General features: G+C 70.4%; 57 protein-coding genes (2 of these 57 running past the window's edge). 42 read left to right on the forward strand and 15 right to left on the reverse strand.

All coding sequences use genetic code 11. From position 1 onward, the window contains the following. Positions 1-354: the beginning of a 2-isopropylmalate synthase gene (locus tag CJZ98_RS02490; RefSeq protein ID WP_094588017.1), read on the reverse strand. The gene continues 1,287 nt to the left of window position 1, outside the view; the window shows 354 of its 1,641 coding nt (coding positions 1-354); its start codon is at positions 352-354; its stop codon lies off the left edge, out of view. A 39-nt stretch (positions 355-393) separates the two neighbouring features. Next, positions 394-930, reverse strand: coding sequence for a LabA-like NYN domain-containing protein (locus CJZ98_RS02495; RefSeq protein ID WP_094588019.1), 537 nt, complete (start codon positions 928-930; stop codon positions 394-396). Between the two features lie 166 nt (positions 931-1,096). On the opposite strand from CJZ98_RS02495, the gene CJZ98_RS02500 reads away from it, so the two are divergent. Then, a complete protein-coding gene (locus tag CJZ98_RS02500) occupies positions 1,097-2,668 on the forward strand; it encodes a glycoside hydrolase family 57 protein (protein WP_094588275.1) in 1,572 nt (523 codons plus the stop codon). A 27-nt stretch (positions 2,669-2,695) separates the two neighbouring features. Here CJZ98_RS02500 and crtL read toward each other — a convergent pair whose 3' ends face one another. From crtL to gyrA, 3 genes are read right to left on the reverse strand one after another with little or no spacing between them, the layout of a single operon-like run. After that, on the reverse strand, positions 2,696-3,970 hold the full coding sequence (gene crtL, locus CJZ98_RS02505) for a lycopene beta cyclase (protein ID WP_094588021.1): 1,275 nt from the start codon (positions 3,968-3,970) through the stop codon (positions 2,696-2,698). Next, a complete protein-coding gene (locus CJZ98_RS02510; protein ID WP_094588277.1) occupies positions 3,970-5,103 on the reverse strand; it encodes a CARDB domain-containing protein in 1,134 nt (377 codons plus the stop codon). Before CJZ98_RS02510 ends, crtL begins: the two co-directional genes overlap by 1 nt. Beyond that, positions 5,096-7,807 carry a DNA gyrase subunit A gene (gyrA, locus tag CJZ98_RS02515; protein WP_094588023.1) on the reverse strand — a complete coding sequence of 904 codons (2,712 nt, stop codon included), beginning with the start codon at positions 7,805-7,807 and terminating at the stop codon, positions 5,096-5,098. The genes CJZ98_RS02510 and gyrA overlap by 8 nt, the downstream gene beginning before the upstream one ends. 44 nt (positions 7,808-7,851) lie before the next feature. Between gyrA and CJZ98_RS02520 the strand changes: the two genes are divergently transcribed. From CJZ98_RS02520 to rsmD, 7 genes are all read left to right on the forward strand, one after another. Beyond that, the gene (locus tag CJZ98_RS02520) at positions 7,852-9,021 is read left to right on the forward strand and encodes a homocysteine biosynthesis protein (protein WP_094588025.1); all 1,170 of its coding nucleotides are present in this window, start codon (positions 7,852-7,854) and stop codon (positions 9,019-9,021) included. A 97-nt stretch (positions 9,022-9,118) separates the two neighbouring features. Next, on the forward strand, positions 9,119-9,853 hold the full coding sequence (locus tag CJZ98_RS02525) for a CAAD domain-containing protein (protein WP_094588027.1): 735 nt from the start codon (positions 9,119-9,121) through the stop codon (positions 9,851-9,853). Between the two features lie 78 nt (positions 9,854-9,931). After that, entirely contained in the window at positions 9,932-11,095 is a 1,164-nt protein-coding gene (locus CJZ98_RS02530; protein WP_094588029.1) for a GuaB3 family IMP dehydrogenase-related protein, read from the forward strand. 198 nt (positions 11,096-11,293) lie between these two features. Beyond that, on the forward strand, positions 11,294-11,617 hold the full coding sequence (gene trxA / locus CJZ98_RS02535) for a thioredoxin (RefSeq protein ID WP_094588031.1): 324 nt from the start codon (positions 11,294-11,296) through the stop codon (positions 11,615-11,617). Between the two features lie 76 nt (positions 11,618-11,693). Next, the gene (locus CJZ98_RS02540; RefSeq protein WP_232756126.1) at positions 11,694-12,704 is read left to right on the forward strand and encodes an LOG family protein; all 1,011 of its coding nucleotides are present in this window, start codon (positions 11,694-11,696) and stop codon (positions 12,702-12,704) included. A gap of 32 nt (positions 12,705-12,736) precedes the next feature. Continuing rightward, on the forward strand, positions 12,737-13,387 hold the full coding sequence (hisH, locus tag CJZ98_RS02545) for an imidazole glycerol phosphate synthase subunit HisH (RefSeq protein WP_094588281.1): 651 nt from the start codon (positions 12,737-12,739) through the stop codon (positions 13,385-13,387). Continuing rightward, positions 13,384-13,986, forward strand: a complete 603-nt coding sequence (gene rsmD / locus CJZ98_RS02550) for a 16S rRNA (guanine(966)-N(2))-methyltransferase RsmD (RefSeq protein ID WP_094588033.1) — start codon at positions 13,384-13,386, stop codon at positions 13,984-13,986. Before hisH ends, rsmD begins: the two co-directional genes overlap by 4 nt. A gap of 6 nt (positions 13,987-13,992) precedes the next feature. Here rsmD and petG read toward each other — a convergent pair whose 3' ends face one another. Further along, complete coding sequence (gene petG / locus CJZ98_RS02555) at positions 13,993-14,106, reverse strand: cytochrome b6-f complex subunit V (RefSeq protein WP_094588283.1); 114 nt, start codon at positions 14,104-14,106, stop codon at positions 13,993-13,995. 177 nt (positions 14,107-14,283) lie between these two features. On the opposite strand from petG, the gene CJZ98_RS02560 reads away from it, so the two are divergent. The 14 genes from CJZ98_RS02560 (at position 14,284) to CJZ98_RS02625 (ending at position 27,879) form a co-directional block, all read left to right on the forward strand. Next, the gene (locus CJZ98_RS02560; protein WP_390902057.1) at positions 14,284-14,685 is read left to right on the forward strand and encodes a c-type cytochrome; all 402 of its coding nucleotides are present in this window, start codon (positions 14,284-14,286) and stop codon (positions 14,683-14,685) included. Next, the gene (locus CJZ98_RS02565) at positions 14,682-15,521 is read left to right on the forward strand and encodes an RNA methyltransferase (RefSeq protein ID WP_232756127.1); all 840 of its coding nucleotides are present in this window, start codon (positions 14,682-14,684) and stop codon (positions 15,519-15,521) included. The genes CJZ98_RS02560 and CJZ98_RS02565 overlap by 4 nt, the downstream gene beginning before the upstream one ends. Positions 15,522-15,550: 29 nt before the next feature. Beyond that, positions 15,551-16,738, forward strand: a complete 1,188-nt coding sequence (locus tag CJZ98_RS02570) for a serine hydrolase (protein ID WP_094588035.1) — start codon at positions 15,551-15,553, stop codon at positions 16,736-16,738. After that, entirely contained in the window at positions 16,738-18,159 is a 1,422-nt protein-coding gene (locus tag CJZ98_RS02575; RefSeq protein WP_094588037.1) for a DUF3370 domain-containing protein, read from the forward strand. Before CJZ98_RS02570 ends, CJZ98_RS02575 begins: the two co-directional genes overlap by 1 nt. Beyond that, entirely contained in the window at positions 18,156-19,244 is a 1,089-nt protein-coding gene (gene bchI / locus CJZ98_RS02580; protein WP_094588039.1) for a magnesium chelatase ATPase subunit I, read from the forward strand. Before CJZ98_RS02575 ends, bchI begins: the two co-directional genes overlap by 4 nt. Before the next feature lie 53 nt (positions 19,245-19,297). After that, a complete protein-coding gene (gene ruvC, locus CJZ98_RS02585) occupies positions 19,298-19,762 on the forward strand; it encodes a crossover junction endodeoxyribonuclease RuvC (protein WP_094588041.1) in 465 nt (154 codons plus the stop codon). A 154-nt stretch (positions 19,763-19,916) separates the two neighbouring features. Beyond that, on the forward strand, positions 19,917-20,939 hold the full coding sequence (locus CJZ98_RS02590) for a sulfonate ABC transporter substrate-binding protein (protein ID WP_094588043.1): 1,023 nt from the start codon (positions 19,917-19,919) through the stop codon (positions 20,937-20,939). Between the two features lie 52 nt (positions 20,940-20,991). After that, a complete protein-coding gene (ssuD, locus tag CJZ98_RS02595) occupies positions 20,992-22,137 on the forward strand; it encodes an FMNH2-dependent alkanesulfonate monooxygenase (RefSeq protein ID WP_094588045.1) in 1,146 nt (381 codons plus the stop codon). 110 nt (positions 22,138-22,247) lie between these two features. Continuing rightward, positions 22,248-22,964, forward strand: a complete 717-nt coding sequence (locus tag CJZ98_RS02600) for an ABC transporter permease subunit (protein WP_232756128.1) — start codon at positions 22,248-22,250, stop codon at positions 22,962-22,964. Positions 22,965-22,970: 6 nt separating this feature from the next. After that, entirely contained in the window at positions 22,971-23,873 is a 903-nt protein-coding gene (locus CJZ98_RS02605) for an ATP-binding cassette domain-containing protein (RefSeq protein WP_094588049.1), read from the forward strand. A 162-nt stretch (positions 23,874-24,035) separates the two neighbouring features. Further along, on the forward strand, positions 24,036-25,058 hold the full coding sequence (locus CJZ98_RS02610) for an aliphatic sulfonate ABC transporter substrate-binding protein (protein ID WP_094588051.1): 1,023 nt from the start codon (positions 24,036-24,038) through the stop codon (positions 25,056-25,058). After that, complete coding sequence (locus CJZ98_RS02615; RefSeq protein WP_198537443.1) at positions 25,055-25,885, forward strand: ABC transporter permease; 831 nt, start codon at positions 25,055-25,057, stop codon at positions 25,883-25,885. Before CJZ98_RS02610 ends, CJZ98_RS02615 begins: the two co-directional genes overlap by 4 nt. Before the next feature lies 1 nt (position 25,886). Further along, the gene (locus tag CJZ98_RS02620; RefSeq protein WP_094588055.1) at positions 25,887-26,675 is read left to right on the forward strand and encodes an ABC transporter ATP-binding protein; all 789 of its coding nucleotides are present in this window, start codon (positions 25,887-25,889) and stop codon (positions 26,673-26,675) included. After that, positions 26,668-27,879 carry an acyl-CoA dehydrogenase family protein gene (locus CJZ98_RS02625; RefSeq protein ID WP_094588057.1) on the forward strand — a complete coding sequence of 404 codons (1,212 nt, stop codon included), beginning with the start codon at positions 26,668-26,670 and terminating at the stop codon, positions 27,877-27,879. The genes CJZ98_RS02620 and CJZ98_RS02625 overlap by 8 nt, the downstream gene beginning before the upstream one ends. A gap of 7 nt (positions 27,880-27,886) precedes the next feature. Here CJZ98_RS02625 and CJZ98_RS02630 read toward each other — a convergent pair whose 3' ends face one another. Further along, positions 27,887-28,744, reverse strand: a complete 858-nt coding sequence (locus tag CJZ98_RS02630; RefSeq protein ID WP_108723272.1) for a methyltransferase domain-containing protein — start codon at positions 28,742-28,744, stop codon at positions 27,887-27,889. A gap of 169 nt (positions 28,745-28,913) precedes the next feature. Here CJZ98_RS02630 and CJZ98_RS02635 point away from each other — a divergent pair, with 169 nt between their 5' ends. The 9 genes from CJZ98_RS02635 to CJZ98_RS02675 all read left to right on the forward strand — a co-directional run bounded on the left by CJZ98_RS02635 (position 28,914) and on the right by CJZ98_RS02675 (position 36,747). Next, the gene (locus CJZ98_RS02635) at positions 28,914-29,918 is read left to right on the forward strand and encodes a sulfonate ABC transporter substrate-binding protein (RefSeq protein WP_094588289.1); all 1,005 of its coding nucleotides are present in this window, start codon (positions 28,914-28,916) and stop codon (positions 29,916-29,918) included. A gap of 88 nt (positions 29,919-30,006) precedes the next feature. Next, positions 30,007-30,561: a 5-formyltetrahydrofolate cyclo-ligase gene (locus CJZ98_RS02640; protein ID WP_315855779.1), complete on the forward strand. Its 555-nt coding sequence runs from the start codon at positions 30,007-30,009 to the stop codon at positions 30,559-30,561. 107 nt (positions 30,562-30,668) lie between these two features. Next, on the forward strand, positions 30,669-30,941 hold the full coding sequence (locus CJZ98_RS02645) for a hypothetical protein (RefSeq protein WP_094588063.1): 273 nt from the start codon (positions 30,669-30,671) through the stop codon (positions 30,939-30,941). A 112-nt stretch (positions 30,942-31,053) separates the two neighbouring features. Further along, on the forward strand, positions 31,054-31,584 hold the full coding sequence (locus tag CJZ98_RS02650; RefSeq protein ID WP_094588065.1) for a cupin domain-containing protein: 531 nt from the start codon (positions 31,054-31,056) through the stop codon (positions 31,582-31,584). Continuing rightward, a complete protein-coding gene (locus tag CJZ98_RS02655; RefSeq protein ID WP_094588067.1) occupies positions 31,584-32,069 on the forward strand; it encodes a SufE family protein in 486 nt (161 codons plus the stop codon). Before CJZ98_RS02650 ends, CJZ98_RS02655 begins: the two co-directional genes overlap by 1 nt. A 48-nt stretch (positions 32,070-32,117) precedes the next feature. Next, positions 32,118-33,470 carry a homoserine dehydrogenase gene (locus CJZ98_RS02660; RefSeq protein WP_094588068.1) on the forward strand — a complete coding sequence of 451 codons (1,353 nt, stop codon included), beginning with the start codon at positions 32,118-32,120 and terminating at the stop codon, positions 33,468-33,470. 402 nt (positions 33,471-33,872) lie between these two features. Then, on the forward strand, positions 33,873-34,076 hold the full coding sequence (locus CJZ98_RS02665) for a hypothetical protein (RefSeq protein WP_094588070.1): 204 nt from the start codon (positions 33,873-33,875) through the stop codon (positions 34,074-34,076). After that, a complete protein-coding gene (locus tag CJZ98_RS02670; RefSeq protein WP_232756130.1) occupies positions 34,073-35,731 on the forward strand; it encodes an ABC transporter substrate-binding protein in 1,659 nt (552 codons plus the stop codon). The genes CJZ98_RS02665 and CJZ98_RS02670 overlap by 4 nt, the downstream gene beginning before the upstream one ends. Beyond that, positions 35,728-36,747 (forward strand): ABC transporter permease, encoded by a 1,020-nt coding sequence (locus CJZ98_RS02675; protein ID WP_094588072.1) that lies wholly within the window; start codon positions 35,728-35,730, stop codon positions 36,745-36,747. Before CJZ98_RS02670 ends, CJZ98_RS02675 begins: the two co-directional genes overlap by 4 nt. Before the next feature lie 67 nt (positions 36,748-36,814). On the opposite strand, the gene CJZ98_RS02680 is transcribed toward CJZ98_RS02675, so the two are convergent. Continuing rightward, positions 36,815-38,461 (reverse strand): alpha/beta hydrolase, encoded by a 1,647-nt coding sequence (locus CJZ98_RS02680; RefSeq protein WP_232756131.1) that lies wholly within the window; start codon positions 38,459-38,461, stop codon positions 36,815-36,817. A 35-nt stretch (positions 38,462-38,496) separates the two neighbouring features. Here CJZ98_RS02680 and CJZ98_RS02685 point away from each other — a divergent pair, with 35 nt between their 5' ends. Further along, positions 38,497-39,855 (forward strand): MFS transporter, encoded by a 1,359-nt coding sequence (locus CJZ98_RS02685; RefSeq protein WP_157910841.1) that lies wholly within the window; start codon positions 38,497-38,499, stop codon positions 39,853-39,855. Positions 39,856-39,979: 124 nt separating this feature from the next. Next, positions 39,980-40,951 carry a serine O-acetyltransferase EpsC gene (gene epsC, locus CJZ98_RS02690; protein ID WP_094588076.1) on the forward strand — a complete coding sequence of 324 codons (972 nt, stop codon included), beginning with the start codon at positions 39,980-39,982 and terminating at the stop codon, positions 40,949-40,951. 232 nt (positions 40,952-41,183) lie between these two features. Here the strand turns inward: epsC and CJZ98_RS02695 are convergent, their stop codons facing one another. After that, the gene (locus CJZ98_RS02695) at positions 41,184-41,417 is read right to left on the reverse strand and encodes a hypothetical protein (RefSeq protein WP_157910842.1); all 234 of its coding nucleotides are present in this window, start codon (positions 41,415-41,417) and stop codon (positions 41,184-41,186) included. Positions 41,418-41,563: 146 nt separating this feature from the next. Here CJZ98_RS02695 and CJZ98_RS02700 point away from each other — a divergent pair, with 146 nt between their 5' ends. Further along, entirely contained in the window at positions 41,564-42,835 is a 1,272-nt protein-coding gene (locus CJZ98_RS02700; protein ID WP_094588080.1) for a sensor domain-containing phosphodiesterase, read from the forward strand. Between the two features lie 24 nt (positions 42,836-42,859). Then, positions 42,860-44,134 carry an acyltransferase family protein gene (locus tag CJZ98_RS02705; RefSeq protein WP_094588082.1) on the forward strand — a complete coding sequence of 425 codons (1,275 nt, stop codon included), beginning with the start codon at positions 42,860-42,862 and terminating at the stop codon, positions 44,132-44,134. 31 nt (positions 44,135-44,165) lie between these two features. Here the strand turns inward: CJZ98_RS02705 and ychF are convergent, their stop codons facing one another. Further along, entirely contained in the window at positions 44,166-45,257 is a 1,092-nt protein-coding gene (gene ychF, locus CJZ98_RS02710; RefSeq protein WP_094588084.1) for a redox-regulated ATPase YchF, read from the reverse strand. 259 nt (positions 45,258-45,516) lie between these two features. On the opposite strand from ychF, the gene CJZ98_RS02715 reads away from it, so the two are divergent. Beyond that, positions 45,517-46,623 (forward strand): efflux RND transporter periplasmic adaptor subunit, encoded by a 1,107-nt coding sequence (locus CJZ98_RS02715; RefSeq protein WP_390625477.1) that lies wholly within the window; start codon positions 45,517-45,519, stop codon positions 46,621-46,623. A 51-nt stretch (positions 46,624-46,674) separates the two neighbouring features. On the opposite strand, the gene wecB is transcribed toward CJZ98_RS02715, so the two are convergent. Next, on the reverse strand, positions 46,675-47,802 hold the full coding sequence (gene wecB / locus CJZ98_RS02720; RefSeq protein WP_094588086.1) for a non-hydrolyzing UDP-N-acetylglucosamine 2-epimerase: 1,128 nt from the start codon (positions 47,800-47,802) through the stop codon (positions 46,675-46,677). Positions 47,803-48,058: 256 nt separating this feature from the next. Here wecB and CJZ98_RS02725 point away from each other — a divergent pair, with 256 nt between their 5' ends. Next, on the forward strand, positions 48,059-49,180 hold the full coding sequence (locus tag CJZ98_RS02725) for a type IV pilus twitching motility protein PilT (RefSeq protein WP_232756132.1): 1,122 nt from the start codon (positions 48,059-48,061) through the stop codon (positions 49,178-49,180). A 67-nt stretch (positions 49,181-49,247) separates the two neighbouring features. Here CJZ98_RS02725 and CJZ98_RS02730 read toward each other — a convergent pair whose 3' ends face one another. Both CJZ98_RS02730 and tsaD read right to left on the reverse strand, forming a co-directional pair. Then, on the reverse strand, positions 49,248-49,496 hold the full coding sequence (locus CJZ98_RS02730; protein ID WP_261347852.1) for a high light inducible protein: 249 nt from the start codon (positions 49,494-49,496) through the stop codon (positions 49,248-49,250). A 37-nt stretch (positions 49,497-49,533) separates the two neighbouring features. Continuing rightward, positions 49,534-50,616 carry a tRNA (adenosine(37)-N6)-threonylcarbamoyltransferase complex transferase subunit TsaD gene (gene tsaD, locus CJZ98_RS02735; protein ID WP_094588090.1) on the reverse strand — a complete coding sequence of 361 codons (1,083 nt, stop codon included), beginning with the start codon at positions 50,614-50,616 and terminating at the stop codon, positions 49,534-49,536. A 111-nt stretch (positions 50,617-50,727) separates the two neighbouring features. Here tsaD and CJZ98_RS02740 point away from each other — a divergent pair, with 111 nt between their 5' ends. Then, positions 50,728-51,207, forward strand: a complete 480-nt coding sequence (locus tag CJZ98_RS02740) for a Photosystem I reaction center subunit III (protein WP_094588092.1) — start codon at positions 50,728-50,730, stop codon at positions 51,205-51,207. Between the two features lie 39 nt (positions 51,208-51,246). After that, positions 51,247-51,363, forward strand: coding sequence for a photosystem I reaction center subunit IX (psaJ, locus tag CJZ98_RS02745; protein WP_094588094.1), 117 nt, complete (start codon positions 51,247-51,249; stop codon positions 51,361-51,363). 251 nt (positions 51,364-51,614) lie between these two features. Here the strand turns inward: psaJ and gmk are convergent, their stop codons facing one another. Next, the gene (gene gmk, locus CJZ98_RS02750) at positions 51,615-52,205 is read right to left on the reverse strand and encodes a guanylate kinase (protein WP_408645510.1); all 591 of its coding nucleotides are present in this window, start codon (positions 52,203-52,205) and stop codon (positions 51,615-51,617) included. 35 nt (positions 52,206-52,240) lie between these two features. Between gmk and CJZ98_RS02755 the strand changes: the two genes are divergently transcribed. Then, positions 52,241-54,037: an Rqc2 family fibronectin-binding protein gene (locus tag CJZ98_RS02755; RefSeq protein ID WP_094588098.1), complete on the forward strand. Its 1,797-nt coding sequence runs from the start codon at positions 52,241-52,243 to the stop codon at positions 54,035-54,037. Then, positions 54,034-54,888, forward strand: coding sequence for a twin-arginine translocase subunit TatC (gene tatC, locus CJZ98_RS02760; RefSeq protein WP_094588100.1), 855 nt, complete (start codon positions 54,034-54,036; stop codon positions 54,886-54,888). The genes CJZ98_RS02755 and tatC overlap by 4 nt, the downstream gene beginning before the upstream one ends. Here tatC and CJZ98_RS02765 read toward each other — a convergent pair. Further along, complete coding sequence (locus tag CJZ98_RS02765) at positions 54,885-55,244, reverse strand: DUF3067 family protein (protein ID WP_232756133.1); 360 nt, start codon at positions 55,242-55,244, stop codon at positions 54,885-54,887. The genes tatC and CJZ98_RS02765 overlap by 4 nt on opposite strands. Before the next feature lie 141 nt (positions 55,245-55,385). Between CJZ98_RS02765 and petC the strand changes: the two genes are divergently transcribed. After that, positions 55,386-55,915, forward strand: the 5' portion of a protein-coding gene (gene petC / locus CJZ98_RS02770) for a cytochrome b6-f complex iron-sulfur subunit (RefSeq protein WP_094588102.1). The gene runs 19 nt beyond the window's last position; only the first 530 of its 549 coding nucleotides appear in the window; its start codon is at positions 55,386-55,388; the stop codon falls past the right edge of the window.

Raw genomic sequence — 55,915 nt, forward strand, 5'->3', positions numbered from 1 at the left:
GCGCAGCTTGTGCTCGAGGTGGATGTCGCTGGTGGCGATGAAGGTGTGGATGCGCCTGTGGGCGGCGGGAGCAACGGCGTCGGCGCAGGCCTTGATGTCGCCGCGGGCCGCCCGGGAGAGGCCGCAGATGATTGGCCCCTCGGCACTGCCGACGCTGGCGGCGATGCGCTGCACCGCGTTGAAATCCCCGGGGCTGGCAAAGGGGAAGCCCGCCTCGATCACATCCACGCCCAGCCGGGCCAGCTGCTGCGCGATCGCCAGCTTCTCCTCAAGGTTGAGGCTGGCGCCCGGGGACTGCTCCCCATCGCGCAGGGTGGTATCGAAGATCAATACCCGGCCGGGATCGCGGGCCATGGCGGTTACAAGGCGGACTTGATATGACTTAGCCCCATCCTAGGGGGCCGAGCGGCTGAACACCGGCGCCTGCAGCGCCTCGGCCTTCTCCAGCTGGGGCCGCAGCGTGGCCAGATCGACGAAGCGATCGGCGGCGTTACGCAGCTCCCGGGGCACCATGCCGTCGGTGTTGAACACCGTGATCCGCAGCCCCCGGGCCCGCAGCACCTCCACCAGGCGCTCCAGGTCGCGGCTGCCGCTGAGGAGCCACAGCTCATCGCTGCGGTGGGCCACCGCCATCAGGTCGATGGCGATCTCCACATCCAGGTTGGCCCGAGCGAACTGGCGCTGCTCGGAGTCATGGCCGAATTCCCGCAACGGCTTGGTGCGCACCGTGTAGCCCAGGGAGGTGAGCGCGTCGCGGAACGGGCGCTGGTCGGTGGGATCCTTCAGGCCGGTGTACCAGAAGGCGCTGCCGATCTCCACCCCAGGGGTGGCCGTGGCGTACTCCAGTAGCCGGCGCGGATCGAAGAACCAACCCAGCTTCTGCTGGGCATAGAACATGCTGTGACCATCCACCGCCAGGGCCAGCTGCATCGGCGCTCCATCGCGGAGTCCAGCCTAGGAGCAGCGCCTAAGCTGACTGCCAATCCAGGGGAGTGCCGTGGCCGGTGGCGAACGGGCACCAGTGCATGGTGGTCCGGGGGCGGCCAGTGACTCTGCGGGAGCTGCCAGCGATGCTCCGACTGCCAGAGGTGGCGACCTGGCGATCGTCCTGCACGCCCACCTGCCCTACGTCCACAGCAGCGAGCCCGGCTCCCTGGAGGAGGACTGGTATTTCCAGGCCCTGCTGGAGTGCTACATCCCGCTGCTGGAGGTGCTGGAGGCCGCAGCCGCCGACCCCGCCCAGCGGCCGCGGCTGAGCCTGGGGCTCTCGCCCACCCTGCTGTCGCTGCTGGGCAGCGCCGAGCTGGGCGCCCGCTTCCAGCCCTGGCTGGCGGTGCGCCTGGAGCTGCTGGCCCAGGCTCACCCCAGCCATGCCGCCGCCGCCAGCGCCCAGGCCGCCCGGCTGGAGGCCACCATCGCCGCCTGGCAGTCCTGCGGCGGCGACCTGCTGCCCCGCTTCCGCCGGCTGCAGCAGGCCGGAGTGCTCGATCTGCTCACCTGCGCCGCCACCCACGGCTACCTGCCGCTGCTGCGGGAGTTCCCTGAGGCGGTGCGGGGCCAGCTGCTCACGGCGGTGCGCGAACACGAGCGGCTGCTGGGGACGCGGCCCCAGGGGATCTGGCTGCCGGAATGCGCCTACTACGAGGGGCTCGATCGGATCCTCACAGGCGCGGGCCTGCGCTACGCGATCCTCGATGCCCATGGCCTGCTGCACGGGCTGCCGCGGCCCCGCTTCGGCGTTTACGCGCCGATCGTGAGCCCCGGCGGCATGGCCTTCTTCGGCCGCGACAGCGGCTCCACCCTGCCGGTGTGGAGCGCCCGCGACGGCTACCCCGGCCAGGCCGCCTACCGGGAATTCCACCGCGACCTCGGCTGGGACCTGCCGTCCAGCGAGCTGGTGGAGCATGGCATCGCCAGCCCCAGGCCCCTGGGCCTGAAGCTGCATAGCGTCAGCGGTCGCGACTGCCCGCTGGAGCAGAAGCAGCCCTACGAGCCGAAGCGGGCCGCCGCCGCCGCCGCCGCCGATGCCGGCCATTACCTGGCGGGGCGCCGCGAGCAACTGGAGCAGCTGGCCGGGGCCATGGAGCGGCGGCCGCTGCTGGTGGCCCCCTTCGACGCCGAGCTGTTCGGCCACTGGTGGTACGAGGGTCCACGCTTCCTGGCCGAGCTGTTCCGCCAGGCGCCGGCGGCCAGCGTGGGCCTGGTGAGCCTGCGGGAGAGCCTGGGCGGCGGCCAGACCCTGCAGCTCTGCCAGCCCTCCCCCTCCAGCTGGGGCCAGGGCGGCTACCACAACTACTGGCTCAACGAGACCAACGCCTGGATCGTGCCGGAGTGGCACCGCGCCACCGCCGCCATGGTGGCCCGGGTGAACAGTGGCGTGGCCAGCGCCCAGGCCCGGGATCTGCTCAACCAGGCCGCCCGCGAACTGCTGCTGGCCCAGAGCTCCGACTGGAGCTTCATCCTGCGGGCCGGCACCACCACCGACCTGGCCCGCGAGCGCATCCACCGCCACCTGAACCGCTTCTGGCGGCTGCTGGCCGCCGTGGATGGCCGCGATACGCCCCCGGCCGACTGGCTGGCGGCGGTGCAGCGGGAGGATGGCCTGTTTCCGCTGGTGAATGCGGCCGACTGGGCCAGCCTGCCGCTCAGATCACCTCCAGCTGGTTGAGGGTGCCGGGCTGCAGGGCCCCGCTCCTCAGGGCCAGAACAGCCGGCCCAGCAGCGCCAGCTCACGGCCGCGGGGCTCCAGCAGCCCCCAGCGCACGCTCCAGGGGGCCGTGGCGAACAGGCGCAGCATCGCGGCGATCAGCTGCGGCAGGGGCAGGGTGTTGGTGAGAAAGCCATACCACTGCGCGGGGGGCATGGCGAAAAAGTTGGCGAAGAACGCCCGCAGCTGGGCCTCGGGGAAGCGCATCAGCTTGTCGAGGCCGAAGCGGTAGAGGGCGTGCTTGCGGCGCAGCTGGAGGGGCCAGAGGGCCGCCCAGGCACGGCGAGCCAGGTTGGCGGAGTCGAGCCCCGGAGTGCGCAGGCCCGAGGCAATCGCGGCCGCCAGAACGGGGGCCCGGCGCAGCAGCGCGCCCACCATGTAACCGGAGGCGGGATGCACCATCGAGGCTGCCCCACCAAACCCCACCACCTGCTGCCCGAGGTCCGGCAGGGGGAGGTTCATCGGGAACAGGCAGAACTCCTCGTGCTGGATCTCCAGCACCTGCACACCGCGATGGGCCAGGCGGCGCAGCAGCCGATCCTTCAGCGTGTCGTAGGGGACGGGCGGCGCCAGGGCGAGCGAGGTTTCCTCGACAAAGAACACGCCGCCACCGAGATCCATGGCGTAGAGAAACGTGGGCGACTCCCACCGCTCCTGCGGGGTGAGGTGATCGCAGCGGTAGTCCATCAACACGAACTGGCCGGGCTGCACCGGTGGGGCCGAGAAGGTGCCCACCACCCCGTAGGCGGCCTGGCCCGCCACCGGCCCGTCATCGGGGCGCTGCACAAACACCGGCTGATGGCCACTGGCATCCACCACCAGCCGGGCACTCAGCTCCTGGCCCTCCTGGGTGGTGACGGTGGACTGCAGCGCCTCGTGCCGGATCGCGGTGGCCAGGCCGCGGTGCCAGCGCAGCCCACCGCCGCGGCACTGCTCCAGCCAGTGGTGCTGCAGCTTGGTCTTGTCGAACAGGCCGTAGTCGATCCCATGGCTCACGGCACCGCGCTGCCCGGTCCCATGCTCCGTGGCAGGCGACTGGGGATCCGCGCCGAAGTAGCTGCTGGTATGGCTCCAGCGGTGGCCCAGCAAGGCCTCCAGGCCCAGGGCATCAACCTCAGGCCCCCAGATGCCGTAGGTATTGGCCCAGGGGACCTCGGGATCGACGCTGGCCAGGGCTTCCACCATGAGGCCCTGCTCCACCAGGGCGGCGGCGATGGCCAGAGCGGCCGGTCCCGAGCCGATCACGAGCACATCCACCGCCATCACACCACCACATCCAGGCCGGCCCGGTTGTTCGCCTGCAGCTCCGGGGCCTCGAGGATCTCCCCCTCGGGGTCGGCGATCACCTCCAGCCTATGGGCACCGGCCGCCAGGGCCAGGGGCACGCTGAACTGTTCGCTCGCTCCAGCGGCCAGCCAGGGCAGGCGCAGGTAGCGATGGCCCGCGTAGCGGTCGTCGACCACCACGGCGACCCCCACATCGCTCACATCCAGGGCGCCGCGGTTGGCCACCGTGAACAGGGCGGATCCGGCCTCAAAGCGCAGGTCCTCCACCGCCAGATCACTCGCCAGGTGATGCAGCTGGGTCAGCGGATAGATCGCCAGGGAATCGAGGGCCTGCAGCCGGGTACCGGGATGTTCGTGGTGCAGGTGTCCGCCATAGCGCAGATCGGTGCTGCAGCCATGCAGGTGCAGATGGGCACCGGCCTGGGGCACGGTGACCCGGCCATAGCCGGGGTCAATGTCGAAGAAGCCGCAGCAATCCCAGAGCAGGGAGCGGCCGAGGAAGCGGATCGGATCGGCGGGGTCCCCCGGATCCTCGGGGGCGAGGCGATAGTGCTGCAGCAGGTCGTAGAGGCTGCGGCCGGCCGTGCCCTCGCTGGCCTCACTGCTGGCCACGGCGGTGTTGCGACGCTGCTGGCCCATGCACAGCTTGGAGGCCACCGTGATCACCAGGGAATGCCAGTGGGCCATCAGGCGCACGCCATAGATGGGGGCCTCGACCAGCCGTCCGTCTGAGCGCAGCCTGGCGATCGCCGCCGCCACCAGCTCCTGCAGCGGTCGCCCCTGCACCGGGCCCAGCTCGGCCGGATCAAGCGGCACCCGCAGCGCCGCGGCATCGCCGCTGAAGCACACATAGGGAAAGTGGCCACTGCCATCGCCGGGCCGCAGGGCCCGGATGCCGCCATCGCCAGCCTGACACTTCCAGATGGTGGTGTGGCCGGCGGCGTTGCGCAGGAAGGTGAGTTCGCCGTTGTCGACACTGGTGGTGGTGCCCAGCCCCAGCACATCCCCCTCCAGGGGAATGGCCTCCAGGGGGAGATGCTCCTTCACATCCCCCTGGATCAGGTCGCTGATGGTGTTGGCGATCCAGAGCTCTCCGCCGCGATCAGGCATCGGGTTCAGCAGCCTCGGCCTGGGCGGCATCCGATGGGCCATCGTCGGCCTGGGCGGCCTCCGGCGGGGTGACGTCAGCTCCGTCGGGTTCCTCGGCAGCAGCGGTTTCCTCCTCCTCCGGCGCGGGCGGCACCAGCACCACCTCGGTCAGGCGGTCACCGGAATCCAGCTTCTGCAGCCGCACGCCGGTGGCGGCGCGCGACTGCTGGGGCACCGCGTCAGCCTGCATGCGCACGATCACACCGCGCTCGCTCACCAGCAGCAGCTCCTCGCCGGCGCCGAGCACCTTGAGACCCACCAGCACGTCACCGTCGCGGCGGAACTTCATGCAACGCAGGCCCATGCCGGCCCGCTTCTGCAGCCGGAACTGATCTACAGGCACCCGCTTGCCCAGACCACTGGCGGAGGCCACCAGGACCCAGGGGCCCTCGCTCGGGGTCACCTCATCGTCCTCGGCTTCGCCGTCGTCATCGCCGGCGGCGGCACCCTCCACCCGGTCGGCCAACTCCACCGGCAGCACGTCCATGCTCACCAGCGAATCGCCCTCGCGCAGGTTCATGGCACGCACGCCTCGGGCGGTGCGGCCCAGGGGACGCAGCTCCTCGTCGCTGAGGCGGAAGTGAATCGTCATGCCGTTGCGCGAACCGATCAGCACGCTGTCCCCGGGCAGGGCGAGCCGCACCCAGGTGAGGGCATCGCCATCCTCCAGGGAAATGGCGATCAGGCCGTTGGAGCGGATGTTGGCGAAGGCAGAGAGACGCGTGCGCTTGATGTAACCGCCGCTGGTGAGCATCACCAGCACCATGTTGTCCTCGAAGGCACCCACCGCCAGGAGGGAGGTGATTTGCTCCTCGCGGGGGATCGGCAGCAGCTGCACGATCGGCGTACCCTTGGCGGAGCGACTGCAGATCGGCACCCGATAGGCAGGCACGGAATACACCACGCCACGATCGCTGAACAGCAGCAGGTTGTCGTGGTCGTTGCAGCTGATGAACAGCTTCACGGCCTCCTCGCCCTGACCCTTGGCACCGGGGCTGCGGGTACCGGCCTTGCCCCGGGTGCCGCGGCTGGTGGCCTCGAACTCGCTCACCGGCATGCGCTTGAGGTAGCCGTTCTCGGTGAGCAGCACCACCGAGCGCTCATTGGCGATCAGGTCGATGTCTTCCAGGCCGCCCTCGAGATCGAGAATCTCGGTGCGGCGCGGGGAGTCGTAGCGGCTGCGGATCGCCTGCAGCTCGTCGGTGATGATGCCGAGCACCCGCTCCTTGCGAGCCAGGATGTCCTTGTAGTCGGTGATCTTGGCGAGTAGATCCTCATGCTCAAGGCGGATCTTATCGGCCTCCAGGGCCGTGAGCCGCCGCAGCTGCATCTGCAGGATCGCGTCGGCCTGGATCTCGCTGAGGCCGAACTGTTCCTGCAGCTCCTGGCGTGCCGTGGCGGTGTCGGCGGCGCCGCGGATCAGGGCGATGATCGCGTCGAGGTTGTCGAGGGCGATCAGCAGACCCAGCAGGATGTGGTCGCGCTCCTCGGCCTTGCGCAGCAGGTAGCGGGTGCGCCGCTCGATGGTCTCGACGCGGAACTCGAGGAACACCTCGAGCATCTTGCGCAGGGTGAGCAGCACCGGCTCGCCCTTCACCAGCGCCAGCATGTAGGCGCTGAAGTTGTTCTGCAGCGGCGTGAGCTTGAACAGGTTGTTGAGCACCACCTGCGGGTAGGCATCCCTCCGCAACTCGATCACGATCCGCATGCCGTCGCGGTCGGATTCGTCGCGGATGTCGGCGATGCCCTCGAGCTTCTTGTCGTTCACCAGCTCGGCGATGCGCTCAATCAGCGCCGCCTTGTTGGTCTGGTAGGGCAGTTCGGTGATGATCACCGCATCGCGGTCGGGCCGGCCCTTGGCTTCGATCGTCTCGATCGAGGCGACGCCGCGCATGGTCACCGAGCCGCGGCCCGTGGTGTACATCTCGCGAATGCCGCGGCGGCCCAGGATCTGGCCGCCGGTGGGGAAGTCGGGGCCAGGGATCAGCGACGTCAGCACGCGATCGTCGACGTCCGGATCGGCGATCAGGGCCAGCAGACCGTCGATCAGCTCGGTGAGGTTGTGGGGCGGGATGTTGGTCGCCATCCCCACGGCGATGCCGGTGGAGCCGTTGAGCAGCAGCTGGGGGATGCGCGCCGGCATCACCGTGGGCTCCTGCTGGGAACCGTCGAAGTTGTCGATGAAATCGACGGTCTCGGCTTCGATGTCCTCGAGCAGGCTGTCGGTGGTGAGGGCCTGCAGCCGCGATTCGGTGTAGCGCATGGCGGCCGGCGGATCATTGTCCACCGAGCCGAAGTTGCCGTGGCCGTCGATCAGCGGCATGCGCATGGAGAAGTCCTGCGCCATCCGCACCAGCGCGTCGTACACCGCCGTGTCGCCATGGGGGTGGTACTTACCCAGCACCTCGCCCACCACGCGGGCGCACTTGCGGTAGGGCCGGTCGCTGGTGAGGCCCAGCTCGTACATCGCGTAGAGGATGCGGCGATGCACCGGCTTGAGGCCATCGCGGGCGTCGGGCAGGGCCCGGCCCACGATCACGCTCATCGCATACTCCAGGTAGGAGCGCGACATCTCGTTGCGGAGGTCGGCCTGGATGATCCGGGAATCCCCGTTGTTGCCGGATTCGCCGGGACCTGTGGGACCGGTCCCTACTGGATCCGCCATCGATGACCGCCTGAGTTGACGCCATTTTATCGAGTGTTGCGGCCATGACCCCCCAGCCCCGGCTCCTGGAGCCCCGCAGCGAGGCGGAGCTGCGGGAACGGCAGCGCCGCGGAGAGCTCCGGGTGTGCACCGGGGCCGCCTTTCGGGAACAGGTGGAGGCCGAGGGGCTGGAGACCGCCTACGCCGCCATCGACGTGGTGGTGGCCGCCAATGCCGAGTTCACCGACCAGGCCTCGCTGCTACTGGGCCTGGGCCCGAGCGATCCGCCGATCCGGGTGCGCGAGTTCCGGCTGGGGGGCGTGGCGGGCCTGGGCGGCAGCGGCGCCACCGATCTGGTGCTGCCCATCGGCGGCGGCCTGTCGGACCCGAACCACCGCGGCGGCGCCCAGGTGCTGGCCGACCTGCTGGCGGGAGCTGAGCTGCCGCTGACGGCCAGCGGTGAGGCCACGCCTCTGCACCCCCGCCGCGAACTGGAGAGCCGCCTCTCCCTGGAGCGCATCGGCAGCGGCCGGCTGCTGCTGCACCGCGGCATCAGCGAGAACGGCGTGGTGGCGGTGAGCAGTGCCGAGGGGCTGACCCGCAGTCCCCTGGGCCCCCTGCTGGGCCCCTACACGACGGCCCTGTACAGCTGCGGCGGCAGCGCCAGCATCGGGCTGACCATGCCGGGCCTGTCGCTGCTGGGGCCGGGCTCGCCGGTGCTGGTGGGTGGAGCCCTGGGCTGGGCCCTGGGCCCCGGCAGCGGCCACAACCCCGCCCCCCGGCGCCTGCCCAGCGGCCACGCCCGCGTGCCCGGCGCCGCCTGCGCCCTGGCGGTGGATCTGCAGGGCCTGCGGCCCGCCTGGGTGCGGGCCACCCACTTCGAGGGCCACGGCAGCGGCCTGCTGGTGGGGGTGGCGGCGCCAGTGCCGCTGCTGGATCTGGCGGTGGCGCGCCAGGCCGCCGCCGGCGACCACGAGCTGGAGGCGCCGGTGCTCGACTTCTCGATCCCGCGCCGGATCAAACCGAGCTTCGGCTGTGTCCCCTACAGCCAGCTGCTGGCGGGCGAGATCCAGGTGGACGGCCGCAAGCTGCGCTGCGCCCCATCCCACAGCCCTCGCATCGCCGCCGAGATCGCCGCCGAACTGGTGGCCCAGCTGCGGGACGGCCGCTTCCCGCTGCGACTGCCCCTGGCGCCCCTGGGGGAGCGACCCGGCCTGATTCCGCTGGAGGGCTGAGGCGGCGGCAGGGAGCGGTCAGGGCAGCGACCCCGGGGGAACCCTGCAGACGGGAAACGGCCGTAAACTCCCCCACCGACCTGCGCGCTCTGGATCCATGGCTGACGCTTTCGCCGCCTCGAACGAAGGCCCCCAGCCGACCGACTCAAGCCCAGACGGCGGGGCCGGCACCGACCAGGGCGAAGCCCCCCTGGAGCCACCGACCAGCCTGTTCAGGCACACCGAGACAGCACCCGGCACGGGCTTGCCCTTGGCCGCTGAGTCACCGCTGCCAGCCGATGTGGCCCAGGGCGAACCCACCGGCGAACCGCAGCACTTGGAGCCAACCGAGCCCACAGCCAGTGCCTTCGATGCGCCGGCACCCGAACCCAGCGAGCCCGCGCCGCCCCCCCAAGTCATCGCGGTCGAACCCACACCGGCGGCCCCGGAAGCCCCAGCCAGTCCCCCGGCACCCACCGCGCCGGCAGAACCGAGCGTGGCCACCACGATCGAGGTTCCGCCCCTGGAGCCCGGTGAGGGCGGCGAATGGGAGCTGCTGGTGGCCAAGGTGCGGCAGTGGCTTGCCAGCGGCCAGCTGCGAGAGCTGTTCAACACGGCACGCACGCCGCTCACCCTGCTGGCCTACCTGGTGGCGGCGGTGCTGGTGCTGCAGATCTATGCCGCCCTGCTGGATGTCCTGGAGGACATCCCCCTGGTGCCCGGCCTGCTGGAGCTCGTGGGCGTGATCACCGTGGTGCGCTTTGCCCTGACGCGGCTGGTGCGCAGCAGCGACCGCCAGCAGGTGGTCGACGGCCTCAAGAGCCGCTGGAACGCCTTCCGCGGCCAGGGCTGAGTCCGGCTCCCGCCACCGGGGGGACCCTGGCGCCATCGGGCCGGTTGATAGCTTGGCCCGATTGCGTCAACGTTCCAGGTGGACATTCAGCTCGGCCGTTCCCGTACCGTCCGTCGCGCCTACGGCATCGACGAGATCGCCCTGGTGCCGGGCGGTCGCACGGTGGATCCAGCCGTCACCGACAGCAGCTGGAGCCTGGGCGGAATCACCCGCGAGATCCCGATCATCGCCAGCGCCATGGACGGCGTGGTGGATGTGGGCGTGGCGGTGGAACTCACCAAGCTCGGCGCCCTGGGGGTGCTGAACCTGGAGGGGGTGCAGTGCCGCTATGACGACCCCAATCCGGTGCTCGATCGCATCGCGGCGGTGGGCAAGGACGCGTTCGTGCCGCTGATGCAGGAGCTCTACAGCCAGCCCGTGCGCGAGGACCTGATCCGCAAGCGCATCGCCGAGATCAAGGAGCGGGGCGGCATTGCGGCGGTGAGCGCCACCCCCGTGGCGGCCCTGAAGTTCGGCCAGGCCATCGCTGAGGCCGGCGCTGATCTGTTCTTCGTGCAGGCCACGGTGGTGAGCACCGAGCACATCGGCCCCGAGGGCCAGGAGACCCTGGACCTGGCGACCCTCTGCCGTGATTTCGGCGTGCCCGTGGTGATCGGCAACTGCGTCACCTACGACGTGGCTCTGCAGCTGATGCGGGCCGGCGCTGCCGGCGTGATGGTGGGCATCGGCCCCGGCGCCGCCTGCACCAGCCGCGGCGTGCTGGGCATCGGCATCCCCCAGGCCACCTCCGTGGCCGACTGCGCCGCCGCCCGCGACGACTACTTCGCCGAGAGCGGCCGCTACGTGCCGATCGTGGCCGACGGCGGCATCGTCACCGGCGGTGACATCTGCAAATGCCTGGCCTGCGGCGCCGACGCCGTGATGATCGGCTCACCGATCGCCCGCGCCGCCGAGGCCCCCGGCCGCGGCTTCCACTGGGGCATGGCCACCCCCAGCCCGGTGCTGCCCCGCGGCACCCGCATCAAGGTGGGCACCACCGGCAGCCTGGAGAAGATCCTGCGCGGCCCCGCCGGCCTCGACGACGGCACCCAGAACCTTCTGGGCTGCATCAGGACATCGATGGGTACCCTCGGCGCCCGCACCCTCAAGGAGATGCAGCAGGTGGAGGTGGTGGTGGCTCCCTCGCTGCTGACCGAAGGCAAGGTGTACCAGAAGGCCCAGCAGCTGGGCATGGGCAAGTAAGGATCCCCGCCACGGACCGGCGGCGCCCCGCTCCAGGCGCAGGCTCTAGTCTCAGGGTGTGCGGGCTTAGGCCCACACACTCCTCACACCCCCAAGCCCGGCGCGTCCGGGCCTTTTGTCTTCATTACGAGCCCGCTGCGCCACCGGAGAAAGCCCAGGTGGCGTTGCTAGATTCCGGGCATCCTGATTCCCCTACGGATGTCCAGCGCAGCTGCCGTCACCGACGCGTCCTTCGAGCAAGACGTGCTCAAGAGCGAGGTGCCCGTGCTGGTGGACTTCTGGGCTCCCTGGTGTGGCCCCTGCCGCATGGTGGCCCCGATCGTCGATGAGATCGCCAAGGAGTTCGAAGGCAAGATCAAGGTGTTCAAGCTCAACACTGACGAAAACCCCAACGTCGCCAGCCAGTACGGCATCCGCAGCATCCCCACCCTGATGGTGTTCAAGGGCGGTCAGAAAGTGGACACGGTGGTGGGTGCCGTTCCCAAGACCACCCTCTCGGGCACCATCTCCAAGTACCTCTGACTCTCACGTTCTGAGTTCCGCCTTCTCGCCCGCCTACTCCACAGGCCAGAGTCCGCTGGATGCCCTGGGGTCCCTGTTGCGGGGCCACCCCCAGCGCCGCGAGATCGAACGGACCATCGTCAGTCTGCTGGAGATCAGCCGCAGCAGCACCGACGCCAACGAGTGGCGCCTCATCCGTGGCGCCCTGGCCGACATCCGCGACGGCTTGGCTGTGTTCGGCCCGCGGCGCCAGACCCGCAAGGTGACCGTGTTCGGCTCGGCGCGCACCGCCACCGACGACCCGGCCTACAAACTCGCCGAGCAGCTGGCCGCCGAGGCGGTGGCCCAGGGCTTCGATGTGATGACCGGGGCCGGCGGCGGCATCATGGAGGCGGCGAACCGTGGCGCCGGCTGTGAGAACAGCATCGGCCTCAACGTGGATCTGCCCTTCGAGCAGCACGCCAACCGCTACGTGAGCGGCTGTGACGGTCGCCTCCTGCACTTCCGCTACTTCTTCACCCGCAAGCTGTTCTTCCTGCGCGAGAGCGATGCGCTCGTGGTGCTGCCTGGCGGCTACGGCACCTTCGATGAACTGTTCGAATCCCTGACCCTGATCCAGACCGGCCGCACCCCGCCGATCCCGCTGGTGATGCTGGCGCCCCCCGGGGACGACTTCTGGCCCACCTTGATGCGCGATGTCCAGGCTGGTCTGGCCGCCCGGGGCCTGATCTCGGCCGAGGACACGGCCCTGCTCAAGCAGGCCACCACCGCCGCCGAGGCGATGGAGCACATCTGCACCTTCTACCGCGTGTTCCACGCCGCCCAGCTCGGTGAGGACCGGATGGAGCTGCTGCTGCACGTACCGATCCCACCCGAGCTGCTGCCGGATCTGAACCGGGAGTTCGCCGATGTGGTGAGCGAGGGCACGATCAGCGCCGGCGAGGGCTCCGATGAGGAGGGGATGCTGCGGCCCTGCCTGCGTTTCCAGCTGGATCGGCGGCGGATGGGTCGGCTCTATCAGCTGATCGATCGGATCAACGCCATCCCCCTGCCGGCCTCGCCGGCCCTGGAGCAGCCAGGCCAGCGGCTCGGTGTCAGCGCCACCTGAGGATGGGTACCCCGCCTGTGACCGGCTTGACCATGGCCAGCCCGACACCGCTCCGCATCGGCCTGATCGACTACGGCATGGGCAATCTGCACTCGGTGCAGCGGGCCTTCGAACGCCTCGGCGCTGAGGTGGTGGCCGTCCACGGCGCCGCGGACACCGCCGGCTGCCGGGCCCTGGTGCTGCCGGGGGTGGGGGCCTTCGATCCGGCGATGGAGCGGCTGCACCGCTCGCTCCTGGTGCCGGTGATCGAGGCCTGGTGCGGCGCCGGCCAGCCCCTGCTTGGCATCTGCCTGGGCCTGCAGCTGCTGTTCGAGGCCAGCGACGAGGGCCAGGCGGCCGGCCTGGGCCTGCTCAAGGGCCGGGTGCGGGCCCTGCCCCGCAGCCCCGGCCATCCGGTGCCCCACATGGGCTGGGCACCGCTGCTGCCGGCCGAGCCCAGCCCGCTGCTGCCGGCGGAAACCCCGGCGAGCTGGGTGTACTTCGTGCACTCCTATGCAGCCGAGCCCAGTGATCCGGCCTGTACCACCGCCCAGGTCGACTTCGCCGGCACCCCCGTGACCGCTGCGGTGTGGCAGGGGAGCATCGCCGCCTGCCAGTTTCACCCGGAGAAATCGAGCGGCACGGGCGAGGCGATGCTGCGGCGCTGGCTGGACTGGCTGGCGGCTGGGCGCCCCAGCCCATGAGCCTGCGGCTGAGCGGCGGTCGCCGGCTGCAGAGCCCACCAGGCGCAACCGCCCGTCCCACCCCCTCGCGGCTGCGGCTTGCGGTGATGAACATGCTGGCGGCCGAACTGCCGGGGGCCCTGTGGCTGGATCTATTCAGCGGCAGCGGTGTGATGGGTTGCGAGGCGCTGCAGCGCGGCGCGGCCGCCGTGGTGGCCGTCGATCAGGACCGGCGCATGGCGGCAACCAGCCGCGCCAACCTGGAGGCCGTGGCAGCTGGCCTGGCCGGTCGGACCCAGGAGCTTGGACAGACCCCTGTGCAGGTCGAGGTGGTGCAGCAGGAGGTGCTGCGTTGGCTGCAGGGTGGAGCAGGTGAACGGGGCCACGGGCGCCCCTGGAGCGGCGGCTTCCAGCTGATCTATGCCGACCCGCCCTACGCAGCTGGGCTCTACGGCCCGGTGGCCACGGCCGTAGCAGCAGGGGGCTGGCTGGCTCCTGGGGGGGAGCTTCTCCTGGAGTGCTCCTCGACTGCCATTCCGAAGCTGCCTGAGGGCTGGCAGCTGTACGACCAGCGCAGCTACGGCAGCAGCACCCTGATGCGGCTCAGGCCTGCGGGCTGAGCCGCATCAGCCGCCGAGGGCGCCGCCACGGCGGTACTGGTTCCAGGCGGCCACGAACAGACCAGCCAGGGTCACCGGGATCAGACCGAGCACGATGCCGCAGAGCAGGGGTTCGATCATGGCGCGATTGAACGGGGTGGCGTTGCAGAATTGTCCCATGGCCCTGGCGGCCACCGAGACGCCCATAGAGCAACCGTGATCGCCGAGCCCAACGCCATTCCGCCGCCAGCGCTTCCGTCCTCGTCGGCGCTCACGCCGGCGCTCTCTGCCGTGCCCTTGGCGACACCCGTCGGCGGACTGGACGCCGCCGCGGGCTTGGGCGCAGACCCTTCGGCCGGAGACCAGTTCCGCCGCAGCCTGATCAGCGCCCTGCTGGTGCTGGCGGCCATCGGCTCGATCCTGCTGGTGCTGCTGGTGGCCCTGCCGGAGGCCCGCAGTGATCCCTACACCCGCAGCACCCTGCAGCTGGGGGGCTCCGCGGAGCGGGGCGGCCAGCTGTTCATGATCAACTGCGCCGGCTGCCACGGGATCGCCGCCCAGGGCCTGGTGGGCCCGAACCTGCATGGCGTGGCCAGCCGCAAGAACGACCGGCAGCTGATCCAGCAGGTGGTGAGCGGCCGCACGCCGCCCATGCCCCGCTTCCAGCCCGAGCCCCAGGCCATGGCCGACCTGCTCGCCTACCTGCACGCGCTGGCGTGAGCGACCTAGCGGCGCGGCAGTCCGCCCCGATCGTGGTGGTGCTGGTCGAGCCGGCAGGCCCGCTCAATGTGGGCGGCGTGGCCCGGCTCTGCGCCAACTTCGCCATCGCCGAGCTGCGGCTGGTGGCCCCCCGCTGCGACCACCTCGGCGAGGAGGCCATGCGCATGGCGGTGCACGGCGGCGCGCTGCTGCAGCGGGCCCGCCTGTTCCCCGACCTGGCCGCGGCCCTGGCCGACTGCAGGCGGGTGGTGGCCAGCTGCGGTCAGGTGGCGCGCGACAGCCTGCCCCTGCAAAGCCCCGCCAGCGCCCTCGGCTGGCTGCTGGCGGGGGCCGCCCTGCCGACCGGGGAGCCGCCACCACCATCGGCGCTGGTGTTCGGACGCGAGGACCGGGGGCTGAGCACCGATGAACTGCTGCAGGCCGGCCAGGTGCTGCGCATTGCCACCGGCGAGGCCTACGCCTCCTTGAACCTCGCCCAGGCCGCCGCCATCTGCCTGCACGAACTCCACCAGGCGCGGCTGCGGCAGGCCCAATCCGAAGAGCCGGGCCCGCCCGCCCCCCTGCCAGTGCCGACCACGGTGGCGGCGCCAAAGGGCGGCGAAACCCGAGCCGATCTCCTCGAGGAGCCGGCATGCCGCGGAGCCGTCGAGGCCATGCTTCAGGACGCGGAGGACCTGCTGCTGGCGGTGGGCTTCCTCTACCCCCACACGGCCCATGCCCGCATGGCCAAGCTGCGGGGCCTGCTGCAGCGCGCCCAGATCCGCGACGGGGAGGTGGCCCTGGTGCGGGGCATGGTCCGGCAGCTGCGCTGGGCATCACAGCGGCGAAGCCCCTAAGGTCTGCCCCTGCCCGGATCCGCCCGCCCGTGAGTTCCCCTCGCCCCGCCCGCTCCGGCTCCGGCACCTGGGGGCCATTGCGCCTGCTGCTACGGCTGCTGGTCATGGGCATCGGCCTGGGGCTGATCAGCGGCACGGCCCTGAAGCTGCTGGCGCCGCGCCTGGCCCAGGGCTCGATCAACGCCCCCCGCGTCACCGGCAGCCCGGCCAGCCAGCCGCTCCAGGCCCTGCCGCGGGGCATCCCCCTGGGCCGCTTCGAGCCCCACCAGGAGCTCACGGGTCTGAGCAAGAAATGGGCGGCCCTGGCCGCAGTCCACAAGGATCTCAAGGCCAGCGCCTACCTGCTGGTGCTCGATGACGGTCGCTTTGCCCAGCTGCAGAGCGAGCTGCCCCTGCCGGCCGCCAGCTCGATCAAGACACCGATCCTGCTGGCGGCCATGGAGGACCTCGACGCCGGCCGCCTGCGCTGGGACCAGCCGCTGACCATGACCAAGGAGGTGGTGGGGGCCGGCGCCGGCTGGATGGCAAACAAGCCGGTGGGTACGCGCTTCCCGTTCCACGAGGCAGCCACCGAGATGATCCGCGTGAGCGACAACACCGCCACCAACCTGTTGATCAAGCGGCTCGGTGGCAAGACGGCCCTCAACACCCGCTTCCAGGCCCTGGGACTGCCGGGCACGGTGATCAACAACTGGCTTCCGGATCTGGAGGGCACCAACACCACCAGCGCCCACGACCTGGCCCGGAGCATCGCCCTGGTGGACACCGGCGAAAAGCTCAGCCCCCGGGCCCGGGACCTGTTCCGCCAGGTGATGGGCAGCTCGCGCACCAACACCCTGATTCCCCTGGGCCTGCTGCAGGGCCTCGGCGGCGACTCGGCCGATCCCGATGCCGACCTGATGGCCTACGGCGTGACCGTGCTCAACAAGACCGGCGACATCGGCATCGCCTATGCCGATGGTGGCCTGATCGAGCTGCCCAACGGCCAGCGGGCCGTGGCCGCTTTCATGGTGAAGGGCCCCTTCAACGACCCCCGCTCCACCGACCTGATCCGTGCCATGGCCGCCGAGGTGGCCAAGCTGCTGGTGCCCCGCGGCTCCGCGGCCTCCCAGCCCGGCACCCAGCCCACCACGACGCCCTCCTCCACCGCGGCCCCCGCCGCGACACCGTCCACCACGGCACCGTCCACCGCGACACCGTCCCCTGCCCGCCGCTGATGCTGTCCGTCCTGCTGGCCGCCGCCCTGCCGGCCCCCGGGGTCGCCCCCGCCCCGGCGCCGGCCCCCGCACCGCCCTCCACCCTGCTGCGCCCCCAGACCGTGGCCCCCCTGCCGGGCGGCCTGGACAGGGTGCTGCTGGTGAACGACAACAACCCGGAGCTGATCACGGCGGCGGGGATCCTGCTCTCCACCTTCGCCAGGCAGGGCCGGGGCGCGCCGGAGGCCCACCTGGATCTGCCGCTGAGCGGTCGCTTCGACCTGTTCAGCCACCACGTGTATGCCGGGCGGCCCGAGAGCCTCGATTCCACCCTCTGGCTGGCGGTGCTGGCCCAGCCACGGGGCCCACAGCCGGTGACCCTGCAGCTCCTGGCAGGCTCCACCGCCCTGTCCCAGGCCACCGACGCGGTGCAGCCCTCGGCCCCCTTCCTGCCCCTGCCGGAGCTGCTGCCCCAGGACGGCACGGTCTTCTCCGGCCCCGGCAGCCGCGTGGCCACCGAACTGCTGGAGCGCCATCGCAGCCCGCTGCTGCCGGGCAGCTGGACCCTGCAGCCCGGAGCGCCCACCACCCTGGTGGTGCTGCCGCTGCCGGTGAAGGGACTCGATCCGCTGCTCAACGGCCGCAACCTGCAGCTGCGGCTGCAGAGCAGTGGCCCCGTGAGCCTGGCCACCCTGGCGGCCTTCGGCACAGGCAATCAGCCGCCGCCGCCCCAGGGCTGGGCAGCGCTGCTGGATGGGCCCTTGAGCCCCAAGGAGCACCAGCCCACCCCCCGCGGCAGCAAGGGCAAGCTGATCTACTCGCGGGTGAGCGGGGTGCAGATCGGCAGTGTGTGGCGCACGACCCTCACGGACCAGGGCCAGCGTTGGCTCAGTGCCAGCCGCGCCCCGATCTCCTGGCCGATCAGCTCCCTGGAGCGCGGCAGCCTCGGCACCGGCCAGGTGCAGACCGCCGAACTGCAGGTCCTCTACCCCGGCACCGCCTGGGCCGCCCACGGCAACTACGGCGTGGAGTACGACCTGGCCATCCCCCTGCGCAACGACACCAAGGCACCGCTGCAGCTGCAGCTGGCCCTGGAATCGCCGCTCAAAACCGATGCGCCCCTCGGGGGCCTGCGCTTCAACACCAGCCCGGCACGGGCCGTGATGTTCCGCGGCAGCGTGGAGGTGAGCGGCCTCGATGATGACGCCGGCAGGGCCACCGGCCGCCGCCGATTCCACCTGATTCAGCGGGCGGGCCAGCAGGGCCCGGCCCTGGGCACGGTGAGCCTGGCCCCCGGCAGCCAGCGGCAGCTGCGGGTGCGGCTGATCTACCCGGCCGATGCCACGCCGCCCCAGGTGCTCAGCCTGCTGCCCGTGGCCGGCCCGGCGGCTCAACCGGCTGTGAAACAATCGCCTGCTCCCCCAGCCAGCAGCCAACCGTGACGCAAGCCCGCAAGCGCCGGGTCTTCCCCTTCACCGCCATCGTGGGTCAGGAGGAGATGAAGCTGGCCCTGCTGCTGAACGTGATCGATCCGCGCATCGGCGGCGTGATGATCATGGGCGACCGGGGCACGGGCAAGAGCACCACGATCCGGGCCCTGGCCGACCTGCTGCCCGAGATCGACGTGGTGGCGGGCGATCCCTACAACAGCTCCCCCAGCGATCCGGATCTGCAGAGTGCCGAGGTGCGCCTGCGGGCCGAGCATGGCGAGCAGCTGCCGATTGAGCAGCGTCAGGTGCCGATGGTGGACCTGCCCCTGGGCGCCACGGAAGATCGCCTCTGCGGCACGATCGACATCGAGAAGGCCCTCAGCGAGGGTGTGCGGGCATTTGAGCCGGGCCTGCTGGCCAAGGCCAACCGCGGCCTGCTCTACGTGGATGAGGTGAACCTGCTCGACGACCACCTGGTGGACGTGCTGCTGGATTCGGCCGCCTCCGGCTGGAACACGGTGGAGCGCGAGGGCGTGAGCGTGCGCCACCCGGCCCGCTTCGTGCTGATCGGCTCTGGCAACCCCGAGGAGGGCGAACTGCGGCCCCAGCTTCTGGATCGCTTCGGGATGAGCGTGGAAGTGCGCACCGTGCGCGATCCCGAGCTGCGGGTGCAGGTGGTGGACCAGCGCACCAGCTTCGACAACGACCCTGACCGCTTCAACGACGGGGTGCAGGCCACCCAGGACGCCCTGCAGGCGCGGGTGGTGGAGGCCCAGAACCGCCTGCCCCAGGTGGCCATCGACGACGACCTGCGCATCCGCATCAGCGCCATCTGTGGCGAGCTGGATGTGGACGGCCTGCGCGGCGACATCGTGACCAACCGCGCCGCCCGCGCCCTGGCCGCCTTCGAGGGCCGCACCGAAGTGACGGAAGACGACGTGGCCCGCGTGGCCGCCTGTTGTCTGCGTCACCGCCTGCGCAAAGATCCGCTCGAGCAGATCGACTCGGGCGATCGGGTGGTGAAGGTGTTCTGCAAGGTGTTCGAACGGCCTGAGGCAACCGACCGCCGCGCCTTCGAGCTGGCCCTGGCAGCCTGAGCGGCGGCCGGCCCGAGCCAGCTCCTGCACACTGGGCCGAACGCCGCCTGCCCATGCGCATCATCGGCCTCGATCCGGGCCTGGCCCGCGTCGGCTACGGCGTGATCGACACCGGCGGCGGCCAGCAGCGCCTGCTGGACTGCGGCATCATCCGCACCGACCCCGGCCGCAGCGAGGGCGAACGGATGGTGGAGATCGCCCGGGATCTGCGCCAGCTGATCCGGGCCTGGCGGCCGGAGCTGGCGGCTGTGGAGAAGTTCTTCTTCTACCGCTCCAGCACCACGATCGCCGTGGTGCAGGCCCGCGGCGTGCTGATGATGACCCTGGCCCGCTTCGCCATCCCAGTGGTGGAGTTCCCGCCGATGCAGATCAAACTGGCCGTGGCCGGCCACGGCCACGCCGGCAAGGACGACGTGCTGACGGCCGTGATGCGCGAGCTGAACCTTGAGGTGCCACCACGGCCGGATGACGCCGCCGACGCCCTGGCCGTGGCCCTGACCGGCTGGTTCCAGCGCTGAGCCAGAACTGGAACCAGAGCAGGCCCGGCCTCCGCCGGAGCGGATGCAGAGGCCCTGTCAAGCCAAGCGGGCACAGAGCCCGCTGGCGCCACCCACACCGGCCCACCCGGCCCGGGACAGAGGGTGGTGGGGTCAGCTGGAGTTCCTGCGCCCAATGCCCGTCTCCCCACGTCCCACCGGCCCCCTGCGCACCAGCCGTCGCCGGGTACTGCTGAGCACGGCACTCGTGCTGGCCGGAGGACTGGCCAGCTCGATCACGGCCCTGGCACCGAGCAGCTCGATGGCGGCGGCGGCCGGCGACAAGAGCGTGCGTGTCGGCTACCAGAAGTATGGCACCCTCAGCATCCTCAAATCACGCGGGAGCCTGGAGCGGGCCTTCGCCGCGAAGGGCGTGAAGGTGGACTGGCTGCTGTTCCCTGCCGGCCCCGCCCTGCTGGAGGCCCTGAACACCGGCAGCATCGACCTGGGCAGCGTCGGTGAGGCGCCGCCGATCTTTGCCCAGGCCGCCAACAATCCCTTCGTCTACGTGGCCTCCAGCACCCCCAATCCCCGCGGCGAGGGGATCCTGGTGCCAAAGAACTCTCCCTTGCGCAGCGTCAAGGATCTCAAGGGCAAGAAGGTGGCCCTGAATAAGGGCTCCAACGTGCATTACCTGCTGGTCAAGCTGCTCGAGAAGAACGGCCTCAAATACAGCGACGTCAACGTGGTGTTCCTGCCTCCGGCTGACGCCCGGGCCGCCTATGAGGCCGGCTCGGTGGATGCCTGGGTGATCTGGGATCCCTTCTTCACCCAGGCCAAGCGGGCCACCAACTCGCGGGTGCTGGCCGATGGCGAGGGCGTGGTGGCCAACCGGGAGTTCTTCCTCTTCAGCCGCGACTTCGCCAAGGGCCGCAGCAAGGATGCCAAGACCATCCTGAGTGAGCTGGAAAAGACCGACAGCTGGGCCAAGAAGAACGTGAGCGCCGTGGCCAACCAGCTCTCACCGGAGCTCAAGATCGACGCCCCCACCCTGGTGGAAGTGCTGAACCGACGCCCCAGCGGCATCGTGCCGATCAGCCCGGCGATCATCAGCTATCAGCAGAACGTGGCCGACACCTTCAAGGAGTTGAAGCTGATTCCCGTCAAGATCAACGTCAAGGAGAAGGTGTACAGCGATCCGGTGTTCAAGACCAAGTGACACGCCGCTGACTGACCAGACCATTCCACCCACTCCCCCCACAGGATCCCCGATGCAGCTGTTCTGGTTCATTCCCCTGCATGGCGATGGCCAGTACCTGGGCACCTCGACAGGCGGCCGGCAGATCACCCTGCCCTATCTGCAGGTGATCGCCCGCGCCGCCGACCACCTGGGCTACACCGGGGTGCTGCTGCCCACCGGTCGCTCCTGCCACGACGCCTGGGTGGCCGCCTCGATGCTGGCGGCCACCACCGAGCGGCTCAAGTTCCTGGTGGCGGTCAGGCCAGGTCTGATGTCACCGGGGGTGGCGGCGCGGATGGCCGCCAGCTTCGATCGCCTCAGCAATGGCCGCCTGCTGATCAACGTCGTCACCGGCGGCGATCCGGTGGAGAACGCCGGCGACGGCCTCCACCTCAGCCATGACGATCGCTACAGGCTGACCGATGAGTTCCTGACCGTCTGGCGCGCGATGCTGCGGGGCGAGCGCACCGACTTCCAGGGCGACTTCCTCGACATCCGCGATGGCAGCGTGATCCATCGGGGTGTACAGCAGCCCCACCCACCGCTGTGGTTCGGCGGCTCGTCGGAGGCCGGTCAGGATGTGGCGGCCCGCCACGTGGACACCTATCTCACCTGGGGCGAACCGCCCGAGCTGGTGAAGCAGAAGGTCGAGGCGGTGCGGGAGCGCGCCCGGCGTCAGGGGCGCGAGCTGGAGTTCGGCATCCGTCTGCACATCATCGTTCGCGAGACCAACCAGCAGGCCTGGGATGCGGCCGACGACCTGATCCGCTATGTGGACGACGCCACCATCGCCGAGGCCCAGAAGGTCTACAGCCGCATGGATTCAGTCGGCCAGAGCCGCATGACCCAGCTCCACGCCGGTAGCCGCAACGCCCTGGAGGTGAGCCCGAACCTCTGGAGCGGCGTGGGCCTGGTGCGCGGCGGCGCCGGCACGGCCCTGGTGGGCGATGCCGACACGGTGGCCCGGCGCCTGGAGGAGTACGCCGAGCTGGGAATCCAGCACTTCATCCTCTCGGGCTATCCCCATTTGGAGGAGGCCTACCGGGTGGCGGAACACCTGTTCCCGCGGTTGCCGCTGGAGCTGCCCCCCGCCCCCGAAGGTCAGCTTGTGCTGGCGCCCTTCGGCGAGATCATCGCCAACGCCAAGGTTCCGGCCGCAGCGAAGGTGCAGGGCTGATGGCGCGCTTCCAACCCTTCCAGCTGAACCCTCGGCTCAAGCGCAGCCTGATTCCCTGGCTGGTGCCCTTGCTGCTGCTGGTGCTCTGGCAGCTGCTCGCCAGCCGGGGCGTGATCCCCACCCGCATCCTGCCTGCTCCCTCTGCCATCGCCCTGGCGGCCATCAATATGGGCCGCTCCGGCGAGCTCTGGGGCCACCTGTCGATCAGCGCCGGTCGGGCCGGCGTGGGCTTCTTGATCGGAGCTTCGTTAGGGCTGCTGTTCGGCCTCATCAATGGCCTGATGCCGCGGGCGGAACTGCTGCTGGATTCGTCCTTCCAGATGCTCCGCAATATTCCACCGCTGGCGATGATCCCGCTGGTGATCCTCTGGTTTGGGATCGGCGAGGAGGCTCGAGTCTTCCTGGTTTCTGTAGGTGTGTTCTTCCCGGTGTACCTGAACACCTTCCATGGCATCCGCTCGATCGATCCAGGCCTGATCGAGATGGGCAAGGTCTACGGCCTGAGCCCCTGGCAGATCGTGACCAATATCGTGCTGCCGGGGGCCACCCCATCCATCTTGGTGGGCGTGCGCTTCTCCCTTGGGATTGCCTGGATCATCCTGATCGTGGGCGAGCAGATCGCCGCCAATAGCGGCATCGGTTACATGGCCATGAATGCCCGTGAGTTCATGCAGACGGACATCATCGTCTTCAGCATCATTCTCTACGCCCTCCTTGGCAAGCTTTCCGACAGCATGGCCCGCGGCCTTGAGCACAGGCTATTGCCGTGGCATCCCAATTTCCAGCGCACCGCCAAGGCCGTGCCCAGCAAGCCCGCGATTTCCTGAGGAGCCATGAGCACAACCACCCCTGGCACCAGCCTGCAACTGGTCGAACTGACCAAGACCTACGCAGGTCGTCCCGTACTCAGCGCCATTGATTTGGCCGTTGACGGCGGTCATTTCGTGGCCATCGTGGGCCGCAGTGGCTGCGGTAAATCCACGCTGCTGCGACTGCTGAGCGGCCTGGAAGCTCCCTGCGACGGGGGCGTGCTGGTGAACGGCGAGCCCCTGCGCAGCGTGAACCTGCACGCTCGGATCATGTTCCAGGACGGCCGCCTGCTCCCCTGGAAGAGCGTGCTCGACAACGTGGGCCTGGGACTGCGCGGCGACTGGCGCTCCCGTGGCCTCGAGGTGCTGCGCCACGTGGGCCTGCACGAGCGGGCCGGCGACTGGATCGCCCGGCTCTCCGGCGGCCAGCGCCAGCGGGTGGCCCTGGCCAAGGCTCTGATCACCCAGCCGCGGCTGATGCTGCTGGATGAGCCCCTCGGTGCCCTTGACGCGCTCACCCGCATCGAGATGCAGCAGCTGATCGAGAACCTCTGGCTTGAGGAGGGCTTCACCTCGATTCTGGTCACCCACGATGTGGAGGAGGCCGTCACCCTGGCGGACCGGATTCTGGTATTGGAGGAGGGCCGCATTGCCCGCGATTTCCGCAACGACCTGCAGCGCCCGCGTCGCCGCGGCGATCCGGGATTCTCCCAGCTCACGGCCGAAATCCTCGACACGATCCTCACCCAGGGCGGCCAGGGATCGGCGCCGCAAAAGACAGCGGACCACGCGACAGAGGCCGTAACGCCAGAGCATGGCCACAGCCCCCGGCCCACAGGCCAGCCCGCCGGTGCGCGCGGCTCAGAACGCTCCGACTCCCCCCCCATCGGCGAGCCCTCTGGGGCCCTCACGGCCCAGCTGCAATAGCCCCCCAGACAGCTCCGCACAGATCCGCATAGACAGGTCACTGTCCAGTTCTCTGACTACAAGCGGGAGTGGAAGCTGCCACACAAGATGGGAACACCATCCCACACACTTCCTGAATGGATCGGTGCCAACCCGGCGCCACCTTTGACCATCACAACAGCCATGGCTTTTCGCGCTCCGACAACATCCCGCCGCTCCGTATTCCGTCTCGCGCTGGCGACCGGCCTGGCACTGGCGGGAACCCTGGGGCTTTCCTCTTCCAGCAGCGCCCTGGCCCAGGCCAAGCCAGCGAGCACCGTGCGCCTGGACTACGCCTACTACAACCCGGTGAGCCTGGTGCTCAAGGACCGCGGCATCCTGGAGAAGGAGCTGAAGAAGAAGAACATCAAGGTGGAATGGGTGCTCAGCCAGGGCAGCAACAAGGCCCTGGAATTCCTGGGGGCCCGCAGCCTGGACTTCGGCTCGACCGCCGGTGCAGCGGCCTTCATCGGCAAGGCCAATGGCAACCCGATCAAGGCCATCTACGTCTACTCCAAACCCGAGTGGGCGTCTCTGGTGGTCCCGAACGGCTCCAAGATCAAATCCGTGAAGGATCTCAAAGGCAAGAAAGTGGCCGCCAACCGCGGCACTGATCCCTACATCTTCCTGCTGCGCACCCTCGATCGCAATGGCCTGGCCCCCCGCGACGTGGAGATTGTGCAGCTGGCCCACGCCGACGGCAAAACGGCCCTGGAGAAGGGCGATGTTGATGCCTGGGCGGGCCTGGATCCGCTGACTGCCAAGTCGGAGATCGAAGCCAAATCGAAGCTGCTTTATCGCAACCCCGATTTCAACACCTTCGGGGTTCTGAACGTGCGTGAGGAGTTTGCCAAGCAGAATCCCGATACGGTGCTGAGCGTGCTGCGAGCCTATGAACAGGCCCGCCAATGGGCTCTGAAGAATCCCCAGGAACTCAAGAAGGTGCTGATCACGGATTCGAAGCTCACCGATGCGGTCGCGACCCGTCAGCTGGAGCGCACCGACCTGCGCAACTCCAGCATCGGCGCCCCACAGAAGACCTCGATCCTGGCCGCTGCGGATGTGCTCAAGAAGGCCGGTGTTATCCCGCCCTCCACCAACACCAAGGCGGTGGTCGACAGCCTGATCGATCCCAGCTACGTCAACAAGCTCAAGACCGGCAAGTGACCACCCTCACGAACGTCGTCACGGACAGGGCACCGCGCCGGCGGCTTCGGGGCCGGTTGCGTGCCTTCCGCGGCGCCCGCGCCCTGGCGCTGCCCCTGCTGATCCTGCTCATCTGGCAGGTGGTGCAGGCCCGCGCGGTGGTGCCGACCAACCTGCTGCCCACACCCTCCAGCGTGCTGGAGACAATCGGCACCCTGGCCTCCACCGGCGAGCTGGCCGAGCACATCGCCATCACAAGCTGGCGGGTTCTGCAGGGATTCCTGCTGGGGGCGGTGGCCGCCACCGTGCTGGGCTCGATCACCGGCGTCTCCCGCACAGCGAGGGAACTGATCGATCCGCTGCTGCAGTCGCTGCGCAGCATTCCCTCCCTGGCCTGGGTGCCCCTGTTCATCCTCTGGCTCGGCATCTACGAGCCATCCAAGGTGGCCCTGATTGCGGTGGGGGCCTTCTTCCCCGTCTACCTGAGCCTCACCCAGGGCCTGCTGGATGTGGACCGCAAGCTGGTGGAGGTGGGCCGGATGGTGGGATTCAACCGGCTGGATCTGGTGCGTTGCATCCTGATCCCTGCCGCCCTGCCGGCCTACGTGACCGGCCTGCGGGGCGGCCTGGGCCTGGCCTGGATGTTCGTCGTGGCGGCCGAGGTGATGGGCGCCAGCAAGGGCCTGGGCTTCCTCCTGGTGGACGGCCAACAGACGGGGCGGGCGTCCCTGATCCTGGCCAGCATCCTGCTGTTCGCCCTACTCGGCAAGCTCACTGACGGACTGCTCAGCTTGCTCTCCCAGCGCCTCCTGCAGTGGCAGGACTCCCATTCGCTCCAGGCCGCCTGAGATGCTCCAGCTCGAAACGGTCAGCAAGACCTACCGCAACGGCTTCACCGCCCTCGAACCGATCGATCTGCGGATCGAGGCCGGTGAGCGGGTGGCGATCGTGGGCAGCAGCGGCTGCGGCAAATCGACCCTGCTGCGGCTGGCTGCGGGGCTGTGCCCCCCCAGCACCGGCCGGGTGCTGCTGCACGGCAGACCCGTGATCAAGCCGGAGCCCAGCGTGGGCTTCATCTTCCAGGAGCCGCGACTGATGCCCTGGCTCACCGTGGAGCAGAACGTGGCCTTCGGCCTGCGGGGTCCGGCCCGCCACCGCCACGCCAGCGTGAGCTCGGCCCTGCTGCGGGTGGGCCTCACGGCCTACGGCCACTACTACCCGAAGCAACTCTCCGGCGGCATGGCCCAGCGGGTGGCCATCGCCCGGGCCCTGGCCAGTGCGCCGCAGCTGATTCTGCTGGATGAACCCTTCAGTGCCCTCGATGCCATCAAGCGGGCCGAGCTGCAGGAGCACTTTCTGCAGCTGTGGGAATCGGAGCAGCTCTCCACCCTGATCGTGACCCACGATGTGGAGGAGGCGATCGTGCTGGCCGACCGCATCCTGGTGATGCAACCCCACCCCGGCCGCATCACCGAGGAGCTGCGCCTGGATCTGCCCCTGGACAACTGCCGCGAGGCGCCCGGCTTTGAGGCCCTCAAGAAGCAACTGATCCAGAGCCTGCGCCCGCCCAGCGTTGGCGCGGGCCAGACCGGCGCCGACCCAGTACCCTTCGCCGTCGCCCACGCCATCCATGGCTGAGCAGCTGATCACGCCCCTGCAGGACCTCGCCGCCCGCCCCCGGGAACGGCTGACGCCGCAACAGGCCGTGGACGCCCTCTGCCAGGACCTGGTCCGTGACGCTGTCGCCCGCGACCGCGTCGGAGGCGTGCCGCTGGCGGCCCGACAGTGGATTCGCGACACGGGGCTGCTGGGCCTGAGCGTCCCGACACCCTGGGGCGGCACCGGCTGGAGCTGGTCGGCGATCTCGCCCCTCGTACGGCAGGTCGCCCGGGTCGACAGCTCGGTGGCCCACCTGCTCTCGTACCACTACCTCGGACTGACAATCCCGCTGATCTTCGGCGATGCGGCCGGGGCCGAGGCCCTGCTGCGCCGCACCGCGAGCAAGCAGCTGTTCTGGTGCAACGCCCTCAACCCCCGCGATCGGCGCTCCCACCTGCGGGCCGAGGGCCCGGCCTATCGCCTCGATGGCCTGAAGAGCTTCTGCTCCGGCAGCCACGACTCCGACGTGATCCCCACCACCGCCGTGCTGGAGAGCACGGGCGAGCTGGTGATCGTGATCCTGCCCACCCGCACGCCAGGAGTGGACCTCCTGGACGACTGGGACGCCATCGGCCAGCGCCAGACCAGCAGCGGCACGGTGCGGTTCGAGCAGGTGGCTGTACAGCCCGAGCAGATCTTCTACCCCAGCCGGCAGGGGAGCAGCGCCTTCTCCTCCGCGCGCACGCTGCTGGCCCAGCTGAACCTGGCCAACATCTATCTGGGCCTGGCCGAAGGGGCCCTGCAGGCGGCCGTGGATCAGGTGCGCGAGCGCCAGGCCGCCGCGCCCGATCAGCCGAAGGACCCCACCCAGGCGGTGCTGGCCCGGGATCGCTTTGCCCAGCTCTGGGTGCAGCTGCAAGGGGCCAGTGCCCACTATGAGCTCGCCCTGACGGAGCTCGAGACCGCCTGGCAGCAGGGCCGGGCCCTCACCGCCGAGCAGCGCGGCAGCACCGCAATCACGATCGCCACCACCAAGGTGCTGGCCACCGAAGTCGCCCTGGCAATCAGCTCGGCCATCTTCGATCGGCTCGGCGCCCGATCCACCGGCGCCAGCCACGGCCTGGATCGCTATTGGCGCAACATCCGAACCCTCAGCCTGCACGATCCAGTCGAAGCCAAGCTGCAGGAGATCGGTGCCTTCGTGATCGAGGGGAGCGCTCCAACTCCCGGGTTCTACAGCTAGAACGCAATCAGTGGGGCTTGCGGGCTGTGGCCAGTAGCAGATAGCGCTCCAGGCGAATGCCCTCCACCTCCCGGAAGGGTTCGAGACGCCGCTCGGCTTCGGCGCGCAGGCCGACATTCTCGGGCCTGGACAGTTCATCGCTGAAGTTGCCGAAAAAGGAGCTGGCATTCCAGAGCAGCAGGTGATCGAGATCGGAGAAGTGATCCACAAAGGTGACTAGCTCCAGCTGGCCTTCAACCAGATCGAGATCGGCTAACCACTGCCGCACCTGTGGCTCGGTGACGACATGGGGCGGCACCAGCAGTCCCGATCCCGGGCGATCCGCCAGCAGCGGTTCGAGGATCGCCACCTGCTGGTGCAGGCGATCGGGGCGGGCCGCACTGAACCCAATCTGCCCGCCGGGCTTGAGCAGCCGCCGAACATCGGCGATCAGCTGCCGCTGATCCGCCACCCAGTGCAGCACGCTGTTCAGAAAAACCACATCAAACTGGGCGGGGCGATAGTGATGCAGGTCCGCTGATCCACCTCGCTCAAAGCGCAGCCCCGGGACATCGCCACTGCTCTGCTGCGCCAGGGCAACCCGCTCCGGCAGAGGCTCCAGGGCCAGCAGCGAGCCGGCCGGCCCCACCAGGGCGGCCGCCTCTCGGGCCAGTTCGCACGTGCCAGTGCCGATGTCGAGCACCGACTCCCCCGCCTGCAGCGCCAGCCGCTCGAGCAACAGGCGGCCGTGACGCAGCTGGGGGCCATTGGAGCGGGCGTAGCCGCGGGCCAGGGCATCACTGTCGTTGTCGAAGCCGACGGGAGCGGGCTGGGCTTTGGCGAGGGCGCTCCTACCGGGGGAATCGAGGTGCTGGGAAGCAGGCAAAACGGGCTGGCCAGGCCGCGTCCTCCTATGCGGAAAGCGCCTACCGGCGGTGTAGTGGCGACAACGCGGCACAGGCAGGATCACTGCAAGGATTATGGGGAAAGATGCCGGTTCAACGCATCAGCGGCTGGCATTGATTCGTACTGCTCCGATGCCAGCCAACCCCGCCATGCCGCACCTGAAAGCCGCCACCAGAATCGTGCCCGTACTGGGGCTCGGCGTGCTGGGCGCTGCGGTACTCCTGCCGGGCAGCGTTCCCCTCGGCCTCGAGCTGGGCAGCAGCGCCCGGGCTGCGGCCAAGCCCGTGGTGCTGCGCATCGGCCACCAGAAGTTCGACCCCCTCACCCTGGTGAAGTTCCGGGGGGATCTGGAGGCCAAGCTCAAGCCACTCGGGGTCACCGAAGTGAAGTGGGTGGAGTTCCCCTCCGGTCCGCCGATCCTGGAGGCCCTGAGCGTGGGCAGCATTGACATCGGCCGCACCGGCGACACACCGCCAGTGGTAGCCCAGGCGGCCGGGGTGCCGTTCGTCTATGTGGGCACCAGTGAGCCGAAGGCCAGGAGTTCGGCGATCCTGGTGAAGAAGAATTCGCCGATCCGCAGCCTCGCCGATCTCAAGGGCAAGAAGATCGCCTTCGGCAAGAGCACGAGCGCCCACTACTTCACGATCAAGGCGCTGCAATCGGCGGGCCTGTCCCTCAAGGATGTGGAGCCGGTCTACCTGGCCCCGGCAGATGCCCGCTCCGCCTTCAATCAGGGCTCTATCGATGCCTGGGCCATCTGGGATCCCTTCAACGCCTCCACCGCCGCCCAGAGCGACGTCCGGGTGCTGATCACCAGCGAGGGTCTGGTCACCAACCGCGACTTCTACCTGGCCACCAAGTCGTTCGCCCAGGAGAACCCCGACGTGATCAGGGGGCTACGCAGGGAAACCCAGGCAGTGTCCCGCTGGGCCAACCGCAACGACGACAAGGTGGTGGCGTTCTTCTCGCCGCTGATCAAACTCGATCCGTCGGTGCTCCAGGTGGTCGTGAAACGGCGCGACTTCTCCTTCGTGCCCTTCACCCCCAAGGTGGTGGCCGAGCAGCAGGAGATTGCCGACAGCTTCGCCAAGCTGAAGCTGATCCCCAGACCCATCAAGGTGCAGAGCGCCGTGGATCCCGCCTTCCTCAAGTAGGCGCCAGCCCCCAGGGATCCCGCCACCCGGCAGACTCGCCCCACTCCTCAGCCCCGCCGCACCCCTGGGTTCCGCGACCAAGCCCGACCTGCGCCGGCGGTTCCGGCAACGCCGTCTCGAGGTCCTGCCGGACGTGGAGGCGGCGATCCTGGCCAGCGCCCACCATCACTTGCCGGCGCTGGTACCGGAGGCCAGATTCCTGGGGCTCTACTGGCCCTTGGCCGGCGAAGCGGATCTGCGCAGCCTCAGCGGTTCAATGGCCGGCCGGCTGGCCCTGCCGGCCATTGAAGGCGGTTCGCCCGATCAGGCGGGGATGGTCTACCGCCCCTGGCGGGCCGACGGGCCCCTGCGGCCGGACGCCTGCGGCATCCCCGCGCCGGAGCCCGGCGATGGCAACGCGCCGCCGCTTGGGCCGGAGCGCATGGCGCTGCTGCTGGCCCCATCCCTGGCCTGCGATGCCGCCGGCATCCGCCTGGGCTACGGCGGCGGCTGGTTCGACCGCCTGCGCTCCGAGCCGGCCTGGGCCGCCGTGCCGACCCTGGCGGTGCTGCCCTCGGTCTGCCGGCTGCCGGCCCTGCCCAGGGACCCCTGGGACATCCCGCTGCAGGGCTGGCTGGATGAGACAGGCCTCCATTGGTTCTGAGCCGGGGCGGCCCTGGGGCCTTATTGCAAGCTGTGTCGCGCTGCGGCCGGGCCACGCGCCGCCGCGGGCTGTTTGGCAGGATCGGGACGTTGCTCCCCCGAGACGCAGTGGATCCCCAGGCCGATTCCTCGCACCTCTTCCGCGGCACCCCCTTCAGCAACCCAGCTTTCAGTCACTCCAGCGCCAACGGCGGCGCGCCGATCGCCAGCCCCGCCAGCCGCCACCACAGCGCCAGCACTGGCTCCGCCGTGCACCATGTGATCGCCTCGGAGCTGAAGCACCGCAACCAGCCCAGCGATGCCCTGGCGATGATGGTCAACTCGATGGTGTCGATGGTGCAGGCCGGCAAGGCCAGCCGCAGCCGCTGGTCCGCCTCCTGAGCCTTCCTGCTGTACGACGCCCGTTCAGTTGACGGGGTCTGGCCTACGGCGTTCTGGCCGTCCCTTGACCTGACTCGATAGCCTCCCTGCAACGGTTGGTCCCACCGCTGCCATGGCGCGTTCCCTTCCCCTTGTTCTGATCACGGCCGCGCTGGCACTGGCCCCCAGCGGCGTCCGGGCCCACGGGATCGAAACCAGCCTCAGCCGCCTGCCCTCCCTGAGCGAGGGTCTGCTGCTGCAGAGCCAGTTCTCCAGCGGCGAGCCCACCCGCGATGCCGTGGTGCGACTGGTGCCCCCCGGCGGCGCCCCGATTGAAATCGGCCGCACCGATGCCAGCGGCCAGCTGAGCTTCGCCCTGCCCAAGGGCGCCAGCGGCGACTGGGAACTGCAGATCGATGGCGGACCCGGCCACCGCGACTTCCTGGAGATGCCCGTGACCCAGGGCCGCCCCCAGCTCGATCGCCTCAGCGAGAGCCACCACCACGGGCTCCGCGGCCTGCTCGCTGAGGCCGGGCTGACGCAGGATCGCCTGCTGCTCGGGGCCGTCGCAGGGCTGGCGGGCCTCGGCGGCGCCGGCCTGCTGCTGCGCCGATCCCGCCGGCCCCTGCGGGGCCCCTCCTCCAGCGAGGGCACCCACTCCTGATGGCCACCGGCAGCGAGGCCCTGGATCGGATCGTCGAGCGGCTCAAGGGCACCGCCGATCCAAAGCGCCGCTACGAGTACGTGCTCTGGCTCGCCAAGAAGCTGGACCCCCTGCCCGGCGAGTTCCGCAACGACGCCTTCAAGGTGAAGGGCTGCGTCTCGCAGGTGTACGTGGTTGGGCAGCTGGTGGGGGGCAGGCTCCACTGGCAGGGCGATTCCGACGCCGCTATCACCAAGGGCCTGCTGGCGCTGCTGATCCAGGGCCTGGAGGGCCTGGATCCCGCCACCGCCGCGGCCATCGATCCGGCTTTCCTGGGCGAGATGGGGCTGCAGGCCAGCCTCACCCCCTCCAGGGCCAACGGCTTCCTCAACATCCTGCGCACGATGCAGGCCCAGGCCCTGGCCCTGGCGGCCGGGGCCGTCGACCAGGCCCCATCCGCCAACGGAACCGCTGGCGCCAGCAATCCAAACCCCGTCAGTGCCTGAGGCCCGCCGGCCGATTTCTAGGATCGGCGCCATGACGGCAACTCAGGCATGACCATCGGCATCGGCTTGCTCGGGCTCGGCACGGTGGGGGCAGGCGTGGCCGGCATCCTGGCGACCCCGGAGGGGCGCCACCCGCTGGTGGGTGAGCTGACCCTGCGGCGCGTGGCCGTGCGCGAGCTGCAGCGGCCCAGACCGGTGGAGCTGCCGGCCGCAATCCTCACCACCGACCCCGAGGCCGTGGTGGACGACCCCGCGGTGGACATCGTGGTGGAGGTGATGGGCGGCCTGGAGCCGGCCCGCAGCCTGATTCTGCGCGCCATCGCCGCCGGCAAGCCGGTGGTGACCGCCAACAAGGCCGTGATCGCCCGCTACGGCGAGGAGATCGCCGCGGCCGCCGCCGAGAACGGGGTGTACGTGCTGATCGAGGCGGCCGTGGGCGGCGGCATCCCGATCATCGAGCCGCTGAAGCAGTCGCTGGGGGGCAACCGCATCCAGCGGGTGAGCGGCATCATCAACGGCACCACCAACTACATCCTCAGCCGCATGGCCGATGAGGGTGCGGCCTACGGGGCGGTGCTGGCCGACGCCCAGCGCCTGGGCTACGCCGAGGCCGACCCCGCCGCCGACGTGCAGGGGGGCGACGCCGCCGACAAGATCGCCATCTTGGCGGGCCTGGCCTACGGCGGCCCCGTGCAGCGCAGCGCCATCCCGGCCGAGGGGATCGATCGGCTCGACTCGCGCGACGTGAGCTACGCCGCCCAGCTGGGCTTCGTGGTGAAGCTGGTGGCCGCGGCCCAGTTCCTCGGCACCGACGCCGATGGCACCGTGCAGCTGGACGTGCGCGTGAGCCCGACCCTGCTGCCCAAGGAGCATCCCCTGGCCGGGGTGCATGGGGTGAACAACGCAATCCTGGTGGAGGGCGACCCGGTGGGCAGGGTGATGTTCTATGGCCCTGGCGCCGGAGCGGGCCCCACCGCCTCCGCCGTGGTGGCCGACATCCTCAACATCGCCGGCATCCGTCAGGTGGGCGGCAGCCAGGCCGGCCTGGATCCGCTGCTGGCCGCCAGCCGCTGGCGCCAGTGCCGCCTGGTGGATCCCGGCCTCACCCAGCACCGCAACTACGTGCGGCTGCGCACCAGCGACGAGCCCGGCGTGATCGGCCGCATCGGCACCTGCTTCGGCGATCAGGGGGTGTCGATCCAGTCGATCGTGCAGTTCGAGGCCAAGGGCGGGGCGGCGGCCGGCGACGGCGCGGCTGACTCGAGCGGCGGCGGGGCCGGCGCCGCCGAAATCGTTGTGATCACCCACGAGGTGGGCGAGGCCCGCTTCCGCGCCGCCCTGGCCGCGATCGAGGCCCTGCCCGAGGTGGTGAGCGTGGCGGCTTGCCTGCGCACCCTGTAGGGAACACCGACCGACGAGCCACGGACGGGGCCGTCCCTGGTGCAAAGTGGAAGCAAATGTGTAGGAGGTCTGAGCGCCGCCCTGGCCAACCCGCGTCCCGGCCATCCCACGTAGGGATCCCCTGACGCGCCTCTGGCTGCGTATCGCATCGCACCCTGCGCTGGGATAGGACGAAGAAGGCTGGTTCTACCGGCCTTTCCAAGCCATCCCCGGGCCGGCAATCCAGCCGTTCCGCCCGAACCGCCACCTGGCCTCTTTCAGCGCACCCCCTTGACCGGCGCCGCAGCGCGGCCATAACCGCGCCAGTCCCCCACGCCGCACGCCGACACCACTCCTCCACACCCCCGTCCCCGTTCCGCAACAGCGACGGCCTTGCCCCTCGATCCTTCCCCGCCTGAACCGATGACTCTCCATCAGGGCGACTGCATCCAGCTCACCAGCGACGAACACCTGTACCAGGTGGTTGGCGTGGATGATCGCCACAACCGCTACTGGGTGCGCCGCTGGCCCCTGGCCCGCCACGGCTGTCCCGTGTTTGAAATTTCCCTGCAGCAGGTGGCCACCCCGGCCCACAGCCACCCACCGCGCCAGCTCCAGAACGCTTGAATGGCGCGGTCAGTGCCCGTGCCGGACCCATCGCAGCCCTGACCCCACGACCCCAGAGCCTCCGCCCTGGCTGGGCCGCCTTCCGCCCGCTGCTCGGGCTCTGGATCATCGGCCTGGCGTCCCTGGCGCTGCAGGCCTGCCAGCCCCGCCACCCCGCCGGCCGCCTGATCGTCGCCACCCGCAGCGGCAGCAGCTTCGACTCAGTGGATCCGCTGGACATCACCAGCTTTGCCGGCGCCCAGCTGCTCAGCGCCGTCGGCGATCCCCTGTATGCCAGCGACTCCAAGGGGCGCGTCCAACCCCGGCTCGCCACCGCCCTGCCGCGGCTGAGCGCCGATGGCCGCACCGCCACCATCCCCCTGCGCCGGGATGTGCGCTTCCACGACGGCAGCCGCTTCGATGCGGCCGCAATGGTGTTCAGCCTGGAGCGCTACCGGGCCAAGGGCAAGTTCGGCTACCTGCTGGCGGGCCGGGTTGAGGCCATGGCCGCCAGCGGGCCCTACGAGCTGGTGTTGCGGCTCAAGCGCCCCTACAGCGCCCTGCCGGCCCTGCTGAGCTCGGTGAACCTGATCCCGCTCTCGCCGGTGGCCTACCGGGACCACGCCCGCAGCTCCCTGCGGCAGCGTCTGGTGAGCACCGGCCCCTACCGGCTGACCAGCTTCAATCCCCAGCAGCAGACCCTCGAGCCCTTTGCCGGCTACTGGGGGCCGCCACCCGCCAACCGGGGCCTGCACCTGGTGAGCCTCAGCAACTCCACCGCCCTCTACGGCGCCCTGGTGAGCGGCGAAATCGACGTGCTGCTCTCCGATGGCCTGGAGACCGACCAGCTGCGCTCGCTACAGCGGCGGGCGGCCCGCGGTGAGTTCGTGGAGGGCACCGGGCCCTCGGTGGAGATCGGCTATCTCACCCTGCTGGCGGACCGGCCTCCCCTCGACAACGCCCTGCTGCGCCGGGCCGTGGCCCTCAGCCTGGACCGGCGCCTGATCAGTGAGCGGGTGAGCTTCGGGCTGCGGGATCCGCTGCGCACCCTGGTGCCCGCGCCCCTGCCGGGGTCGTCAACACCCATCTACCCGGGCTACGACCCGGCAGGGGCCAGGGTCCTCTTCCGCCAGGCGGGCTACTGCAACGGCCGGCGCCTGGCCCTGCCGCTCACCTTCCGCTCCAACGTGCCCGCCGATCGCCTGTTCGCCCTCACCTGGCAGGCCCAGCTGCGACGCGACCTGGGCGACTGCGTGACCCTGGAGATCAGTGGCGTGGAATCCACCACCGCCTACAACCAGCTCGACAAGGGCGTGTTCCCGATGATCCTGCTGGAGTGGCGGCCCGACTACCCCGACCCCGACAACTACCTGGTGCCACTGCTGGGCTGTGACCGGGCCAGGGGCACGGTCTGCCTGGAGGGCAACAGCGCCCTGAGCGGCAGCTTCTGGACCGCCCCCGGCCTGGAGCAGCAGCTGGAGGCCACCGAGACCGCCACGGGTCCGGCCCGCACCCAGCTGTTTGAGGCGATCCAGCGCCAGGCCGCCGCCGGGGCCTCCTTCCTGCCCCTGTGGCGGGTGCCGCCCCGGGCCTGGGCCCGGCCTGGCCTGGAGGTGCCCCGCTTCGACGGCTCGGGCCGGGTGCTGCTGCAGGCCCTGCGCCGGAGCGAGCCATGAGCCGGCGCCGCGCCCTGCTGGGCTACCTGGCCAGCCGCCTGGCCCTGCTGCCGCTGATGCTGTGGCTGATCGCCAGCCTCGTGTTCCTGCTGCTGCGGGTGGCCCCCGGCGATCCGATCGACGCCCTGCTGGGCAACCGGGCCCCAGCCGAGGCCCGTGCCGCCCTGCGCCAGCAGCTGGGGCTGGATCAGCCCCTGTTGACCCAGTACGGCCGCTACCTCGCGGATCTGCTGCACGGCCAGCTGGGCACCTCCCTCACCAACCAGGAGCCGGTGACCGCCGTGATCGGCCGCAGCCTGCCCGCCAGCCTGGAGCTGGGGGTGGTGGCGCTGCTGATCGCCGCGGTGGTGGGGCTGGCGGTGGGCTTCAGCGGCATCGCCAGGCCCGAGGGAAAGCTGGATCTGGCCGGCCGGCTGTTCGGGATCGGCACCTACGCCCTGCCGCCCTTCTGGGCGGCGATGGTGGTCCAGCTGGTGTTCGCCGTGGGGCTGGGCTGGCTGCCGGTGGGGGGGCGCTTCCCGCCCACCCTGGTGCCGCCCTCTGGCAGCGGCTTCTACCTGCTCGACAGTCTGCTGGCAGGCAACGGCCCTCAGTTCTGGGGCAGCCTGCGCCACCTGGTGCTGCCCGCCTGCACCCTGGGCCTGCTGCTCAGCGGCATCTTCGCCAACGCCCTGCGGCTCAACCTGCGCCGCGCCCTCGACTCCGACTACGTGGAGGCGGCCCGCAGCCGCGGCCTCAGCGAGCGGCGGGTGGTGCTGCGCCACGCCCTGCCCAATGCCCTGCTGCCGGTGCTCACCATCGCCGGCATCACGGTGGCCTCGCTGATCGGCGGGGCACTGCTGATCGAGGTCACCTACTCCTGGCCCGGCATCGCCGCCCGCCTTCAGGAGGCCATCAGCCAGCGCGACTACCCGGTGGTGCAGGGGATCGTGGTGGTGGTGGCGGCGCTGGTGGTGGCGGTGAGCGTGGCGGTGGACCTGCTGGTGGCGCTGCTGGACCCACGCATCGAGTTCTGAATCGCCGCCGCCGGGGTGACGCAGCCTGCGGCACTGCCAGTAACGCGACCAGGGTCCCAGGGCCCGCTCAGGGGCGCACCCCATCCCACCAGCGCCGGGCCGCCTCCCGATCGAGCACATAGGCCGTCACCCCATCCAGCTGCCGGCGCTGCACTGGGATCGCACGCCCCTGGGGCAGGCCCTGCAGGAACTCGCTGCTGAGGCTCAGAAGCAGCGCCTGGACCCGCTCCGGCTGCAGCCCCACCAACCCGTCGCCGAGGCGGAACAGGGCCTGATCGCCGCCGCGGATCCTCACCGGCGAGAAGTGGCTGCCCCCCTCCACCAGCGCCAGTCGATCCATCGGCCGGGCCGCCGGCAGGAACAGTTCCAGCTGCTCGCTCAGGGGTGGAGTGACCAGATCGAGGCTGCCGCCAACCAGCAGGGCCGGCACCCCCAGCCGCCCCAGGCCGCGGTGGGGCCAGAGCAGGCTGCCGAAGCCGTTGAAGCTGACCACTCCGGCCAGGGACTCGTCCAGGGGGCGCGGCGGGGGTAGGGCGACCTGGGTGAGCTGGCACTGCAGCAGCCGCGAGAGGTTGGTGAGGGGAATGCCGTCGAGGGCACGCTCACAGCGCCGCGCCAGACCCGGCTCGGGCCGCAGTCCCGCGGCCAGCAGGGTCGCCAGACCCCCGAGGGAATGGCCCATCAGCACCACCGACTCCCCCAGGGGCGGCAGCCGGCCGTCGTGCTCGGCCGCCACCACAGCCTGGATGTCCCGCAGCCGATCCGGCAGGGTCTCGGCACCCGGCGGCGCAGCGCGGCCATCGAGCAGGTCCCGCAGTGCCGCCTCGCCGCTGTCGGGATGGTCGAGCACCAGCACCGGCCAGCCCCGCTGGGCCAGGGCGCCCGCCAGCCACTCCAGCTGGGCCGGGCTACCCCCCAGCCCCGGCATCAGCAGCACCCAGGGCCCTGGTGGGGTAGCCAGCCGCCGGGGCTGCCACAGCTGCAGCCGCAGCGGGGCCGGCCGGTGCGCCACCGTCAACTCCAGCGACCGGGGCGCCAAGGCGGGTGCCCCCTTGGCCCTGCCGCGCGGGCGGCTGGGGGCAGGGTCGGGGCGCAGGTCCGCGCCATCGGTGAGGGGCAGGAGGGGCCCCCGCTCCGGCAACTCCAGGCGGCGCAGGGCCCCCAGCCCGCGGCGCTGGCGCTGGATCTGGTGCCGCCAGCCGGCCGCCAGCTCCAGCAGGCCGTCGAGATCGAGGCTGAGCTGCTGCACCGGCACGGCCCGCAGCAGCTCGATGGTGGTCACGTGGCTCTGGCGCTCCAGCAGCCGCTGCATGGCACCCAGCAGCAGCGGGCCGGTCTTGCCCGGCTGGCCGGCATCGATCAGGTCCCCCACCTCGTCCAGCACCCGCTGGCCGGCCCAGCTCTGCAGCAGCTGCTGGCCCAGGGAGCGATCCCGCACCAGCGGGGCCCGCAGCAGTCGCAGCAGGTCGCGGCGGCTGGAGGGCTCGATCAGATCCACCCAGACCGCCAGATCCCCCGGCGGGCGCTCCGGCTCCCGGCTCCACTGCTCCAGATCGCGCAGGTCGAGCGGCAGGCGCAGCTGATCGAGGCGCACCTCCAGCTGCTCGGCAGCCCGAGCGGGCCCACTGGCCAGCAGGGCCAGACCCGGGAAGGAGGCCAGCAGCCCAAGGGCAGCCAGCCGCGGCGCCGCCACCAGCAGACTGGCGGGCACCACGCCGACGCGGCGACCACACCTGGGGCGACGAGACCTTGAACGACCCTGGGGTGGAGCGGCAGCTGGAGACATCGGGCAGCCGCAGCTGGCTCTCCCAGTTTCCCGTGCCGCTGCGTGAGGTGGCGCTGCTGCGGCTGGTGGGCAGCATCGGCGCCGGTGGGGTGCTCTACCTCACGCCGTTGGTGTTCCACCGGGAGGCCTTCTCCGCCTCGGCGGTGGGCCAGGGCCTGGCCCTGGCGGCCATCGCCGGCACCGTGGGGCGCTTCGCCAGCGGCACCCTGCTGGACCGGGGCCTGAACTGCTCGGTGCCGGTGCTGCTGGCGGTGCTGTTCTCGGCCCTGGCGGACAGCCTGCTGCTGGGAGCCCGCAGCTTCGGCGGGTACGCGGCCGGCCAGCTACTGCTGGGCACCGCCATGGGGCTCTACTGGCCGGCCATCGAGCTGGCGGTACCCCTGTGCGCTCCGCCGGTGAGTTCGGCCCGGGGCTATGCTCTGGCCCGCAGCGCCGATGCCCTCGGCATCGCCAGCGGAGCCCTGATCGGGGCGCTGCTGGCGGGGCTGGAGCGACTGCGGGGCATCTACCTGGTGGACATGGCCTGCGTAGCGGTGCTGGCGGTCCTGCTGCTGCGGCGCCCCCTGCCGGCCGCGCCCCGGGCCCGGCGCACGGGCGGCAGCGACTGGAGGCGCTGGCTGCCGCCACTGCTGCCGATGCTGGCGGTGGCGGTGCTGGCCACGGCGATCCCGGCCCTGATGCAGAGCGCCCTGCCCCTGGATCTGGTGCGCGGCGGCCTGGCGCGGGGGCCGCTGCCGGAGATCGTGGGCGCCCTGCTGATCGGCCTGCAGCTGGCCCTGCTGCTGCTGATCCAGTGGCCGGTGGGACGCTTCCTGGCGGAGCGGCCAGTGGCGGTGGGGCTGGGGATCAGCCTGATCTGCTTTGCCCTGGGCACGGGCCTGCTGGCCCTCTCGGCCCTGAGCAGCGCCGGCGTGCTGCTGGTGGTGCTGGCCCAGATCCCCCTGGCCCTGGGCGAGGCCGCTTTCCTGCCCACGGCCACCGAGGCGGTGGTGGAGCTGAGCCCCCGCCACCACCAGGGGCTGGCCATGGCCCTGTTCTCCCAGTGCTTCGCCATCAGCGCCTTCGGCGGGCCGCTGCTGGCCGGCTGGATGCTGGATGGCCAGCGCCATGGCGCGGGGCTGTGGCTGGTGGTGGCGCTGCTATGCCTCCTGGGCCTGCCGCTGGTGGCCCGGATCGAGCGGGTGCAGCGCCACAACCTGCTGCGGGTGCTGCAGGGAGCGGCGTCCAGGACCGACGACCTCACCGGCGCGGCCGAGGACGACGATGGGGACGGCGACACCCCCGACATCCTGTACCGCCTCGGCCCGGAGCCAAGGGGCTGACGCCAGCCCCCTGCGTCCTGGCTCACCGCGGCGGCTGTCCCCACCTCTGGCCAGGTGGCCCAGGCCACACGGCCCTGTGGCCTGGGGGCCAGTCGGGATCGCACCTGAACCCGAGATTGGGGCCATGGCCTTGACTGTCTTCGGCACCGCCAACGGTGGGTCCCCTGGCCTTGAGCAACCTCCGTTCGCGGCGGTGGCCGAGGCCCTGGGCCATGTGCGCCGCCAGGCCGTCGAGCGCGGAGATCCGGCCCATCGGGCCGTGCGGCTGCCTGCGGCGCCACGGCTGGTCCAGGTGGTGGAGGGGCTGCGTACGGCGCTGTATCCCAACCACCTGGGACTGGCGGGGGCCAGCATCAGCCAGCTGGAGACCAGCGATGCGGAGATCGACGAGGCGGTGCGCAGCTGCCTGGAGACGAGTCTGAAGGAGCTGCGCGACCAGGTGGTGGTGGAACTGCGCCCCCGCCGCCCGCAGCAGGACCAGGTGGCGCGTGAGGCCAGCGCGCTCGTGGCGGCCTTCGCCGAGCAGTTGCCCCGGATTCGCACGCTGCTAGACAGCGATCTCGAGGCCGCCTTCAACGGTGACCCCGCCGCCGACAGCTTCGACGAGGTGATGGCCTGCTACCCGGGGGTGAAGGCCATCACGTACCACCGCTTCGCCCACGCCCTGCACGGCCTCGGCGTGCCCGTGATCGCGCGGATCATCGCCGATGCGGCCCACAGCGCCACGAGCATCGACATCCATCCCGGGGCCAGGATCGGCGAGCGCTTCTTCATTGATCACGGCACGGGTGTCGTGGTCGGCGGCACCGCGATCATCGGCAGTGGGGTGCGGCTTTACCAGGCGGTCACCCTGGGGGCCAAGTCGTTCCCCACCGACTCCGCGGGCCGGCTGGTGAAGGGGCGGCCCCGGCATCCCATCGTCGAGGACGACGTGGTGATCTACGCCGGCGCCACCATCCTCGGGCGGGTGACGATCGGTCGCGGCTCAACCATCGGCGGCAACATCTGGCTCACAGAGAGTGTGCCCCCCGGCAGCACCATCACCCAGGCCCGGGCGCGCCATGAGGTGTTCGGCGAGGGCGGAGGCGGCATCTAGCGGCTCCGGCCCCACCCCCTAGAGGCATCAAGCCGGCCAATCAAGCCCCCAGCCCGACAGCAACAGGCGATCAGACCCCTGCATCTGTGCCCGGAGATACCCGAAAGGTGTGGCCGCAGATGGGTTCCTCGTGGACGCGCTGGTGGCAGGGCTCGAGGCCCTGATCAGTCGGTGATTGGCCTTGCGCTGACCCGAGCGTGACGGCCCGAGCCCGGCGGCCGGGCCGCAGCGCTCAAACAGCCGGCGGCTTGCCCTCGGCAGCGCGACGTGCCACCCAGGCCTCGTGGGGCAGGGGCTCGGTGCCGTACTCCCAGTCGTCGTAGTCGGGGTCGTTGCGGATCTTGCGGTGCAGTTCCTTCTGCACGTCGAAGTCGTGGGGATGGTCGGCCACCACGCCGATCGGATCGGCCTCAGAACCGACCGGGGCGCCGGCGGCAGGGGAGGAGACGTCCTGGGACTGGCTCATGGCGGCCACCACGTGGGCTTTGATTCTCGCTGACGGACGCGGAGCCGTGAAGCGCACCGGGGCTTGTACCCCGCAACTGACACCGTTGATACGTGCAACCGGGACGCACCTGAGCATCCTTAGCTGACGCCAGCGGACGCGCCGCCTTGACTTGGCTGAACCTCAGCCCGCTGGAGAGCGTGCTGCGCGGCGGGGCCGTGAGCATCCACTTCCAGCCGATCCTCTGCCTGAAGCAGGGACGCGTGGTGGGCCTGGAGGCCCTGGCCCGACCTGAGGCCCTGAACATCAGCCAGGCCTTTGCCGAAGCCCGGGCAAGGGGCTGCCAGCTGGAGCTGGATCGACTCTGCCGTCAGCGGGCCCTGGACCTCTTCGCCGGCCTTGAGCTCCTGGGAACAGGACTCTCCGAGACCAGCCAGCCCGACTGGCGTCCGCTGCTGTTCCTCAACTTTGAGGCCTCCGTCCTCGATGCCGGGGTTGGGGGCTCCGGGGCGATTCTTCAGGCCACCCGGGCCGCTGGGCTTGAGCCCAGGGATGTGGTCATCGAGATCAACGAAAGCCGGGTCCATGACGACGAGGCCCTGATCCGGATGGTGGAGCAGCACCGCGCCCACGGCTTCCTGATCGCCCTGGATGACCTCGGTGCGGGCGACAGCAAGCTGGCGCGCATCGCCCAGCTGCGCCCCCACATCCTCAAGCTGGACCGCAGCCTGATCACGGGCATCGAGCGGGATTTCTTCAAGCAGGAAACCGTCAAGTGCCTGACCAGGCTGGGCCGCGGCATCGGCGCGCTGGTGCTGGCCGAGGGGGTGGAGACCCTGGAGGAGATGGAGTGCTGCGCCAGCCTCGGCGCCGAGCTGTTCCAGGGCTACGTCCTGGGCCGGCCAGCACCGCCGGAACTGCTGGCGATCGGTCGGTCGGCGTCCCTGCTGCAGGGCGTGGCCCAGCGGCTGCGGGAGCATGCCGTGGCGGGCCTGCGCCAACGGCAGGTCGCCGGCCGGCGGCTGGAGGCCCTGGCCCAGCAGGGCGGCCGCGACCTGATGGCCAGGCCTCCTGAGCAGTTCGATGACGTGCTGGCCACCCTGGTCGAGCAGGATTCCGGTGTGGAGGCGGCCTACCTGCTGGACAGCCGGGGGATTCAGGTGGGGGGCACCCAACTGGGCGCCAGCGGCCGGCAGGTGCCCAACCGCCTGTTCGCCCCCTCGCACCAGGGGGCCGACCACTCCACCAAGGAATACTTCTTCAGCCTGCTGGACACGGGCCTGAAGCGCTACACCACCGACAGCTACATCAGCATGGCCACAGGCAGGCTGTGCCGCACCATCGCGCTCCTGCTGGAGCACCGCAGCGGCGCCAACTACGTGCTGTGTCTGGACATCGCCTGTAGCGCAGAAGGCGGCTCCGCTCGGATCAGGCGTTGAGCCGGAACGCCATCCCATCGCCCTTTGCCAGCACCGCCTGCCTGCCAAGGAGGGCGCCGTTCTCGGACTCGGTGCAGCTCACGACGGCGGCGAGGGCAGGCCAAGCCGGCGCGGAGCTCCCAGCCAGAATGGATCCGAGCACCATCCGCCGATCGGAGTGAGGAGCTGGGCCGGATCCGGGCGATCGACGATCTGCGCAGCGCCGTGATCATTCTGGTGGTGGCTCACCACGCCGCCCTGGCCTACATCCCCCACGCCCAGCGCGACCCCCTGGACTACATGCGATCCACGGCGCCGGTGGTGGATCCCCTGCGCTGGTGGCCCCTGGATCTACTGGTGAGCTGGAACGACCAGTTCTTCATGGCCCTGTTGTTCCTGCTCTCGGGGCTGTTCGTCATACCGGCGATCCGGCGCAAGGGGATCGGGGGCTTTGTGCGGGAGCGGGTCCAGCGACTGGGGCTGCCCTTCCTGCTGGCGGCGGGACTGCTCAGCCCCCTTGCCTTCTATCCCTCCTGGCTGCAGGGGCCAAGGCCGCCGGGGCCTGCCTACTGGCAGCGCTATTTCGTGCTGGATGGCTGGTCGCCGGGGCCGGCCTGGTTCCTGTGGCTGCTGCTGGCCTACAGCCTGCTGCTAGCCCTGGCCTGCGCCCTGGCACCTCCGCGCCTGCGCCGCTGGGGCTGGCGGCCCCGCAGCGCCAAGGAGCTCCTGCTCACTTGCCTGTTGGCCAGTGGCCTTGCCAGTGGGGTCATGGCCGTGGGGGTGGGGGCCGAGACCTGGTTCACCCTGACGGGCCCCTTCTCGGCGCAGACCTCGCGGCTGCTGCTCTACGGCGCCTGGTTCCTGGTGGGGGTAGCCCTGGGGGCGGGTGATCTGGAACAGAGCCTGGCGCTGGAGCGGCTACGGCCCTGGCGCCTCTGGGCGCTGCTGGGCCTGCTGGCCTATCTGCTGACGCTGGTGCAGCAGGCCCAACCGGCCGGGCTGGCACCCCTGCCGCCCCTGCCACTGCGCCTTGGCCTGGCCCTGAGCAGTGCCGCTGGCGGCACCTTCACGATCCTGGCGGCCCTGGGCTGGGCCCGCCACCATCTCGGGGCTCCCAGCCGCCTGGCGGACAGCCTCAGCCGCCACTCCTACGCCATCTTTCTGCTGCACTACCCCCTGGTCACCTGGATCCAGTTCGCGCTGCTGGGCTCTCCGCTGCCGGCACCGCTGAAGTTCCTGCTGAGCTTCAGCGGTGCCCTGTCAGGCAGCTGGCTGCTGGCGATCGCGCTGCGCCGCACCCCTGCCCGCCAGGTGATCTGAAACCGAGACGGCGGCGCCTCACACCCTGGGCTCAGACGTTGAACAGGAACTCCATCACGTCGCCCTCTTCCACCACGTACTCCTTGCCCTCAGCCCGCAGCCAGCCCTTGTTGCGGGCCTCCGCCAGCGACCCCGCCTCGATCAGCTGCCGGTAGCCGACCGTCTGGGCGCGGATGAAACCCCGCTCGAAATCGGTATGAATCACCCCGGCGGCCTGGGGGGCCGTCATGCCGGCCTTGATCGTCCAGGCGCGGGTTTCCTTTTCGCCGGTGGTGAAGTAAGTGCGCAGGCCCAGCAGGGTGTAGGTGGCGCGGATCAGGCTCTGCAGGCCACCTTCCTCCACGCCCAGGCCCGCCAGGAATTCGGCCCGATCCTCCTCGGGTAGCTCGATCAGCTCGGCCTCCACCTGGGCCGAGATGCGCACGGTGCCGGCGCCTTCCTGCTCCGCCAGCCGCTTCACCTCCTCCACGTAGGCGTTGCCGGAGGCCAGATCGTCTTCGCTCACGTTGGTGGCGTAGATGATCGGCTTGGCGGTGAGCAGCCCCAGGGGCTTGATCAACTGCGCCTCCTCGTCCGTGAGTTCCACGGAGCGGGCGGCGCCCCCCTGTTCCAGCACCGCCTGGATGCGCTCGAGGGCCCCATCTTCCAGCTGGGCCTCCTTGCTGGTGCGCACCTGCTTCTTGAGGCGCTCGCGCCGCTTCTCCAGCTGGGCCAGATCGGCCAGGCCCAGCTCCAGGTTGATCACCTCGGCATCACGGGCCGGCCCCACCGAGCCGCTCACGTGGATCACATCGTCGTTCTCGAAGCAGCGCACCACGTGCACGATCGCGTCGACTTCGCGGATGTTGGCCAGGAACTTGTTGCCCAGACCCTCGCCCTGGCTCGCGCCCTTCACCAGGCCGGCGATGTCCACGAACTCAACCCTGGTGGGGATCAGCTCCTTGGAGCTCGAGATCGCCGAGAGCTTGGCCAGCCGCTCATCGGGCACCGCCACCACGCCCGAATTGGGTTCGATGGTGCAGAACGGGTAGTTGGCCGCCTCCGCCTGGGCATTGGCGACGAGGGCGTTGAACAGGGTGGACTTGCCCACATTGGGCAGTCCCACGATTCCGGCTTTGAGCATCGCCTGAATTTAGGGGGCGCCCGGACGGAGCCCAGGGGCCGAGTCCAGGCCCGGCAGCCGCCGCGGCCGGAGATCCGCCCCGCCCACCCTTCGCAGCGGGCCGAACCAGCAGAGAGACTGGGTGCAGCGTTGGCCACCTGCCATTTCCCCCGTCAAGCTCCCGAGCGCGCCCCGGGCGGAGGCCACGAGCCCCAGCGCGGACTCATCTTCACCCCAGCGCGCCTCGGCCCTGGGCGGCAGCCGCCCCACCAGGGCCTGGCTGCGGCGACGCCGCCTCTGGGCTGGTGTGGCCGCGGCCGTGCTGATCCTGGGCGCCGGCAGCCAGCTGCTGGCCCGGCGCCGCAGCGCCAGCCAGGGCCAGTCCCTGGCCACCTACACCGCAGTCGCCCGCCAGGGAGAACTGCCCGGGGTCGTCACCGCCAGTGGTGAACTGGGTGCCGTGCGCCGGGTGAACGTGAGCCCAAAGCGCCAGGGGGTGCTGCAGGAGCTCTACGTGGAGGAGGGCGACAGCGTGAAGCAAGGCCAGCCCCTGGCCCTGATGGACAGCGGCGACCTGCAGGACCGGCTGAGGGAACTACAGGCCCAGCTGGAATCGGCCCAGGCCCAGGCGGCCCGCAGCCGCAGCGAACTGCAGCGCAACGAGGCCCTGTTCCGCCAGAACGCCATCAGCCAGAACGACTACAACCGCATCCGCAGCGTCTACCTGGTGGATCAGGCCGCGGTGCAGGCCGCGCAGCAGCGGCTGGGCCAACGGCGCATTGAGCGCAGCGAGCTGATCGTGCGCGCCCCCTTCAGCGGCGTGATCACCGCCCGCTACGCCGATCCCGGCGCCTTCGTGACCCCCACCACCTCCGCCAGCGCCTCGGCCGGCGCCACCAGCTCCTCGGTGGTGGAGCTGGCCCAGGGCCTGGAGGCCGTGGCCAAGGTGCCCGAGAGCGACATCGGCCGGCTCCAACTGGGCCAGGCCGCCAGCGTGCGGGTGGACGCCTTCCCGGATCGCCGCTTCGCCGCCCGGGTGAGGCAGATTGCGCCGCGGGCCGAGAAGGTCAACAACGTGACCTCCTTCGAGGTGAAGCTGGAGCTGCTCAACCCGCCGCCCGAACTGCGCATCGGAATGACCGCCGACATCGACTTCAACACCGGCACCCTGGCGGCCCGCACCCTGGTGCCCACCGTGGCGGTGGTGACCGAGGACGGCAAGCCGGGGGTGCTCCTGGTGGGCAAGGGCAACCAGCCCACCTTCCAACCCGTGACCCTCGGGGCCAGCAGCGGCCGCGACACCCAGATCCTCAGCGGGCTCAAGCCCGGCACCAAGGTGTTCATCGATCTGCCGCCCTGGGCCAAGAAGCAGCGCGACAAGGAGTGAAGCGCGCAGGAGTGGAGCGGGGCAGAGCCGGCCCGCGCTGAGCGGCTGGCCTCAGCGGCTCGCGCGGCGTGCTTCTAGGAAGGTGCGGCTGGCCGCCAGAATCCGGCCACTGGCCTGACCGTCGCCAAAGGGGTTGTGGGCGCGGGCCATGGCCTCGTAGGCCGCGGGGCTCTCCAGCAGCAGGCTGACCTCCCGCAGGATGTCGTCAGCGTCGGTGCCGATCAGCTTGGCGGTGCCGGCCTCCACGGCCTCAGGGCGCTCGGTTGTGCGCCGCAGCACCAGCACGGGCTTGCCCAGGGCCGGCGCCTCCTCCTGCAGGCCGCCGGAGTCGGTGAGCAGCAGCGTGGCACCCCGCATCGCCGCCACCAGCCGGTCGTAGTCGAGCGGCTCGGTGAGGAACACCCGTGGGTGATCCCCCAGCAGGGCCTGCAGCGGCTCGCGCACGGTGGGGTTGCGGTGCAGGGGCAGCAGCAGGGCCGTGTCCGGGAAGCGCTCCAGCAGCGCCAGGAAGCCGCGACCGATGTCGAGCAGCCGCCCGCCCCAGTTCTCGCGCCGGTGCACGGTGGCCAGGATCACCCGCTGACGCACGAAATCAAGGCCCGGCAGCTCGAAGGGCGGGGCCTTCTCGGCCATCAGCAGCAGGGCGTCGATCACCGTGTTGCCGGTGATGATCGTCTCGCCCACCACGCCCGAGGCCGCCAGGTTGCGGGCACTCACGGCGGTGGGGGCGAAGTGGAGCAGCGCCAGCTGGGAGATCAGGCGCCGGTTGGCCTCCTCGGGGAAGGGATCGAGGAGGTTGTCGGTGCGCAGCCCCGCCTCGACGTGGCCCACCGGGATCTGCTCATAGAAGGCCGCCAGGGCCGAGGCGAAGGCCGTGGTCGTGTCGCCCTGAACCAGGACCAGATCGGGGCGGTGCTGCTCGAACTCCTGCTTGAGCCCCTGCAGGGCAGCGCAGGTCACGTGGGTGAGGGTCTGCTTGGGGGCCATCAGGGCCAGGTCGCGGTCGGCCGTCAGGCCGAACAGCTCCATCACCTGGGCCACCATCTCGCGATGCTGGCCGGTGAGCACCACGCGGGTGTGGACGTCGGCGGCGGCCTGGAAAGCCTGGATCACCGGCGCCAGCTTGATCGCCTCGGGCCGGGTTCCCAGCACGATCGAGACGTTGTGGGGGGTGGTCAAGGCGCAGCCGCATCCTGGCGGATCCTAAAGATGCCGCGGCAAACCGGCCCACAGCTCGCGTGTCATCGCCCGCGACACGGCCGCCATGACGCAGGACATGACAAGCAGGCCGTTTGCCGTAAAGCTGATGGCACCCCTGGGCTCTCCGAGGATGACGGACTCGGTCTTTCCTCTCTCCCTGTTTCCGCCGACCCCAGCGGCGCCACCCCCAGGAAGCCCCGTACCGGCCCCTGAGGCGGCCCTGGGCATCCCGGCCATGGCGACCCCCATCGCCGAGGTGCGGCCGGCGGGGGCGGCGGGGGCCATCGGTGGCGCCATGCCCGGCAGCCTGGAGGCCATCGTGCGGATCGCCTACGACAACAACTTCTCCGACGTACACGTGGGCGTGGGTGAGGAGCCCCGCTACCGGGCCCGTGGCGACATGCTCAGGACCGGCTGGCCCGTGACCGACCAGGCCACCTTCCACGGCTGGCTGCGGGAGATGCTCAGCCCCAGACAGATCGACACCTTCCTCCAGGACAAGGAGTTCGACGGCTCCCACGCCTTCCCGTTCGCGCGGGTACGGATCAACGTGATGGATTCGCTGCGGGGCCCGGCCCTGGTGCTGCGCCTGATCCCCCAGAAGATCGCCACCCTTGAGGAGCTGCACCTCCCAGCAGTGCTGGCGGATCTGTGTTCACGGCCCAAGGGCATGATCCTGGTGACCGGCCCCACCGGCTCCGGCAAGAGCACCACGCTGGCCGCGATGATCGACTGGATCAACACGAACATGGCCCGCCACATCCTCACGATCGAGGATCCGGTTGAATTCGTGCATGAGAGTCGCCAGTCGCTGATTCGCCACCGGGAGGTGGGCCAGCACACCAAGCTGTTCCACAACGCCCTGCGGGCGGCCCTGCGGGAAGACCCGGACGTGATCCTGATCGGTGAAATCCGTGACCAGGAGACGCTGGCTACCGCCCTGGAGGCATCCCAGACCGGTCACCTGGTGTTCGGCACCCTGCACACCAACTCGGCCGTGCGCACGGTGGAGCGGGTGTTGGGCATGTTCCCGCCGGAGGAGCAGGATCCCGTGCGGCGCGCCCTCTCGGAATCACTGCTGGCGGTGATCGCCCAGGGCCTGCTCAAGACCAGCGATGGCAAGCGCTGTGCCTACCACGACATCCTGATCAACACCGACGCCTGCCGCGATTACATCCAGCGCGGTGAACTCGATGAGATCGAGACGATCATGCAGCGCAGCGCCTTCGATGGCATGCAGACCAGCAATCAGGCCCTGCTGAAGCTAGTGCAGAACGGCAAGGTGAGCGAGGACGACGCCCTGGCCCAGAGCCTCAAGCCCAACGAACTGGCCCAGTTTTTCCGGGGTAAAACATGAGGAATTGGCGGGGCCCGTCGAGCCGGTGAGCTGGTCGCACCCGCTTGGCCCGATGGGCCGGTCGGGTTCAGTGGGCGCCGCCGATATCGCCGATCAGACGCACCACCAGCAGGCAGCCCAGGCCGACCGAGAGGCCCAGCATGGCCATGCGGCCGTTCCAGATCTCGGCCTGAGGCGTGAAGCCCCGCTTCCACTGGTTGATCTCCTCGCGGCCCACCTCGATCAACACCACCTCAGGACCGGCCAGCTCCGATGCGGCCACGTCAAGGGCCGCGCTCGGGCTGGACTCAGATCCGGGGGTGGGGGCGGAGGCCATGGCGGCAGCCGTTGGATAGGGTCTCAGCCTAGAAGCATTAGAAGGGCGCCTGCGTGTCGTAGAGCCGCATCGCCTCCTCCAGGGCCAGCCGCGGCGCCACCGCCAGGCGAATGGCGCTGCGGGCGCCCTGCCGCAGGCGCTGCTCAGCCGCCACGCCGATCATGGCGGCGTTGTCGGTGCAATAGGCCAGCGGGGCCACGCGCCACTCCAACCCCAGCTCGCGGCAGCGCTGCTCCATGCCTGAGCGCAGGCGGCGGTTGGCGGCCACACCGCCCACCATCACCAGGGTGCCCAGGCCCTGGTCCCGGGCGCAGCGGGTGGTGCGCTGCACCAGCACGTCGGCCACCACCTGCTCGAAGCTGGCCGCCACATCGGCCAGGGGGAAGGGGGCGCTGCCACCGGGCCCGCCGCCGGCCTGCTCCTCGGCCCGGAGCTGGGTCACCAGGCGCAGCACCGCCGTCTTGAGGCCGCTGAAGCTGAAGTCGTAGGGGTGGAAGCCCCCCTTCGGCAGCGACACCCGCCCCTTCGGCAGCGGGAAGCGCCGGGGATCGCCGCCGGCCGCCGCCGCCTGGATCGCCGGGCCGCCCGGGTAGCCCAACTCCAGCAGCCGGGCCACCTTGTCGAAGGCCTCGCCGGCGGCATCGTCGCGGCTGCGGGCCAGGCGCCCATAGGCGCCTGGCCCATCGACGCGGATCATCTCGGTGTGGCCGCCGCTCACCAGCAGCACGAGGTAGGGCCCGGGGGGCAGGGGCTCGCCCAGATGCACCGAGCAGAGGTGCCCCTCCAGGTGGTGGACCCCGAGGAAGGGCTTGCCGTGCAGCCGCGCCAGGCTGCGGCCCATCACCGAGCCCACCAGGAGTGCCCCCACCAGGCCAGGGGCCGCCGTGGCCGCGATCGCATCGAGCTCGCCATAGGCCAGCCCGCTCTCGGCCATCACCTGCTCCACCAGGCCCGGCAGGGCCTCCACATGGCGCCGTGAGGCGATCTCCGGCACCACACCGCCGTAGCGCGCGTGTTCCTCCACCTGGGAGGCCACGGCACTCGCCAACACCCGCTGATCCCGCACCACAGCTGCCGCGGACTCGTCACAACTTGTTTCGAGGGCAAGCACCGTGGGCATCGCTTCTGGAGGGCTCCCTTACTGTCCGGACGTGACATCCTGCCGTGCGGCTGACAGGCTGCCTGCAGGGTTTTTCCAGCACGCCAGCACCGCCCCGAAGCACTGGACCCGATGCGTCGCCTTTTCGCTGTTCTGATTTCCGCCCTGTTGATCTTCGGCTTCGCCCCCGTGGCCAAAGCCGACGTCGCAGGCCTCACCCCCTGCGCCGAGAGCGCCCGTTTCCAGCAGCGGGCCAGCGCAGCCAAAACCGAGCAGGCCAAGGCCCGCTTCGAGCGCTACAGCCAGGCCGTCTGCGGCACTGACGGCTTGCCCCACCTGATCGTGGACGGCCGCTGGAGCCACGCCGGTGACTTCATCATCCCCGGCATCGCTTTCCTCTACATCGCCGGCACCATCGGCTGGGCCGGTCGGGGCTACCTGCAGGCCATCCGCAACCGCAAGGACGCCACCACCCTGGAAATCCAGATCGACCTGCCCCTGGCCTTCAAGAGCACCCTGGCCGCAGCCAGCTGGCCCCTGGCCGCCTTTGGCGAATTCACCAGCGGCAAGCTGACCGAAGCCGACAGCAAGATCACCGTCTCCCCCCGCTGATCCAGCGGACCTCCTTCCATATCCCCAGGGTCTGATTCGATGAAGAAATTCCTCACAACCGCGCCGGTCTTCGCCGCGATCTGGTTCACGCTCACCGCCGGCATCCTGATCGAGTTCAACCGCTTCTTCCCCGATCTGCTCTTCCACCCCCTTTGAAGGCAGCTCCGATCTGAAGCCATAGAAGCGGCCCCAAGGGGCCGCTTTTTTGTGCGCATCCAACTCGTGCGCGTCAAATTCGTGAGCTGCAGATTGCTGCGCAGCACATTGCTGAGCAGCACATTGCTGAGCAGCACATTGCTGAGCAGCACATTGGTGAGCAGCACATTGGTGAGCAGCCTTGCCGACTCAGCCGGATGCTGCTGCCGCCATCGCCTCGAGCCAAGCGCGGCGGCTCGTGCCAGGGCCCCTCAGCCGCCGAGCCCCATCAACTGCTCCAGCTCCAGCAGGGCCTGATCCAGGTCGGCGTTCACCAGCACGGCATCGAACTCGGCCTCCGCCTCCAACTCCACCCGAGCCCGCTCCAGCCGGCGGGCGATGGCCTCCTCACTGTCGGTGCCGCGGCCACGGATGCGCCGCTCCAGCTCCTCGAACGACGGCGGCTTGACGAAGATCTGGAACCCGGCCGGGAAGCTGCGACGCACCTGACGGGCCCCCTCCAGCTCGATCTCCAGCAGCACCGGCCGCCCCTCGGCCAGGTGTTGCTCCACAGGCTGCCGGGGCGTGCCATAGGCATTGCCGGCGAATTCGGCCCACTCCAGCAGGCCGCCGGCGGCCACGGTGGCGTCGAAGCCCTCACGGCTCAGGAAAAAGTAATGCTGGGCGTCCACCTCGCCGCTGCGGGGCGCGCGGGTGGTGGCCGAAATCGACAGCCAGATCTGGGGGTGGCGCTGCAGCAAGGCCGCCACCAGGGTGCCCTTGCCGACCCCGCTGGGGCCGGTGATCAGAAAGAGCCTGCCGGCGGGGGCCGCCGCGGAGGTCGCCATCACTGCGCCAACCATGGGCCTGCAGAGTAGGTGTGGCCTCGCCCCGCCCCATGGCCCCGCCGACCCTCCAGGCCATGGACCTCACTGCCCTGCGGGCGGTGCTGGCCGAACTGCGGCCCCTGCTGGTGCCCAGTCGGTTTGAGAAGGCCCAGCAGAGCGATGCGCACACCCTGCAGCTGGGCTTCCGCAACATGGCTGGACGCCCCTGGCTGGAGCTGAGCTGGCTGGCGGAGGCGCCGCGGCTGCTGGCGATCGAGCCCCCCGCCCGCGGCGGCGACGGCAGCACTTTGGCCCAGCAGCTGCAGCACGGCCTGGCGGGCCTGGCGCTGGTGGAGCTGTGGCAACCCGGCTGGGAGCGGGCGGTGGAGCTGCGCTTCGCGCCCCGGCCCGGGGAGCCCATCCAGCGGACGCTGGTGGTGGAGCTGATGGGACGCCACAGCAACCTGTTCCTGCTCGATGAGGAGCGCCGGGTGGTGGCCGCCGCCCGCCAGGTGCGCGAGAGCCAGTCGCGGCTGCGGCCGATCGGCACCGGCGATGCCTACACGCCGCCCCCAGCGGCGGCCGGTCGGCCGCCGAGCCTGGGGGAGAGCTTCGAGCACTGGCAGGCCCAGCTGCGGCTGCTGCCGCTGAACCTGAAGCGAGCCCTGCTGGACAGCTACCAGGGCGTCAGTCCGGCCCTGGCCCTGCAGCTGGCCGGTGACCGCCCACCCGAGGCCACAGCGCTGTTGGGGCGTCCGGTGGACAGCCTCACGCCAGACGAGTGGCAGGAGCTCTGGCGGCGCTGGCGGGCCTGGCTCAGCGCCCTGGAGGCGGAGCAGTTCGCCGTCGCGGCCGGCGGGGCAACGGCCTACCGCTGCTGGTCCGATCCAGACGCGTTAGCCGCACGGCAGCCAGCCACCGCCGCGCCTGAGCCGCCCCCAGCGCCAGCCCCGACCGCCGCGGGGATCAACGCCTTTCTGGCCGCTTACCACCACCGGCAACTGGGCGGACGCCAGCGGCGTCAACGGCTGCACAACCTGGGCCAGAAGCTGGGCCAGACCCTGGAGCGGGAACGACAGCAGCGGCAGCAGCAGCAGCACCTGCTGGATCAGGTGGAGAACAGCGACGCGCTGCAGCAGCAGGCCGATGCCCTGCTCTGCCTGGCGGCCCCGGGCCGGGAGCAGATCGACGAGGCCCAGCGCCTCTACAAGCGCGCCCGCAAACTGCGGCGCTCGGTGGCGGCGATCACGCCCCGCCTTGAACAGCACGACCAGCGCCTGGCCCAGCTGGAGGCGAGCCTCACCTACCTGGACCAGCTGGGGGCCGACCTGGCGGCGGATCCAGGCCATAACGGCGCGGAGCTGCAGCGGCAGCTCGATGCCCTGGAAGAGGAGTGCGAGGAGCTGCTGGCGGGGCGGCGCGGCGGCGGGCGGCGCGAGCGGCGGGCCCAGCGCAGCGGCGGCGAACCCCAGCCCCTGGAGCTGCGCAGCGGCGGTGGCCTGCGGCTGCAGGTGGGCCGCAACCACCGCCAGAACGAGTGGATCAGCCTGCGCCAGGCCCGCCGCGGCGACCTCTGGTTCCACGCCCAGGAATGCCCCGGCAGCCACGTGGTGCTGAAGGGCTCCGAGGCCCCCACCGGCGACGCAGACCTGGCGGACGCCGCCGCCCTGGCCGCCCACTTCAGCCGCGCCCGCGGCAACGCCCGGGTGCCCGTGGTGATGGTGCCCACCGAGGAACTGCAGCGCATCCCCGGCGCTACGGCGGGCACCGTGCGGCACCGGGGCGGCACGGTGCTGTGGGCGGAGCCTGGCCGGGCCCTGGCGCTGCTGGGGCCAGTCCCTAGCCTCGGGCGGGATCCAGAGCCATGAGCGACACCGACAACCCGCCGACCCCCGAGAACCCGCCGGGCCCGCCCAGCGCCCCGGCCCCGATCCGGATCCCCCCGCCAGCGGCGGAGCAAGCGCTCCAGCCAGCGGAGCCCCTCGGTCCGGACGACTTTCCGGGCGAGGTGGAGATGAGCCTGGTGGAGCACCTGGAGGAGCTGCGGGGCAGGGTGCTGCGCAGCCTGCTGGCGGTGGTGCTCGCGGCGGCGGGCTGCCTGGCCCTGGTGCGGCCGCTGGTGCGGTTGCTGGAGGTGCCCGCCCATGGCATCCGCTTCCTGCAGCTGGCCCCCGGCGAATTTCTGTTCGTATCGCTGAAAGTGGCGGGCTATGCCGGCCTCAGCCTGGCCCTGCCCTGGGTGCTCTACGAGGGCCTGGCCTTCGTGCTGCCGGGCCTCACCCGGCGCGAGCGCCGGCTGGTGGCTCCGGCGGTGGCGGGTTCGGCCGTGCTGTTCGCCGCCGGGCTGGCCTTCGCCTGGTGGGCCCTGGTCCCGGCGGCCCTGCGCTTCCTGGTCAGCTACGGGGCCGATGTGGTGGAGCCACTGTGGTCGATCGAGCGCTACCTCGACTTCGTGCTGCTGCTGATGGTGGCGACGGCCCTCGCCTTCCAGCTGCCAGTGCTGCAGCTGCTGCTGGCGGCCCTGGGCGTGGTGAGCGCCCCCACGATGCTGCGGGCCTGGCGCTGGGTGGTGCTGGTCGCCGCCCTCGCGGGGGCCGTGCTCACCCCCTCCACCGACCCGGTGACGATGCTGCTGCTCACCGGGGCGATCACCGCGCTCTACCTGGTGGGCGTGGCCCTGGCGGCCCTGGCCGGGGGGCTGCGCCCCGCCCAGGCCTAGAGCAGGAATTCCGTGGCCCGGCCCTCGGGCAGCTCCAGGGCCAGGTTCATGGCCTTGCCCAGCCGCGGGCGATCGCTGGTGGTGGAGAGCCACTGCCGCACCTGGGCCGCCACCCCTAGGCCATTCAGCTGGCCCACCAGCTCCTCCAGCCGCTCGGCGTAGGCCTCAGCGCTCAACGGAAACGACTGCTGCTCCAGGTAGGCCCACATCACCTGCAGGTAGGGGCGACCGCGGCGCACGATCAGCTGCAGGTCGTAGGAGGCCTGCCAGCGGCTGCGCAGCAGCTCCAGCACCTCCGTGGCACTGAGGGGAGCGGCGCCGGCGGAGGCGGGATCGGGTTCAGGAGCGAAGAGCAAGGCTGGCCTCGGGCAATGCGCAAGGGGCTCGCAACAGCATGTTGCAGGCTGGCGGCGGAGCCCAGTGGCGCCAGGCCCTGCGGGTATGGGCAAGGTTCATAATGGGCGCCACGTTGCAGTGGCCACCCCCAGCCGCCCCGTATGACCCAGATTCCAGCGTCCTCGTCCAGCGGTGATGTGCCCGGAATGGGTCGTCGGCAGTTCATGAACCTGCTGACCTTTGGGTCGGTCACCGGCGTGGCGCTGGGTGCCCTGTACCCGGTGGTGAACTATTTCATCCCCCCCAAGGCCGCTGGCGGCGGCGGCGGCACCACCGCCAAGGATGCGTCCGGAAATGCGGTGACGGCCAGCGGCTGGCTCAGCACCCACAAGGAGGGCGACCGCAGCCTGGTGCAGGGCCTCAAGGGCGACCCCACCTATCTGGTCGTGGAGGGCGCCGATGCCATCGGCAGCTACGGCATCAACGCCATCTGCACCCACCTGGGTTGCGTGGTGCCCTGGAACGAGGGCGCCGGCAAGTTCATGTGCCCCTGCCACGGCTCCCAGTACGACGCCACCGGCAAGGTGGTGCGCGGTCCCGCTCCCCTCTCCCTGGCCCTGGCCCACGTATCCGTCGAGAACGACAACGTGTTCCTCAGCCAGTGGACCGAAACCGATTTCCGCACCGGCGA

The sequence above is a fragment of the Vulcanococcus limneticus LL genome, assembly GCF_002252705.1.
In the GTDB taxonomy this organism is placed as follows: Bacteria; Cyanobacteriota; Cyanobacteriia; order PCC-6307; family Cyanobiaceae; genus Vulcanococcus; species Vulcanococcus limneticus.

Coding starts and splice junctions, on each gene's coding strand:
- CJZ98_RS02665 (WP_094588070.1), top strand. CDS start 33,873: ATGACTCTCCATCAGGGCGACTGCATCCAGCTCACCAGCGACGAACAC.
- CJZ98_RS02625 (WP_094588057.1), top strand. CDS start 26,668: ATGGCTGAGCAGCTGATCACGCCCCTGCAGGACCTCGCCGCCCGCCCC.
- rsmD (WP_094588033.1), top strand. CDS start 13,384: ATGAGCCTGCGGCTGAGCGGCGGTCGCCGGCTGCAGAGCCCACCAGGC.
- CJZ98_RS02660 (WP_094588068.1), top strand. CDS start 32,118: ATGACCATCGGCATCGGCTTGCTCGGGCTCGGCACGGTGGGGGCAGGC.
- CJZ98_RS02590 (WP_094588043.1), top strand. CDS start 19,917: ATGCCCGTCTCCCCACGTCCCACCGGCCCCCTGCGCACCAGCCGTCGC.
- hisH (WP_094588281.1), top strand. CDS start 12,737: ATGGCCAGCCCGACACCGCTCCGCATCGGCCTGATCGACTACGGCATG.
- CJZ98_RS02525 (WP_094588027.1), top strand. CDS start 9,119: ATGGCTGACGCTTTCGCCGCCTCGAACGAAGGCCCCCAGCCGACCGAC.
- CJZ98_RS02730 (WP_261347852.1), bottom strand. CDS start 49,496: ATGGCCTCCGCCCCCACCCCCGGATCTGAGTCCAGCCCGAGCGCGGCC.
- crtL (WP_094588021.1), bottom strand. CDS start 3,970: ATGGCGGTGGATGTGCTCGTGATCGGCTCGGGACCGGCCGCTCTGGCC.
- CJZ98_RS02655 (WP_094588067.1), top strand. CDS start 31,584: ATGGCCACCGGCAGCGAGGCCCTGGATCGGATCGTCGAGCGGCTCAAG.
- ruvC (WP_094588041.1), top strand. CDS start 19,298: ATGCGCATCATCGGCCTCGATCCGGGCCTGGCCCGCGTCGGCTACGGC.
- CJZ98_RS02695 (WP_157910842.1), bottom strand. CDS start 41,417: ATGAGCCAGTCCCAGGACGTCTCCTCCCCTGCCGCCGGCGCCCCGGTC.
- ssuD (WP_094588045.1), top strand. CDS start 20,992: ATGCAGCTGTTCTGGTTCATTCCCCTGCATGGCGATGGCCAGTACCTG.
- psaJ (WP_094588094.1), top strand. CDS start 51,247: ATGAAGAAATTCCTCACAACCGCGCCGGTCTTCGCCGCGATCTGGTTC.
- CJZ98_RS02635 (WP_094588289.1), top strand. CDS start 28,914: ATGCCGCACCTGAAAGCCGCCACCAGAATCGTGCCCGTACTGGGGCTC.
- gyrA (WP_094588023.1), bottom strand. CDS start 7,807: ATGGCGGATCCAGTAGGGACCGGTCCCACAGGTCCCGGCGAATCCGGC.
- gmk (WP_408645510.1), bottom strand. CDS start 52,205: ATGGTTGGCGCAGTGATGGCGACCTCCGCGGCGGCCCCCGCCGGCAGG.
- CJZ98_RS02620 (WP_094588055.1), top strand. CDS start 25,887: ATGCTCCAGCTCGAAACGGTCAGCAAGACCTACCGCAACGGCTTCACC.
- CJZ98_RS02675 (WP_094588072.1), top strand. CDS start 35,728: ATGAGCCGGCGCCGCGCCCTGCTGGGCTACCTGGCCAGCCGCCTGGCC.
- tsaD (WP_094588090.1), bottom strand. CDS start 50,616: ATGCCCACGGTGCTTGCCCTCGAAACAAGTTGTGACGAGTCCGCGGCA.
- CJZ98_RS02495 (WP_094588019.1), bottom strand. CDS start 930: ATGCAGCTGGCCCTGGCGGTGGATGGTCACAGCATGTTCTATGCCCAG.
- epsC (WP_094588076.1), top strand. CDS start 39,980: ATGGCCTTGACTGTCTTCGGCACCGCCAACGGTGGGTCCCCTGGCCTT.
- CJZ98_RS02610 (WP_094588051.1), top strand. CDS start 24,036: ATGGCTTTTCGCGCTCCGACAACATCCCGCCGCTCCGTATTCCGTCTC.
- CJZ98_RS02725 (WP_232756132.1), top strand. CDS start 48,059: ATGGCGACCCCCATCGCCGAGGTGCGGCCGGCGGGGGCGGCGGGGGCC.
- CJZ98_RS02755 (WP_094588098.1), top strand. CDS start 52,241: ATGGCCCCGCCGACCCTCCAGGCCATGGACCTCACTGCCCTGCGGGCG.
- ychF (WP_094588084.1), bottom strand. CDS start 45,257: ATGCTCAAAGCCGGAATCGTGGGACTGCCCAATGTGGGCAAGTCCACC.
- CJZ98_RS02740 (WP_094588092.1), top strand. CDS start 50,728: ATGCGTCGCCTTTTCGCTGTTCTGATTTCCGCCCTGTTGATCTTCGGC.
- CJZ98_RS02650 (WP_094588065.1), top strand. CDS start 31,054: ATGGCGCGTTCCCTTCCCCTTGTTCTGATCACGGCCGCGCTGGCACTG.
- petG (WP_094588283.1), bottom strand. CDS start 14,106: ATGATCGAACCCCTGCTCTGCGGCATCGTGCTCGGTCTGATCCCGGTG.
- trxA (WP_094588031.1), top strand. CDS start 11,294: ATGTCCAGCGCAGCTGCCGTCACCGACGCGTCCTTCGAGCAAGACGTG.
- CJZ98_RS02510 (WP_094588277.1), bottom strand. CDS start 5,103: ATGCCTGATCGCGGCGGAGAGCTCTGGATCGCCAACACCATCAGCGAC.
- tatC (WP_094588100.1), top strand. CDS start 54,034: ATGAGCGACACCGACAACCCGCCGACCCCCGAGAACCCGCCGGGCCCG.
- CJZ98_RS02605 (WP_094588049.1), top strand. CDS start 22,971: ATGAGCACAACCACCCCTGGCACCAGCCTGCAACTGGTCGAACTGACC.
- CJZ98_RS02520 (WP_094588025.1), top strand. CDS start 7,852: ATGACCCCCCAGCCCCGGCTCCTGGAGCCCCGCAGCGAGGCGGAGCTG.
- CJZ98_RS02575 (WP_094588037.1), top strand. CDS start 16,738: ATGCTGTCCGTCCTGCTGGCCGCCGCCCTGCCGGCCCCCGGGGTCGCC.